At 40.7% G+C, this 56,337-nt stretch carries 59 protein-coding genes, 3 pseudogenes and 1 riboswitch (1 of these 63 only partly in view); of the genes and pseudogenes, 41 read left to right on the forward strand and 21 right to left on the reverse strand.

Features of this window, described 5'->3' with window-relative positions; genetic code table 11:
* The first annotated feature begins 164 nt into the window (after window positions 1-164).
* From QM867_RS05860 to QM867_RS05880, 5 genes are all read left to right on the forward strand, one after another.
* The gene (locus QM867_RS05860) at window positions 165-944 is read left to right on the forward strand and encodes a hypothetical protein (RefSeq protein WP_414315341.1); all 780 of its coding nucleotides are present in this window, start codon (window positions 165-167) and stop codon (window positions 942-944) included.
* A 1-nt stretch (window position 945) separates the two neighbouring features.
* Window positions 946-1,128, forward strand: coding sequence for a hypothetical protein (locus QM867_RS05865; protein WP_414282528.1), 183 nt, complete (start codon window positions 946-948; stop codon window positions 1,126-1,128).
* A 321-nt stretch (window positions 1,129-1,449) separates the two neighbouring features.
* Window positions 1,450-1,683 carry a DUF1858 domain-containing protein gene (locus QM867_RS05870; RefSeq protein ID WP_000368732.1) on the forward strand — a complete coding sequence of 78 codons (234 nt, stop codon included), beginning with the start codon at window positions 1,450-1,452 and terminating at the stop codon, window positions 1,681-1,683.
* A complete protein-coding gene (locus tag QM867_RS05875; RefSeq protein ID WP_414315342.1) occupies window positions 1,683-3,017 on the forward strand; it encodes a DUF438 domain-containing protein in 1,335 nt (444 codons plus the stop codon). Before QM867_RS05870 ends, QM867_RS05875 begins: the two co-directional genes overlap by 1 nt.
* A 9-nt stretch (window positions 3,018-3,026) precedes the next feature.
* A complete protein-coding gene (locus QM867_RS05880; RefSeq protein WP_049527031.1) occupies window positions 3,027-3,281 on the forward strand; it encodes a DUF1912 family protein in 255 nt (84 codons plus the stop codon).
* Window positions 3,282-3,318: 37 nt separating this feature from the next.
* Here the strand turns inward: QM867_RS05880 and QM867_RS05885 are convergent.
* Window positions 3,319-3,581 (reverse strand): annotated as a pseudogene (locus tag QM867_RS05885) (DUF898 family protein).
* A gap of 206 nt (window positions 3,582-3,787) precedes the next feature.
* On the opposite strand from QM867_RS05885, the gene QM867_RS05890 reads away from it, so the two are divergent.
* The 7 genes from QM867_RS05890 to groL all read left to right on the forward strand — a co-directional run bounded on the left by QM867_RS05890 (window position 3,788) and on the right by groL (window position 8,380).
* Entirely contained in the window at window positions 3,788-4,078 is a 291-nt protein-coding gene (locus QM867_RS05890; RefSeq protein WP_000850670.1) for a DUF4651 domain-containing protein, read from the forward strand.
* The gene (locus QM867_RS05895) at window positions 4,075-4,392 is read left to right on the forward strand and encodes a thioredoxin family protein (RefSeq protein ID WP_000586527.1); all 318 of its coding nucleotides are present in this window, start codon (window positions 4,075-4,077) and stop codon (window positions 4,390-4,392) included. The genes QM867_RS05890 and QM867_RS05895 overlap by 4 nt, the downstream gene beginning before the upstream one ends.
* Before the next feature lie 13 nt (window positions 4,393-4,405).
* A complete protein-coding gene (gene ytpR / locus QM867_RS05900; protein ID WP_414276283.1) occupies window positions 4,406-5,032 on the forward strand; it encodes a YtpR family tRNA-binding protein in 627 nt (208 codons plus the stop codon).
* A gap of 41 nt (window positions 5,033-5,073) precedes the next feature.
* Window positions 5,074-5,835, forward strand: a complete 762-nt coding sequence (locus tag QM867_RS05905) for an SDR family NAD(P)-dependent oxidoreductase (protein ID WP_414315343.1) — start codon at window positions 5,074-5,076, stop codon at window positions 5,833-5,835.
* A gap of 74 nt (window positions 5,836-5,909) precedes the next feature.
* Window positions 5,910-6,305, forward strand: coding sequence for a single-stranded DNA-binding protein (locus tag QM867_RS05910; protein WP_049527040.1), 396 nt, complete (start codon window positions 5,910-5,912; stop codon window positions 6,303-6,305).
* A gap of 155 nt (window positions 6,306-6,460) precedes the next feature.
* Window positions 6,461-6,745, forward strand: coding sequence for a co-chaperone GroES (gene groES, locus QM867_RS05915; protein ID WP_414315344.1), 285 nt, complete (start codon window positions 6,461-6,463; stop codon window positions 6,743-6,745).
* A 15-nt stretch (window positions 6,746-6,760) separates the two neighbouring features.
* Window positions 6,761-8,380, forward strand: coding sequence for a chaperonin GroEL (groL, locus tag QM867_RS05920; protein WP_414315345.1), 1,620 nt, complete (start codon window positions 6,761-6,763; stop codon window positions 8,378-8,380).
* Between the two features lie 98 nt (window positions 8,381-8,478).
* On the opposite strand, the gene serS is transcribed toward groL, so the two are convergent.
* The 3 genes from serS to QM867_RS05935 all read right to left on the reverse strand — a co-directional run bounded on the left by serS (window position 8,479) and on the right by QM867_RS05935 (window position 11,705).
* Window positions 8,479-9,753 (reverse strand): serine--tRNA ligase, encoded by a 1,275-nt coding sequence (gene serS / locus QM867_RS05925; protein ID WP_000884217.1) that lies wholly within the window; start codon window positions 9,751-9,753, stop codon window positions 8,479-8,481.
* A gap of 213 nt (window positions 9,754-9,966) precedes the next feature.
* Window positions 9,967-10,338, reverse strand: a complete 372-nt coding sequence (locus tag QM867_RS05930) for a DUF956 family protein (RefSeq protein ID WP_371559048.1) — start codon at window positions 10,336-10,338, stop codon at window positions 9,967-9,969.
* Between the two features lie 2 nt (window positions 10,339-10,340).
* On the reverse strand, window positions 10,341-11,705 hold the full coding sequence (locus QM867_RS05935) for an aspartate kinase (RefSeq protein WP_414315346.1): 1,365 nt from the start codon (window positions 11,703-11,705) through the stop codon (window positions 10,341-10,343).
* A gap of 159 nt (window positions 11,706-11,864) precedes the next feature.
* Between QM867_RS05935 and QM867_RS05940 the strand changes: the two genes are divergently transcribed.
* The 15 genes and pseudogenes from QM867_RS05940 to QM867_RS06010 all read left to right on the forward strand — a co-directional run bounded on the left by QM867_RS05940 (window position 11,865) and on the right by QM867_RS06010 (window position 24,153).
* Entirely contained in the window at window positions 11,865-12,425 is a 561-nt protein-coding gene (locus QM867_RS05940) for a hypothetical protein (protein ID WP_414315347.1), read from the forward strand.
* 110 nt (window positions 12,426-12,535) lie between these two features.
* A pseudogene (locus QM867_RS05945) lies at window positions 12,536-13,322 on the forward strand (enoyl-CoA hydratase).
* Window positions 13,323-13,412: 90 nt separating this feature from the next.
* Window positions 13,413-13,847 (forward strand): MarR family winged helix-turn-helix transcriptional regulator, encoded by a 435-nt coding sequence (locus tag QM867_RS05950; protein WP_075232026.1) that lies wholly within the window; start codon window positions 13,413-13,415, stop codon window positions 13,845-13,847.
* On the forward strand, window positions 13,847-14,821 hold the full coding sequence (locus QM867_RS05955; protein WP_075232027.1) for a beta-ketoacyl-ACP synthase III: 975 nt from the start codon (window positions 13,847-13,849) through the stop codon (window positions 14,819-14,821). Before QM867_RS05950 ends, QM867_RS05955 begins: the two co-directional genes overlap by 1 nt.
* A 56-nt stretch (window positions 14,822-14,877) precedes the next feature.
* Window positions 14,878-15,102, forward strand: a complete 225-nt coding sequence (locus QM867_RS05960) for an acyl carrier protein (protein ID WP_000257840.1) — start codon at window positions 14,878-14,880, stop codon at window positions 15,100-15,102.
* 121 nt (window positions 15,103-15,223) lie between these two features.
* Window positions 15,224-16,198, forward strand: coding sequence for an enoyl-[acyl-carrier-protein] reductase FabK (gene fabK, locus QM867_RS05965; protein ID WP_414315348.1), 975 nt, complete (start codon window positions 15,224-15,226; stop codon window positions 16,196-16,198).
* The gene (gene fabD, locus QM867_RS05970; protein ID WP_414315349.1) at window positions 16,191-17,111 is read left to right on the forward strand and encodes an ACP S-malonyltransferase; all 921 of its coding nucleotides are present in this window, start codon (window positions 16,191-16,193) and stop codon (window positions 17,109-17,111) included. The genes fabK and fabD overlap by 8 nt, the downstream gene beginning before the upstream one ends.
* A 43-nt stretch (window positions 17,112-17,154) precedes the next feature.
* Window positions 17,155-17,889 (forward strand): 3-oxoacyl-[acyl-carrier-protein] reductase, encoded by a 735-nt coding sequence (gene fabG / locus QM867_RS05975; RefSeq protein WP_414315350.1) that lies wholly within the window; start codon window positions 17,155-17,157, stop codon window positions 17,887-17,889.
* A gap of 22 nt (window positions 17,890-17,911) precedes the next feature.
* A complete protein-coding gene (gene fabF / locus QM867_RS05980) occupies window positions 17,912-19,147 on the forward strand; it encodes a beta-ketoacyl-ACP synthase II (protein ID WP_414315351.1) in 1,236 nt (411 codons plus the stop codon).
* 2 nt (window positions 19,148-19,149) lie between these two features.
* On the forward strand, window positions 19,150-19,590 hold the full coding sequence (gene accB / locus QM867_RS05985; protein WP_414315352.1) for an acetyl-CoA carboxylase biotin carboxyl carrier protein: 441 nt from the start codon (window positions 19,150-19,152) through the stop codon (window positions 19,588-19,590).
* Window positions 19,587-20,009, forward strand: coding sequence for a 3-hydroxyacyl-ACP dehydratase FabZ (gene fabZ / locus QM867_RS05990; protein WP_000565515.1), 423 nt, complete (start codon window positions 19,587-19,589; stop codon window positions 20,007-20,009). Before accB ends, fabZ begins: the two co-directional genes overlap by 4 nt.
* A gap of 11 nt (window positions 20,010-20,020) precedes the next feature.
* Window positions 20,021-21,388, forward strand: a complete 1,368-nt coding sequence (gene accC, locus QM867_RS05995; RefSeq protein ID WP_414315353.1) for an acetyl-CoA carboxylase biotin carboxylase subunit — start codon at window positions 20,021-20,023, stop codon at window positions 21,386-21,388.
* A gap of 34 nt (window positions 21,389-21,422) precedes the next feature.
* Window positions 21,423-22,286, forward strand: a complete 864-nt coding sequence (gene accD / locus QM867_RS06000) for an acetyl-CoA carboxylase, carboxyltransferase subunit beta (protein ID WP_414315354.1) — start codon at window positions 21,423-21,425, stop codon at window positions 22,284-22,286.
* Window positions 22,286-23,053 (forward strand): acetyl-CoA carboxylase carboxyl transferase subunit alpha, encoded by a 768-nt coding sequence (locus tag QM867_RS06005; RefSeq protein ID WP_414315355.1) that lies wholly within the window; start codon window positions 22,286-22,288, stop codon window positions 23,051-23,053. Before accD ends, QM867_RS06005 begins: the two co-directional genes overlap by 1 nt.
* Window positions 23,054-23,437: 384 nt before the next feature.
* A pseudogene (locus QM867_RS06010) lies at window positions 23,438-24,153 on the forward strand (lysostaphin resistance A-like protein).
* A gap of 54 nt (window positions 24,154-24,207) precedes the next feature.
* Here the strand turns inward: QM867_RS06010 and nusB are convergent.
* The 6 genes from nusB to gatC form a co-directional block, all read right to left on the reverse strand.
* Window positions 24,208-24,630: a transcription antitermination factor NusB gene (gene nusB / locus QM867_RS06015; RefSeq protein ID WP_000203647.1), complete on the reverse strand. Its 423-nt coding sequence runs from the start codon at window positions 24,628-24,630 to the stop codon at window positions 24,208-24,210.
* On the reverse strand, window positions 24,623-25,012 hold the full coding sequence (locus tag QM867_RS06020) for an Asp23/Gls24 family envelope stress response protein (RefSeq protein WP_000510582.1): 390 nt from the start codon (window positions 25,010-25,012) through the stop codon (window positions 24,623-24,625). Before QM867_RS06020 ends, nusB begins: the two co-directional genes overlap by 8 nt.
* Before the next feature lie 28 nt (window positions 25,013-25,040).
* Complete coding sequence (efp, locus tag QM867_RS06025) at window positions 25,041-25,601, reverse strand: elongation factor P (protein WP_000568646.1); 561 nt, start codon at window positions 25,599-25,601, stop codon at window positions 25,041-25,043.
* Window positions 25,602-25,727: 126 nt separating this feature from the next.
* Window positions 25,728-27,170 carry an Asp-tRNA(Asn)/Glu-tRNA(Gln) amidotransferase subunit GatB gene (gene gatB, locus QM867_RS06030; protein ID WP_153225076.1) on the reverse strand — a complete coding sequence of 481 codons (1,443 nt, stop codon included), beginning with the start codon at window positions 27,168-27,170 and terminating at the stop codon, window positions 25,728-25,730.
* Window positions 27,170-28,636: an Asp-tRNA(Asn)/Glu-tRNA(Gln) amidotransferase subunit GatA gene (gene gatA / locus QM867_RS06035; RefSeq protein WP_153225075.1), complete on the reverse strand. Its 1,467-nt coding sequence runs from the start codon at window positions 28,634-28,636 to the stop codon at window positions 27,170-27,172. Before gatA ends, gatB begins: the two co-directional genes overlap by 1 nt.
* A complete protein-coding gene (gatC, locus tag QM867_RS06040; RefSeq protein WP_311518865.1) occupies window positions 28,636-28,938 on the reverse strand; it encodes an Asp-tRNA(Asn)/Glu-tRNA(Gln) amidotransferase subunit GatC in 303 nt (100 codons plus the stop codon). The genes gatA and gatC overlap by 1 nt, the downstream gene beginning before the upstream one ends.
* Before the next feature lie 213 nt (window positions 28,939-29,151).
* On the opposite strand from gatC, the gene QM867_RS06045 reads away from it, so the two are divergent.
* Complete coding sequence (locus QM867_RS06045; RefSeq protein WP_153225074.1) at window positions 29,152-30,696, forward strand: peptide chain release factor 3; 1,545 nt, start codon at window positions 29,152-29,154, stop codon at window positions 30,694-30,696.
* Window positions 30,697-31,652: 956 nt separating this feature from the next.
* Here QM867_RS06045 and QM867_RS06050 read toward each other — a convergent pair.
* From QM867_RS06050 to trkA, 9 genes are all read right to left on the reverse strand, one after another.
* A complete protein-coding gene (locus tag QM867_RS06050; protein ID WP_414315356.1) occupies window positions 31,653-32,981 on the reverse strand; it encodes a dipeptidase in 1,329 nt (442 codons plus the stop codon).
* Window positions 32,982-32,999: 18 nt separating this feature from the next.
* Complete coding sequence (locus tag QM867_RS06055; protein ID WP_414315357.1) at window positions 33,000-34,508, reverse strand: YfcC family protein; 1,509 nt, start codon at window positions 34,506-34,508, stop codon at window positions 33,000-33,002.
* 94 nt (window positions 34,509-34,602) lie between these two features.
* Window positions 34,603-35,550 carry a carbamate kinase gene (arcC, locus tag QM867_RS06060; RefSeq protein WP_414315358.1) on the reverse strand — a complete coding sequence of 316 codons (948 nt, stop codon included), beginning with the start codon at window positions 35,548-35,550 and terminating at the stop codon, window positions 34,603-34,605.
* Window positions 35,551-35,808: 258 nt separating this feature from the next.
* On the reverse strand, window positions 35,809-36,822 hold the full coding sequence (argF, locus tag QM867_RS06065; protein ID WP_414315377.1) for an ornithine carbamoyltransferase: 1,014 nt from the start codon (window positions 36,820-36,822) through the stop codon (window positions 35,809-35,811).
* Window positions 36,823-36,889: 67 nt separating this feature from the next.
* A complete protein-coding gene (gene arcA, locus QM867_RS06070) occupies window positions 36,890-38,119 on the reverse strand; it encodes an arginine deiminase (protein ID WP_371559028.1) in 1,230 nt (409 codons plus the stop codon).
* 354 nt (window positions 38,120-38,473) lie between these two features.
* Window positions 38,474-39,166: a CPBP family intramembrane glutamic endopeptidase gene (locus tag QM867_RS06075; RefSeq protein WP_315640846.1), complete on the reverse strand. Its 693-nt coding sequence runs from the start codon at window positions 39,164-39,166 to the stop codon at window positions 38,474-38,476.
* A gap of 60 nt (window positions 39,167-39,226) precedes the next feature.
* Window positions 39,227-39,859, reverse strand: coding sequence for a hypothetical protein (locus tag QM867_RS06080; protein WP_414276303.1), 633 nt, complete (start codon window positions 39,857-39,859; stop codon window positions 39,227-39,229).
* 163 nt (window positions 39,860-40,022) lie between these two features.
* Window positions 40,023-41,462, reverse strand: a complete 1,440-nt coding sequence (locus tag QM867_RS06085) for a TrkH family potassium uptake protein (RefSeq protein ID WP_414315359.1) — start codon at window positions 41,460-41,462, stop codon at window positions 40,023-40,025.
* A gap of 3 nt (window positions 41,463-41,465) precedes the next feature.
* Complete coding sequence (gene trkA / locus QM867_RS06090; RefSeq protein ID WP_414315360.1) at window positions 41,466-42,815, reverse strand: Trk system potassium transporter TrkA; 1,350 nt, start codon at window positions 42,813-42,815, stop codon at window positions 41,466-41,468.
* 393 nt (window positions 42,816-43,208) lie between these two features.
* Between trkA and QM867_RS06095 the strand changes: the two genes are divergently transcribed.
* The 13 genes from QM867_RS06095 (at window position 43,209) to QM867_RS06155 (ending at window position 53,751) form a co-directional block, all read left to right on the forward strand.
* On the forward strand, window positions 43,209-43,712 hold the full coding sequence (locus QM867_RS06095) for a tRNA (cytidine(34)-2'-O)-methyltransferase (protein ID WP_045763706.1): 504 nt from the start codon (window positions 43,209-43,211) through the stop codon (window positions 43,710-43,712).
* A 48-nt stretch (window positions 43,713-43,760) separates the two neighbouring features.
* A riboswitch (FMN riboswitch) is annotated at window positions 43,761-43,979 on the forward strand.
* A 158-nt stretch (window positions 43,980-44,137) separates the two neighbouring features.
* Window positions 44,138-44,701 (forward strand): ECF transporter S component, encoded by a 564-nt coding sequence (locus tag QM867_RS06100; protein ID WP_153225064.1) that lies wholly within the window; start codon window positions 44,138-44,140, stop codon window positions 44,699-44,701.
* Window positions 44,691-45,341 carry a phosphatase PAP2 family protein gene (locus tag QM867_RS06105; protein ID WP_311522599.1) on the forward strand — a complete coding sequence of 217 codons (651 nt, stop codon included), beginning with the start codon at window positions 44,691-44,693 and terminating at the stop codon, window positions 45,339-45,341. Before QM867_RS06100 ends, QM867_RS06105 begins: the two co-directional genes overlap by 11 nt.
* Window positions 45,342-45,368: 27 nt before the next feature.
* Window positions 45,369-45,788, forward strand: coding sequence for a chromosome partitioning protein ParB (locus QM867_RS06110; protein ID WP_311522598.1), 420 nt, complete (start codon window positions 45,369-45,371; stop codon window positions 45,786-45,788).
* Window positions 45,763-46,245: a GNAT family N-acetyltransferase gene (locus QM867_RS06115; RefSeq protein ID WP_315640908.1), complete on the forward strand. Its 483-nt coding sequence runs from the start codon at window positions 45,763-45,765 to the stop codon at window positions 46,243-46,245. Before QM867_RS06110 ends, QM867_RS06115 begins: the two co-directional genes overlap by 26 nt.
* Before the next feature lie 193 nt (window positions 46,246-46,438).
* Entirely contained in the window at window positions 46,439-46,864 is a 426-nt protein-coding gene (gene rplK / locus QM867_RS06120; RefSeq protein WP_001085808.1) for a 50S ribosomal protein L11, read from the forward strand.
* Between the two features lie 96 nt (window positions 46,865-46,960).
* A complete protein-coding gene (rplA, locus tag QM867_RS06125; RefSeq protein ID WP_001085672.1) occupies window positions 46,961-47,650 on the forward strand; it encodes a 50S ribosomal protein L1 in 690 nt (229 codons plus the stop codon).
* Window positions 47,651-47,862: 212 nt separating this feature from the next.
* Window positions 47,863-49,563 carry an acetolactate synthase large subunit gene (locus QM867_RS06130; RefSeq protein ID WP_414315361.1) on the forward strand — a complete coding sequence of 567 codons (1,701 nt, stop codon included), beginning with the start codon at window positions 47,863-47,865 and terminating at the stop codon, window positions 49,561-49,563.
* Window positions 49,556-50,032, forward strand: coding sequence for an acetolactate synthase small subunit (gene ilvN, locus QM867_RS06135; protein WP_001253809.1), 477 nt, complete (start codon window positions 49,556-49,558; stop codon window positions 50,030-50,032). The genes QM867_RS06130 and ilvN overlap by 8 nt, the downstream gene beginning before the upstream one ends.
* Window positions 50,033-50,097: 65 nt before the next feature.
* Window positions 50,098-51,120, forward strand: coding sequence for a ketol-acid reductoisomerase (gene ilvC, locus QM867_RS06140; RefSeq protein WP_045763621.1), 1,023 nt, complete (start codon window positions 50,098-50,100; stop codon window positions 51,118-51,120).
* 80 nt (window positions 51,121-51,200) lie between these two features.
* Window positions 51,201-52,451: a threonine ammonia-lyase IlvA gene (gene ilvA / locus QM867_RS06145; protein WP_414315362.1), complete on the forward strand. Its 1,251-nt coding sequence runs from the start codon at window positions 51,201-51,203 to the stop codon at window positions 52,449-52,451.
* Between the two features lie 82 nt (window positions 52,452-52,533).
* Window positions 52,534-53,430 carry an SPFH domain-containing protein gene (locus tag QM867_RS06150; RefSeq protein WP_000243418.1) on the forward strand — a complete coding sequence of 299 codons (897 nt, stop codon included), beginning with the start codon at window positions 52,534-52,536 and terminating at the stop codon, window positions 53,428-53,430.
* Window positions 53,431-53,535: 105 nt separating this feature from the next.
* On the forward strand, window positions 53,536-53,751 hold the full coding sequence (locus QM867_RS06155) for a hypothetical protein (protein ID WP_001140700.1): 216 nt from the start codon (window positions 53,536-53,538) through the stop codon (window positions 53,749-53,751).
* Between the two features lie 477 nt (window positions 53,752-54,228).
* Here QM867_RS06155 and QM867_RS06160 read toward each other — a convergent pair whose 3' ends face one another.
* Window positions 54,229-54,969, reverse strand: coding sequence for an amino acid ABC transporter ATP-binding protein (locus QM867_RS06160; RefSeq protein WP_000081949.1), 741 nt, complete (start codon window positions 54,967-54,969; stop codon window positions 54,229-54,231).
* A protein-coding gene (locus QM867_RS06165) for an ABC transporter substrate-binding protein/permease (protein WP_414273240.1) crosses the window boundary here: on the reverse strand, window positions 54,969-56,337 show its 3' portion. It continues 197 nt past the right edge of the window; 1,369 of the gene's 1,566 nt are visible here — the last part of the coding sequence; its start codon lies beyond the right edge, outside the window — the gene reads right to left on this strand; the stop codon is at window positions 54,969-54,971. The genes QM867_RS06160 and QM867_RS06165 overlap by 1 nt, the downstream gene beginning before the upstream one ends.

The following is a 56,337-nucleotide window of genomic DNA, read 5'->3' on the forward strand; positions in this document are numbered from 1 at the left end:
GTTTTAGGAACTTTGACAACTTTAAGAAACGAATTTTCATCGCTCTGAATATAAAAATGGAGAGGACAACGATTGTCCTCTCCAGATGTTAGCTTTTTATTCAACCCACTACAGTTGACAGAGAGCCAGATAAAGCTTGATACGAATGAAAAACGGAGATAGAGATGGCTAAAGAAGATGTGGCGATGCAAGTGTTGCAACAGGTAGTAAAACTTCCTGTCGTCAAAGTGAACCGGTCAAAATTTTTAATGGACAAATTCTCTAAGGAAGTGGCTTCAAAGGATATTCCTAGATTATTGGAAGAAGGGCCGACAGCTTTATTATCTCAGGAAACCTTAGATCGAGTGGCCAATGCCTGTATTAAAGATAATGTTTTACTGGCAAGTGGGACATCTGTTTTAGCAGGTTTACCTGGAGGTATTGCCATGGCGGTTACAATTCCGACAGATGTAGCCCAGTTTTACGCATTTTCATTAAAACTAGCCCAGGAGCTGGGCTATATTTACGGCTATGATGATCTCTGGGCTTCGCGAAATGAGCTGAGCGAAGAAGCTAAAAATACCCTTTTGCTCTATCTGGGAGTGATGTTGGGAGTAAATGGTGCGGGCGCTCTACTTCGTTCTGGTGGTGTTACAGTTGCTAAGCAAGTGATGAAAATTGTAAACAAAAAGGCTTTGACAAAGACTCTTTGGTATCCAATTTTGGAAAAAGTTCTGAAAATCTTTGGAGTGAATCTGACCAAGGGAGGATTAGCTAAGGGGATGGGAAAAGTTATTCCGATCTTAGGTGGAGTCCTATCAGGTGGCTTAACCTTTGCGACCATGAAACCCATGGGAGAAAGATTGCAAAAAGAATTGTCCGAATTGATTAACTACGATGAAGCACAATATCAAAGAGATGTTGCCACTATCCAAAAAGAGGTTGAAATCATCGAAGGAGAATGACATGGGGATCATAACAGTACTGGCCAAAACCTACGGTAATTATCTTCTTACAAGGCAAGCTTTAAAAGTTGCAGAAACCATAAAAAAAGATGAAAACACAGTCGTTAGTTTGGCGAAATTAGTTCTCGTAGATAAGCTTATGGATACAGCTACTTGGTTGATGAAGCAGGAGGATAAAGAATGAAATCTTTTTGGAGATTCTTCACTCTTCTTTTTATAACACCAATTGTTGGTCTGATAAAAATTCTCTGGTTTTTAGTCTCTTTCGCCTTCCAATTACTGTTCTATAAGATTCTTTTCAAAATCATAGACTGGTTTTTCAAACTTCTCTGATGATCATGGTAAGGATAAGACTTTGAGGTTTTACTAGGAAGAGTCTATATAATTAGAAATAATGAAGTGATACGAAATAAACTAGCAAGTCTTCTACTGCTAGTTTTTTAATCTTTGCCCTTGTGGTATAATAAAAGAGAAAAAACTGTTAGAGAATATGATGGAGGTTATGATGGACAATATCATTGATGTATCTATTCCTGTTGCGGAAGTGGTGGACAAGCATCCAGAAGTTTTAGATATCCTAGTAGAACTTGGTTTTAAACCTCTTGCAAATCCTTTGATGAGAAATACAGTCGGACGAAAAGTATCGCTCAAACAGGGATCTAAGCTCGAAGGAACTCCTATGGACAAGATTGTTCGTACACTGGAAGCAAATGGTTACGAAGTGATTGGATTAGACTAATGGTAGATGAACGAATTCATGTCCTACGGGATATTTTATTAGAATTGCATAATGGAGCCTCACCTGAATCCGTTCAGGAACGCTTTGATGCAACCTTTACAGGTGTATCAGCTATCGAGATTTCCCTCATGGAGCACGAGTTGATGAACTCGGACTCAGGTGTGACCTTTGAAGACGTCATGGAGCTCTGTGATGTCCATGCCAATCTCTTTAAAAATGCTGTTAAGGGTGTCGAAGTAGAAGATACAGAGCATCCAGGTCATCCCGTGCGTGTCTTTAAGGATGAAAATCTAGCCCTCCGTGCTGCCTTGATTCGTGTTCGTAGATTATTAGATACATATGAGTCTATGGAAGACGAGGAAATGCTTGCGGAGATGCGTAAGGGTTTGGTTCGCCAGATGGGCCTTGTAGGTCAATTTGACCGTCACTACCAGCGCAAGGAAGAACTCTTCTTTCCTATTATGGAGCGTTATGGACATGATTCGCCTCCAAAAGTCATGTGGGGAGTTGATGACCAGATCAGGGAACTCTTTCAAACAGCAATGGAGACAGTCAAATCCTTACCAGAGATACCAATTAGCACTGTAAAGGAAGCTTTTGAAGCTTTTGCGACAGAGTTTGAAAGTATGATTTTCAAGGAAGAATCTATCCTCCTCATGATTCTACTCGAATCCTTCACCCAGGATGACTGGATTCAGATTGCTGAGGAAAGTGATGCTTATGGCTATGCTATTATCCGACCTTCTGAAAAATGGGTGCCAGACCGTCAGAATTTTGTTGAGGAAAAAAGAGAAGAGGAATTTGTTCAGCAAGATAGGAAAGATGGACAGGTTCAACAAGTGATTGACACGCCAGAAGGTCAGTTTACTATCACCTTCACACCTAAGGAAAAGGAAGCGGTAGTAGATCGCCATAGTCAACAGGCTTTTGGTAATGGCTATCTCTCAGTCGAGCAGGCTAATCTTATTCTCAACCATCTGCCAATGGAAATTACCTTTGTTAATAAGGATGATATTTTCCAGTATTACAATGACAATACGCCAGCAGATGAGATGATTTTCAAGCGGACACCTTCTCAAGTCGGGCGCAATGTTGAGCTTTGTCACCCGCCCAAGTACCTTGATAAGGTAAAGACCATTATGAAAGGTCTTCGTGACGGGGTCAAGGACAAGTATGAGATGTGGTTCAAGTCCGAGTCACGAGGTAAGTTTGTCCATATCACCTATGCTGCAGTACACGATGAAAATGGAGAATTTCAAGGTGTATTGGAGTATGTTCAGGATATCCAGCCCTACCGTGAGATTGATACAGACTATTTCCGTGGATTAGAATAAGGAGAAAAAATGAGTTACGAACAAGAATTTATGAAAGAATTTGAAGCTTGGGTTAATACCCAAATCATGATTAATGATATGGCGCTCAAGGAAAGCCAAAAGGTCTATGAAGAAGATCAAGATGAGCGTGCTAAAGATGCCATGATTCGCTATGAAAGCCGCTTGGATGCCTACCAGTTCTTGCTAGGCAAATTTGAAAATTTCAAGGCAGGCAAGGATTTCCATGATTTGCCAGAAGGTTTATTTGGTGAGAGACATTATTAAGAGCTATAAAAAAAGTGTGGTCTATAAACCGCACTTTTTACATATGATGGGTATGCTTGGTAATCCATTGTTCTGTTTTTATTTTTAACCAAAATGAATAGATTCCAAGAGTGATAATCGTCAGTAAGAACCATTTGATCCAATTTCCAAATAACTGGGTGCAGTTCCATCAAAGTATAAACGTTGACCATCGATGACAGTATGTCGTACTTTCCAATCTTGCATAAAACAAACGGCCCAAGGTGTAGCAATTCCTAGAGTTAAGGCGATGATGAAAAAAGCGACAATTGAGTGCCCGATAAAGCTGAGTAATCCACCGTCAAAATAACTTTATTTGTTCATATAGAGTCTCCTTAGAATTTTATGGATAAGTAAATCATTACTTTGAGGTGTTGTACCATAGGAGGAGATAGGAGTCAATATTTCTTGAAATGAGGTACATATAGTTCAAACGAAAATAGCATTCACGATTTGTCCTACTTATCTTTTTGTGTTACAATGTTAGCATGAAAACGAAAAATATCATTAAAACAGGTTTGGCATTAGTAGGCCTCGGAGCACTTGCTTTTGGAGCTAAGAAAGTAGCTGATGACCATAAACTCATGAAAACGCAGGAAGAGTTGACCGCTATTGTGCGTGACTCCTTTTCAGAGATGGGTGAGATAGCGACTCTCTATGTCCAAGTCTACGAAAGTAGCTTAGAGCGTCTCGTTGGTGGTGTCATTTTTGAGGATGGTCGTCACTATACCTTTGTCTATGAAGATGAAGATCTCATCTATGAGGAGGAAGTCTTATGATAATTCCTCATAGTTTGGAAGAACTAGCTAATCTAGTTGAACAGGATGGCAAGAAGGTCTTCCTTTTTGTTGCGGATTGGTGTGGCGATTGTCGTTATATCTACCCTGCTTTGCCAGAGATTGAAGAGTCAAATCCAGAGTTTACCTTTATACGAGTAGACCGTGATGAGTACATGGACTTAGCCAAACTTTGGGATGTTTACGGGATTCCAAGTCTTGTTGTCTTAGATAAGGACAAGGAGATTGGACGCTTTGTCAATCGTGATCGTAAAACCAAGGCACAAATAAACGACTTTTTAGCAGGATTAAAATAGGAGAAAAGAAAGAATGATTTTTACATATAACAAAGAACATGTTGGTGATGTCCTTATGGTCATCGTGAAAAACAGTGGCGATGCCAAACTAGATGTTGAACGTAAAGGCAATGTAGCGCGTGTTTTCCTAAAGGAAACAGGTGAAACTGTTGCTTGGAATATTTTTGAAGTTTCTAGCTTATTCGAAATTGAGGAACGTGGTCAAGTATTCTTGACAGACGACCAAGTAGCTCGTTTGAATCAAGAATTGCAGGCGGAAGGTTTTACAGAGGAAATTGTTAATGACAAGGAACCTAAGTTTGTTGTTGGTGAGATTGTCGAGATGGTAGCTCATCCAGATAGTGACCACCTCAACATCTGCCAAGTTGCAGTCGCAAGTGACAAGACAGTGCAAATCGTTGCAGGTGCTCCCAATGCGCGTGTCGGTTTGAAAACCATTGTCGCTCTTCCAGGAGCTATGATGCCCAAAGGCAATCTCATTTTCCCAGGTGAACTTCGTGGGGAAAAGAGTTTTGGGATGATGTGTAGTCCTCGTGAACTTGCCTTGCCAAATGCTCCGCAAAAACGTGGTGTCATTGAACTGTCAGACGACCAGGTAGTTGGAACACCCTTTGACCCAGCTAAGCACTGGACTGCTTAGTCACTAAAAGTGATTTATAATCTTCGCTTGAGGGAAATAAGATGGCAAAAAATGTAGTCATTACAGGTGCAACATCAGGTATTGGTGAAGCCATTGCGCGTGCATATCTAGAAAAAGGTGAGAATATCGTTCTCACAGGGCGTCGAAAAGAAAGACTTGAAGCTCTCAAAACTGAGTTCGCAGAAGCCTTTCCAAATCAAAAAGTTTGGACTTTTCCGCTAGATGTAACCGATATGACAATGGTTAAAACGGTTTGTTCAGATATTCTAAAAACTGTGGGTCAGATTGATATCTTGGTTAATAATGCTGGGCTGGCTCTCGGTTTAGCTCCCTATCAGGACTATGAAGAGTTGGATATGTTGACCATGCTGGATACCAATGTCAAGGGCTTGATGGCAGTCACTCGTTGTCTCTTGCCTTCTATGGTGACTGCAAATCAAGGCCATATCATTAATATGGGTTCAACCGCAGGTATTTACGCTTACGCTGGTGCAGCAGTCTATTCAGCAACCAAGGCTGCAGTCAAAACTTTTTCGGACGGGATTCGGATTGACACCATTGCGACTGATATAAAGGTGACCACTATTCAACCTGGTATTGTAGAGACTGATTTTTCAAAAGTCCGTTTCCATGGAGATGAGGCACGGGCTGCAACGGTCTATCAGGGGCTCGAAGCCTTGCAGGCACAAGATATCGCAGATGCTGTGGTTTATGTGACCAGCCAACCTCGTCGTGTGCAAATCACAGATATGATCATCATGGCCAATCAACAAGCCACTGGGTTTATGATTCACAGAGATTAATATTATTTAAAAAAGTTACAAATTTTGTAACTTTTTTTGATTTCCTTCGAATAGATAAGTAGGAGGATGAAAAAATGTTTAATAAAATTATTCTTATTGGAAGAATCGTGGCAACACCAGAATTGCACAAAACCAACAATGACAAGTCCGTTGCACGAGCAACTATCGCAGTGAATCGTCGTTACAAAGACCAAAACGGGGAACGTGAAGCAGACTTCATCAATATTGTAGTCTGGGGCAAACTTGCTGAAACTTTGGCGAGTTATGGAAGCAAAGGCAGTCTCATTTCTGTGGATGGGGAACTACGTACCCGTCGCTTCGAGAAAAATGGACAGACCAACTATGTAACAGAAGTTCTCTGTACGGGCTTCCAACTCTTAGAAAGTCGCGCCCAACGTGCTATGCGTGAAAATAATGCTGGACAAGACTTAGCAGATTTGGTCTTGGAAGAAGAGGAACTTCCCTTCTAAAATGACAAGAGTTTGAGAATTTTCTCCAACTCTTTTTGTGCTATAAATCAGACTTTTTTCTTGACTATTTTTGACCAAGTGATACAATAGAACTATGGTTTAGCACTCATGTATAAAGAGTGCTAACAATATGATTATGTTATGGAGGAAAACAAATGTTGAAACCATTAGGAGACCGTGTGGTCTTAAAAATTGAAGAAAAAGAACAAACTGTCGGAGGCTTTGTCCTAGCAGGAACATCTCAAGAAAAAACAAAAACAGCTACTGTAGTGGCTACTGGACAAGGTGTTCGTACCTTGAGCAGTGAGTTAGTCGCTCCAAGTGTAAAAGTTGGAGATCAGGTTTTAGTGGAAGCTCATGCAGGTATTGATGTCAAAGATGGTGATGAAAAGTATATCATCGTAGGTGAAGCAAATATCTTGGCAATCGTTGAAGAATAAGAGGAGGAAATAAGTATGTCAAAAGAGATTAAATTTTCATCTGATGCACGTTCAGCTATGGTCCGTGGCGTTGATATCCTAGCTGATACAGTTAAAGTAACCTTGGGGCCTAAAGGACGTAACGTTGTTCTTGAAAAATCATTCGGTTCACCATTGATTACCAATGATGGAGTGACAATCGCGAAAGAAATCGAACTAGAAGACCATTTTGAAAATATGGGTGCCAAATTGGTATCAGAAGTAGCTTCTAAGACTAATGATATCGCTGGTGACGGGACAACTACTGCAACAGTCTTGACACAGGCAATCGTTCGTGAAGGAATCAAAAACGTTACAGCAGGAGCAAATCCAATCGGTATTCGTCGTGGGATTGAAGCAGCTGTTGCTGCAGCCGTGGAAGCCTTGAAGAACAATGCTATTCCAGTAGCCAATAAAGAAGCTATTGCGCAGGTTGCTGCAGTATCCTCTCGTTCTGAAAAAGTTGGTGAATACATCTCTGAAGCCATGGAAAAAGTTGGTAAAGATGGTGTTATCACCATTGAAGAGTCACGTGGTATGGAAACAGAGCTTGAAGTCGTAGAAGGAATGCAATTTGACCGTGGTTATCTATCACAGTACATGGTGACAGATAACGAAAAAATGGTTGCAGATCTTGAAAATCCATACATTTTAATCACAGACAAGAAGATTTCAAATATCCAAGAAATCTTGCCACTTCTAGAAAGTATTCTTCAAAGCAGCCGTCCACTCTTGATTATTGCAGATGATGTTGATGGTGAAGCTCTGCCAACCCTTGTCTTGAACAAGATTCGTGGTACTTTCAACGTAGTTGCTGTTAAGGCTCCTGGTTTCGGTGACCGTCGTAAAGCTATGCTAGAAGACATCGCAATCTTGACAGGTGGTACCGTTATTACTGAAGACCTTGGTCTTGAATTGAAAGATGCTACTATCGAAGCGCTTGGTCAAGCAGCTAAAGTGTCTGTTGATAAAGATAGTACAGTCATTGTAGAAGGTGCAGGTAATCCTGAAGCAATTGCTAACCGTGTTGCTGTCATAAAATCACAAATTGAAACAACAACTTCAGAATTTGACCGTGAAAAACTCCAAGAACGCTTGGCTAAGTTGTCAGGTGGGGTAGCAGTTATCAAGGTTGGTGCTGCAACAGAAACAGAATTGAAAGAAATGAAACTCCGCATCGAAGACGCTCTCAATGCGACTCGCGCAGCTGTTGAAGAAGGTATCGTTGCAGGTGGTGGTACTGCCCTTGTCAATGTTATCTCTGCTGTTGCGACCTTGGAGTTAGAAGGTGATGAAGCAACAGGACGTAACATTGTTCTTCGTGCCTTGGAAGAACCTGTACGCCAAATCGCTTATAATGCAGGTTATGAAGGTTCAATTGTTATCGATCGTTTGAAAAATGCAGAGCTTGGAACAGGCTTCAATGCTGCAACAGGTGAATGGGTCAACATGATTGAAGCAGGAATTATCGATCCTGTTAAGGTTAGCCGTTCAGCCCTTCAGAATGCAGCTTCAGTAGCAAGCTTAATTCTAACAACAGAAGCAGTCGTAGCGAATAAACCAGAACCTGCTGCACCAGCGCCAGCTATGGATCCATCTATGATGGGTGGCTACTAAGAAATAAATAAAAACAGGTAGAATGAAAGATTTCTACCTGTTTCTTTTGAATTACTCAAAAAGAGGAAGCTCAGCCTCCTCTTTTTACATCTATTTAATTATGGTTTGATAACTTCAGCTCCACCCATGTATGGACGAAGAACTTCTGGAATGGTCACAGAACCATCTTCGTTTTGATAGTTTTCAAGGATAGCAGCGACTGTACGTCCAACAGCAAGTCCAGAACCATTCAAAGTATGAAGAAGTTTAACCTTACCATCGGCTTCATCACGGTAACGGATTTGGGCACGACGAGCTTGGAAATCTTCTGTATTTGAACAGCTTGAGATTTCACGATAAGTATTTTGCGCAGGAATCCATACTTCCAAGTCATAAGTCTTAGCAGCAGAGAAGCCCATGTCTCCTGTAGAAAGAGCAACTACACGGTATGGAAGGTTGAGTTTTTGAAGGATATTTTCAGCGTTAGCTGTCATCTTTTCAAGTTCTTCATATGATTCTTCAGGTTTAGCAAATTTCACCATTTCTACCTTGTGGAATTGGTGTAAACGAATCAAACCACGAGTATCACGACCAGCTGAACCAGCTTCAGAACGGAATGATGGGCTCATAGCAGTAAAGTAGATTGGCAAGTCTTTTCCATCAAGAATTTCATCACGGTAGTAGTTGGTCAGAGGAACTTCAGCTGTAGGAATGAGGACGTAGTTCGTATCTTTCAATTCAAATGTATCTTCTTTGAATTTTGGATATTGTCCTGTACCGAACATAGAATCATGGTTAACCATGTAAGGTGTGATGACTTCAGTGTAGCCTTCTTTTCCATGTTCATCCAACATAAAGTTGTAGATAGCACGTTCCAAACGAGCCCCGAGGCCTTTATAGAAGAGGAAGCGCGCTCCAGTTACCTTCCCACCACGTTCCCAGTCAAGAATACCAAGATCTTCACCTAGATCCCAGTGAGCTTTTGGTTCAAAGTCGAACTCGCGAGGAGTTCCCCAACGGCGAACTTCTACATTATCATCTTCGTCTGCACCGATAGGCACGCTATCAGCTGGGATATTTGGAAGTGTAGTGGTAAATTCTGTCAATTTAGCATCGATTTCAGCCAATTCTGCATCAAGAGCTTTTACCTCGGCAGAGAGGGTTTGCATCGCAGCAATCTTGTCATCGGCATTTTCCTTGTTACGTTTAGCTTGTGCAATCTCAGCAGAAACTGTGTTACGTTCAGCCTTGAGAGTTTCAACCTTGACCAAGATGTCACGTCGTTTGGCATCGATTTCTTTCATCTCGTTCAAGATAGCAGCATCTACACCACGTGTAGCTAGTTTTTCTGCGACAGCATCAAAGTCTGTACGAATACGTTTGATATCTAACATATAAACTCCTTTATGAAAAAAGCACACCCGACAAAGCGTTGGAGTGGCAGGGCCACGGTTCCATCCAACTTCACAGGTGTGCACTTGATTATGTATTTAGTTTGTAACAACGGTAGAATTTCAATTAAATCTTCTATCTGCTCGCAGCACCCGCAGACTTTCTGAAAGAAGTAAGTAACCTACTTATCCGTTTCTATGATTATACTAAACTTTCTATTTTTTTGCAAATAGATTTTTAATTTTTCGACCAATGATTTGGACTAAGGTAGGAAGTTTGACTACCTTGTCATTTCCCAGTTTTTCACGAGCTATTTTAAGAATTTTTCCAGAGTCTTTTGAGGCAAAGAGAAATTTTCCTTGATCTGTAAAGATTTCAAAATGACGACTAACCTTGCGGCCTGAAACATTGGCTCCGATTTGGTTAACGCTGGACCATGGGATTTGAATATAGTCCTCGACATTACGATCTGCGTAAAATTCTAGCGCATGATCTCCAACCAGAAATTTTCCAACCTTTCCTGTAATGGAGAGATAGGAAGTTCCAGTTGTTTGCAAGTCGACGACCTTGTTGAGGGATTGTGCCATGTTTAGTCTTCCTTATTTTCACCGAAAAATGCTTGGTAGAGAGCTTTAAGGGCGGCTTTTTCTTGGTCTTTATGGACAACAAACATGATAGAAACTTCACTAGAGCCTTGTGACATCATTTGGATGTTGATGTTGTTCTCAGATAAGGCACGAGTGGCTGTAGCAGTTACCCCGATATGACGCTTCATTTTTTCCCCAACAATCATAATGATAGAGAGGTCGTGTTCGATTTCAGCGTGGTCTACCTCTGCTTTTTGTACTAATTGACGAAGGATTTCTTCTTCCTTGATCGGAGTCAATTCTCGTGAACGTAAGATGATAGACAGGTCATCGATACCAGTTGGCATGTGTTCCCAACCAATATTAAGGTCCTCAAGAATCTGAAGAACTTTACGACCAAAACCGATTTCGCGGTTCATCAGATACTTGGACATATTGATGCTGACAAAGCCAGAATCACCAGCGATCCCAACAACTGGGAATTTGTCGCTGCTATGTTGTAGCACAATGCGAGTACCTGGGTGGTCTGGATTGTTGGTATTTTTAATGACAAGAGGAATTTTCCCACGGTAGGCTGGTAGAAGTGCTTCATCGTGTAGTACAGAGAATCCAGCATAGGCCAATTCACGCATCTCACGGTAGGTTAACTCAGGAATAGAGTGTGGCTTGTGGATGATACCAGGATGGGCAGCAAAGATTCCATCTACATCAGTAAAGTTTTCATAGAGGTCAGCCTTAACACCTGCGGCGATGATAGAACCAGTAATATCGGATCCCCCACGGGAGAAGGTACAGATGTGATCTTCCTTAGTTACGCCAAAGAAACCAGGAATAACGAGGACTTCAGTTGAATTTGTCAATTCCTCGATTTTATCGTAACTTGATGGGATGATACGTGCATTTCCAGGTTCGCTTGTCACAACGATACCAGCTTCTCTAGGATGAACATAACGCGCTTCCAAGCCATTTTGGTTAAAGTAGGCTGCAATCAACTTGGCATTGTTATTTTCTCCAGCTGCTAGAAAGGTATCATAGAGAAACTTATTATCTTCAATTGGAAGAGTTGCAAGAGCACGGATGCTTTTTGAGATTTTTTCTAGAACTGTTGGTTTGAGTTTTAGCTCACTAACCATGGCAGCATAGCGATCAATAATCCAGTTTTGACGTTTACTGATATCATTACCAGCTACATAGTCGCGGTAGTATTTAATCAAGGCATCTGTCACCTTGGTATCTTCAGAATTGCGTTTACCAGGCGCAGAGACGACTACAAAACGACGTTCTGGATCACTTTTTACAATGTTTAGAACTTTTTCTAACTGACTAGCAGAGGCAAGTGAGCTTCCACCAAATTTTACAACCTTCATAAGAACTCCTAAAGTAAGTATTTTATACGATTATAGCAGAAAGAGGGGCTTTTTTCAATCTGGAAAATATCCTATACAATTGTTTGAAAGTCTCATCAGGAAAGCTTATAATAAAGGTGTAGGAGGAAAGACTCTTCTAATGAAAGGAGTTGGGGGAAGATGATTAAAAGAGTAGTTTGTTTAATCTTACTAGTCCTTACCTTCGTGATGATTCCTATAAATATCGGAGCAAGGTCTCATCCTCTTCCCAGTGGTCGTTTGACCGGAGAAGAATTAGCGATGGAGTATGCGCAGGAGCGTCAGATTTCAGTTGAGAGGGCTAAAATTATCTTATCTATCGGCTTGTCAGATAGTAAGGCAAGGACCTATCGAATTCTCTCTGAAAAGCTTATCGTTAATCCTAACTATGAAGCTAGAGTCAAGTTTTATTGTCGAACAGATGAAAGTGGACAATTTAGAGGAATCACAAAACTCTTAGCTACAAGTCTGGTTAACAAGGACGGAGACAAGGAAGCTCCTTTTACAGGAAATCTTTTTGCCTACCTTGAAGATCCAAATCGTGTTTTTTACATGGTTTCAGGAGAATTCTACCATAAGGGATCCAACCAAGAACAGCTCTATCAGAGAGAAGGAGGACGAATGCTTGAAGTGATTTATGATTTCATGGATGATACAAGTACTGGTTTTCCTGTATTTTTAGATACCAAACTAAGTTTTTAAAATCGGCCGATACACTTTCGGTCGATTTTTCTCTTGTCTAATAAGCTGGGAAAAGATATAATTTGAAAATAAAATAATTTAATCTTCGTTGTAAATTGAAAGGAGTGGTTATGGATCATATCCTCTATCAAGTTCAAGACGATTTAGCGATGATAACTCTGAATCGTCCCGAGGTGGCAAATGGTTTTCATATTCCTATGTGTCAGGAAATTTTAGAAGCTTTAGAATTAGCTGAAAAAGATGCTTCGGTTTCGTTTGTTCTCATTAATGCTGCCGGCAAAGTCTTCTCTGTTGGGGGCGATCTAGTAGAAATGAAACGTGCTGTCGAAGAGGATGATATTGCATCCTTGGCTCAGATTGCAGAATTAGTCAATGCCATTTCTTATAAAATGAAGCAAATTCCTAAACCAGTCATTATGGAGGTGGATGGAGCAGTTGCTGGAGCTGCGGCTAATATGGCTTTAGCAGTTGATTTCTGTATTGCTTCTGACAAAGCTAAATTCATTCAGGGCTTTGTAGGTGTGGGCTTAGCTCCTGATGCGGGTGGCTTATTCTTGCTTACACGATCACTAGGAGCGATTCTGGCAACGCAATTAGCTATGACTGGAGAAGCCTTTCACAGCTGAGAAGGCTTTAGAAGCAGGAGCTGTCTATCGTCTGTGTGCAAGTGAGCAACTGGAAAAGACAAGAGAGCAGCTGTTGAAGAAGTTGAGAAGAGGCTCTACTAACTCTTACGCAGCCATTAAGAAATTGGTCTGGGAGAGCGAGTTTAAGCAGTGGCATGAATATGCCAAATTGGAACTGGAGCTACAGGAAACTCTATCTTATACCGAAGATTTTAAGGAAGGTGTTCGTGCACATTCTGAAAGAAGACATCCAAAATTTTGGGGGAAATAATAAAATACTTGCGCAATTCTTTGAAGTTTGATATACTTTTTTTGTCAAATGTTTTGATAGTTAAACTTTTTGATGAGGGAGGGAAGAAAATTGGACTACCAACGGATCAATGACTATTTAACATCTATTTTTAATAACGTCCTTGTGATTGAGGAAGTGAGTTTGAGAGGTAGTCGTTTCAAGGATATCTCCATCAAGGAAATGCACACGATCGATGTGATTGGCAAGTTTCCAGATGTGACTCCAAGTCAAGTGTCCAAAGAGTTGATGGTAACTCTAGGAACCGTGACAACTAGCTTGAACAACTTGGAACGAAAAGGTTATATCGAGCGCTTGCGATCAGATCAGGATCGTCGTGTAGTACATCTGCATTTGACAAAGAAAGGTCGCTTGGTACATCGGCTCCATAGACGTTTTCACAAGGCCATGGTCGAAAGGATCATCGAAGGCATGAGCCCAGAGGAAATGGATGTCATGAGTAAAGGTTTGACCAATCTTTATCAATTTTTGGAGGATTTGAAATAATGGCTTTTGCGAAAATAAGCCAGGTTGCTCATTATGTTCCAGAGCAGATTGTCACAAATGAAGATTTGGCTCAGGTTATGGATACGAGTGATGAATGGATTTCAAGTCGAACTGGAATTAAGGAACGTCGCATTTCTAAGACAGAATCAACAGGAGATTTGGCTACTGAAGTTGCCAAACAGCTTTTAGAGAAGTCAGGGATTTCTGCTGAAGAGTTGGATTTCATCATCTTAGCTACGATGACCCCTGACTCGATGATGCCATCTACTGCAACACGTGTACAGGCTCGTATAGGTGCTCGTAAGGCCTTTGCATTTGATCTAACCGCCGCTTGTAGTGGTTTCACCTTTGCCCTTTCAACTGCAGAGAAGTTTATCTCTTCAGGAGCTTATCGTAAGGGTCTAGTTATCGGTAGTGAAACTATGTCCAAAACCTTGGACTGGACAGATCGTTCAACAGCTGTCCTATTTGGAGATGGAGCTGGTGGCGTCTTGTTAGAAGCAAGCGATAAGCAACATTTCCTAGCGGAGAGTCTCAATAGCGATGGTTCACGTAGTGAGTGCTTGACCTATGGGCAGACAGGCTTGACGTCACCATTTTCAGTTCAAGAAAATCCAGATGCTTTCTTGAAAATGGATGGCCGAGCAGTTTTTGACTTTGCAATTCGAGATGTTGCTAAGTCTATCAAAGAGACCATAGAGATGAGTCCTGTATCTGCAGAAGAACTAGACTATCTCCTGCTTCATCAGGCCAATAACCGTATCTTGGATAAGATGGCTAGAAAAATCGGTGTAGATCGTGATAAGCTTCCCGCAAATATGACCAAGTATGGAAATACTAGTGCGGCAAGTATTCCGATTTTGCTTTCAGAGTGTGTAGAAGAAGGGCTAATCCATTTGGATGGTAGCCAAAAAATACTCTTATCAGGCTTCGGTGGAGGTTTGACATGGGGCACACTTGTTGTTACAATTTAGGTAATTATGTGGTGAACACATTGTTATAAAAACTATTTATTTTAAAGGAGTCTATCATGGCAGTATTTGAAAAAGTACAAGAAATTATCGTTGAAGAACTTGGAAAAGACGCATCAGAAGTAACGCTTGAATCTACTTTTGATGATTTGGATGCAGATTCATTGGACTTGTTCCAAGTAATCTCTGAAATCGAAGATGCTTTTGATATCCAAATCGAAGCAGAAGACAACTTGAAAACAGTTGGTGACTTGGTTGCTTACGTTGAAGAGCAAACAAAATAATTTAAATAAATGGAGAAGGAGTAGGAGTAGGGAAACCCGCTCCCTCTTGTTCAGGTAATAGTTTGACAGTCAAAGTATAATATGGTCGAACTATTACCTAAGCAAGACTCATGGAGGCACTATGAAAACACGTATTACAGAATTATTGAATATTAAATATCCTATCTTTCAGGGAGGAATGGCCTGGGTCGCTGATGGTGACCTAGCGGGTGCTGTTTCAAAGGCAGGTGGTCTGGGTATCATCGGTGGAGGGAATGCTCCCAAGGAAGTGGTTAAGGCCAATATCGATAAGATTAAATCATTAACAGATAAGCCATTTGGTGTCAACATTATGCTTTTGTCTCCATTTGTTGAAGATATCGTTGATCTTGTGATTGAAGAAGGGGTTAAGGTTGTTACAACTGGCGCAGGGAATCCAAGTAAATACATGGAACGATTCCATGAGGCAGGGATTACTGTTATTCCAGTTGTCCCAAGTGTGGCTTTGGCAAAACGCATGGAAAAAATTGGTGCGGATGCCGTCATTGCTGAAGGTATGGAAGCTGGGGGACACATTGGCAAGTTAACAACTATGACCTTGGTTCGTCAAGTTGTAGCTGCTGTTTCAATTCCTGTTATTGCTGCTGGAGGTATTGCAGACGGTGAGGGAGCTGCAGCTGGATTTATGCTTGGTGCAGAAGCTGTGCAAGTAGGAACTCGCTTTGTGGTAGCTAAGGAATCAAATGCCCATCCAAATTACAAGGCTAAGATTTTAAAAGCTCGTGATATTGACACAACTATCTCAGCACAACATTTTGGACACGCAGTTCGTGCCATTAAAAACAAATTGACTCGTGATTTCGAGCAAGCTGAAAAAGATGCCTTCAAACAAGGAAATCCAGATTTAGAAATCTTTGAACAAATGGGCGCTGGAGCCTTAGCTAAGGCTGTTGTCCATGGTGATGTAGATGGCGGTTCAGTGATGGCTGGTCAGATTGCAGGTCTGGTTTCGAAAGAAGAAACTGTTGAAGAAATCTTAAAAGATATTTACTACGGTGCAGCTGAAAAGATTCAAGCAGAAGCTGCTCGTTGGGCAGGAGTTACAAGAAATGACTAAAACAGCCTTTCTATTTGCAGGTCAAGGAGCCCAGTACCTAGGAATGGGGCATGAACTCTATGACCAATATGCTATCGTCAAGGAAACGATCGACCAAGCTAGCCAAGTCTTAGGGTATGACCTTCGGGATTTGATTGACAATGATGAAACGAAACTAAATCAGACTCGTTACACACAACCAGCTATTTTGGCTACATCCGTTGCCATTTACCGACTACTAAAGGAGAAAGGTTTCCAACCAGATATAGTGGCAGGCCTGTCTCTTGGAGAATATTCTGCCCTTGTAGCTAGTGGTGCCTTGGATTTCGAAGATGCAGTGGCTCTAGTTGCTAAACGTGGGGCTTATATGGAAGAAGCAGCACCTGCAGGGTCTGGTAAAATGGTAGCAGTTCTCAATACACCAGTAGAGGTCATTGAAGAGGCCTGTCAAAAAGCTTCTGAACTTGGAGTAGTTACCCCAGCCAACTATAACACACCTGCACAAATTGTCATTGGTGGAGAAGTGGTTGCAGTTGATCGAGCTGTTGAACTCTTACAAGAAGCAGGTGCTAAACGCTTGATTCCTCTCAAGGTTTCAGGTCCTTTTCATACCGCTCTCCTTGAACCTGCTAGCCAGAAACTAGCTGAAACTCTAGCTCAGGTAAACTTTTCAGATTTTACTTGTCCCCTAGTCGGCAATACAGAAGCAAGGGTCATGCAAAAAGAAGACATTGCTCAACTCTTGACGCGTCAGGTCAAGGAACCAGTTCGTTTCTATGAAAGTATTGAGGTTATGCAAGAAGCAGGCGTAACCAACTTTATCGAGATTGGACCGGGGAAAGTCTTGTCAGGTTTTGTCAAAAAAATTGATAAAACGGCTAAACTAGCCAATGTTGAAGATCAGGCTAGCTTGGAAGCTCTTCTAGGAAACTAGTAATCCCTTCTCCCATAAATACAAGAGGAAACAGGAGAAAAGAATGCAACTAGAAAATAAAAATATCTTTATTACAGGTTCGAGTCGTGGAATTGGTCTTGCCATCGCCCACAAGTTTGCTCAAGCAGGAGCCAATATTGTTTTAAACAGTCGTGGTGCAATTTCAGAAGAATTGCTCGCTGAGTTTTCAAACTATGGTGTCAAGGTGGTTCCCATTTCAGGAGATATATCAGATTTTGCAGACGCTAAACGTATGGTTGATCAAGCTATTGCAGAGCTGGGTTCAGTAGATGTGTTGGTTAACAATGCAGGAATTACCCAAGATACCCTTATGCTCAAGATGACAGAAGCGGATTTTGAAAAAGTGCTTAAAGTGAATCTGACTGGTGCCTTTAACATGACACAATCAGTCTTGAAACCGATGATGAAAGCCAGAGAAGGTGCTATCATTAATATGTCTAGTGTTGTTGGTTTGATGGGAAATATCGGTCAAGCCAACTACGCCGCATCCAAAGCTGGTTTGATTGGATTTACTAAATCAGTAGCACGTGAGGTTGCCAATCGCAATGTACGTGTCAATGCTATTGCGCCAGGGATGATTGAATCGGATATGACCGCAGTCTTGACAGATAAAGTAAAGGATGCCATGTTGGCACAAATTCCGATGAAACAATTTGGCCAAGCTGAGCAGGTTGCTGATGTGACAGCCTTTCTGGCTAGTCAAGATTATCTAACAGGACAAGTCATTGCAATTGATGGTGGACTAACTATGCAATAAGAGTTAAAATAGAGGTAGAAGAATGAAACTGAATCGAGTAGTAGTGACAGGTTATGGAGTGACATCTCCAATCGGAAATACACCAGAAGAATTTTGGAATAGTTTGACAACTGGAAAAATCGGAATTGCTGAAATCACCAAGTTTGATCATAGTGAATTTGCGGTGCATAATGCGGCAGAAATCCAGGATTTTCCTTTTGACAAATATTTTGTAAAAAAAGATACCAACCGTTTTGATGCTTATTCTTTATATGCACTATATGCAGCACAAGAAGCAGTGAACAATGCTAATCTTGATGTAGAGACTCTTGATAGAGACCGCTTTGGTGTCATCGTTGCTTCAGGTATCGGTGGAATCAAGGAAATCGAAGATCAAGTGCTTCGACTTCATGATAAGGGACCAAAACGTGTAAAACCATTGACACTTCCAAAAGCTTTACCAAATATGGCATCAGGAAATGTTGCTATGCGTTTTGGAGCAAACGGTGTTTGTAAATCTATCAATACTGCTTGTGCTTCTTCAAATGATGCAATTGGGGATGCCTTTCGTTCCATCAAGTTTGGTTACCAAGATGTTATGCTAGTTGGTGGTTCTGAGGCTTCTATCACTCCATTTGCCATTGCAGGTTTCCAAGCCTTGACAGCTCTTTCAACAACAGAGGATCCAAGTCGTGCCTCTATTCCATTTGACAAAGACCGTAATGGATTTGTCATGGGTGAAGGATCAGGTATGTTGGTTCTTGAAAGTTTAGAGCATGCTGAAAAACGGGGAGCAACTATCCTAGCTGAAGTTGTTGGTTACGGAAATACTTGTGATGCCTACCATATGACTTCACCACATCCAGAAGGTCAAGGAGCTATTAAGGCCATCAAATTAGCCTTGGAAGAAGCTGAGATTTCTCCAGACCAAGTAGCCTATGTCAATGCTCATGGAACCTCGACTCCTGCCAATGAAAAAGGAGAAAGTGGTGCCATTGTATCTGTTCTAGGTAAGGATGTTCCAGTTTCTTCAACCAAATCCTTCACAGGTCATTTGCTGGGAGCAGCAGGGGCTGTTGAAGCCATTGCTACTATTGAAGCTATTCGTCATAGCTATGTTCCAATGACAGCCGGAACAACAGAATTATCAGACTATATTGAAGCAAACGTTATCTATGGACAGGGATTGAAGTGTGGAATTCCATATGCTATCTCAAATACCTTTGGATTTGGTGGGCATAATGCAGTCCTTGTTTTCAAACGTTGGGAGAATAAGTAAAGATGAATTTAAATGAAATCAAAGACTTGATGGCGCAGTTTGACCAGTCGAGCTTGAGAGAATTTTCTTATAAAAATGGAACGGATGAGTTGCTCTTCAGCAAAAATGAAGCAAAACTTGTTGCAGAAGCAAGTCAAGCACCTCAAGCTCAAACTACACCAGTTGTAGAAGTAGTTTCAGAATCAAGTGCTAGTGAATCTGTAGCTGAGGGGGACCTTGTAGAAAGTCCACTTGTCGGAGTTGCTTACTTGGCTGCCGGACCAGACAAATCTAATTTTGTTTCAGTCGGTGATACTGTTAAAAAAGGCCAAACCTTGGTCATCATCGAAGCCATGAAGATCATGAATGAAATTCCAGCACCTAAAGATGGTGTTGTAACAGAAATTCTAGTTGAAAATGAAGAAATGGTTGAGTTTGGGAAAGGCTTGGTACGTATCAAATGATTGATATTCAAGGAATTAAAGAAGCTTTGCCACACCGTTATCCCATGCTCTTAGTGGATCGTGTCTTAGAAGTTAGCGAAGATACCATTGTTGCCATTAAAAATGTGACGATTAACGAACCTTTCTTCAATGGTCATTTTCCTCAATACCCAGTTATGCCTGGAGTCCTCATTATGGAAGCCTTGGCTCAGACAGCAGGTGTTTTGGAATTATCAAAGCCTGAGAACAAAGGGAAGCTGGTCTTCTACGCTGGTATGGACAAAGTTAAATTTAAAAAGCAAGTTGTTCCTGGTGATCAGCTTGTCATGACAGCAACGTTTGTCAAACGTCGTGGCACAATTGCCGTAGTAGAAGCGAAGGCAGAAGTAGATGGTAAGCTTGCAGCAAGCGGTACTCTGACCTTTGCTATTGGAAACTAGGGAGGTTTTCCATGTTTCGTAAGATTTTAATTGCCAATCGTGGTGAAATCGCTGTTCGTATTATTCGTGCGGCACGAGAATTAGGAATTGCAACAGTCGCTGTCTATTCGACTGCTGACAAGGAAGCTCTCCACACGCTTTTGGCTGATGAGGCTATCTGTATCGGCCCTGGGAAGGCTACAGAATCTTATCTGAACATCAATGCTATCCTATCAGCTGCGGTATTGACTGAAGCTGAAGCCATTCACCCTGGATTTGGTTTTTTAAGTGAAAATTCCAAATTTGCAACCATGTGTGAAGAAGTCGGTATTAAATTTATCGGCCCGTCAGCTCGTGTCATGGATGTTATGGGTGATAAAATTAATGCCCGTGCTCAAATGATTAAGGCCAACGTGCCTGTCATTCCAGGATCAGATGGTGAAGTTCATACTGCAGAAGAGGCTCTGGCTGTTGCCGAAAAGATTGGTTATCCAGTCATGCTCAAGGCTTCAGCTGGAGGTGGTGGTAAAGGGATTCGTAAGGTTGAAAAGGCAGAAGATCTTGTATTAGCCTTTGAAACAGCCTCTAGTGAAGCTAAAGCAAACTTTGGTAACGGGGCTATGTACCTAGAGCACGTGATTTATCCTGCTCGCCATATTGAAGTGCAGATTCTTGCTGACCAGATGGGTCATGTTATTCACCTAGGTGAGCGTGACTGTTCGCTTCAACGGAATAACCAAAAAGTTTTAGAAGAAAGTCCTTCCATTGCTATTGGGAAAACACTTCGTAATGAAATTGGTGCTGCAGCAGTCCGTGCAGCGGAGTCTGTTGGTTATGAAAATGCTGGTACTATTGAGTTCCTACTAGATGAAGCAAGTGGTAAATTCTATTTTATGGAGATGAATACGCGTGTCCAAGTAGAACATCCAGTAACCGAATTTGTTTCTGGTGTGGATATTGTCAAGGAACAAATCCGTATTGCGGCAGGTCAACCTTTGACTCTGAAACAAGAAGACATTGTTCTAAAAGGACATGCTATTGAGTGCCGTATCAACGCAGAAAACCCAGCCTTTAATTTTGCACCAAGTCCTGGTAAGATTACCAATCTTTATCTCCCAAGTGGTGGTGTTGGCTTGCGCGTAGATTCTGCAGTTTATCCAGGTTACACTATTCCACCCTACTATGATAGTATGATTGCTAAGATTATCGTTCATGGGGAAAATCGTTTTGATGCACTTATGAAAATGCAACGAGCTCTTTATGAACTCGAAATTGAAGGGGTTGTCACCAATGCTGATTTTCAACTCGATTTGATTTCAGATCGTCGTGTGATAGCAGGAGACTACGATACTTCCTTCTTGATGGAAACTTTCTTACCACACTATCAAGAAAAAGAATAATGTAAAAAGACTATGAGACCGAAAAGGGGGATGTATGGCTCTATTTAGTAAAAAAGATAAATATATTCGAATCAATCCCAATCGTTCGACTGTAAATCAACCTCAGATCAAGCCAGAGGTTCCCGATGAACTCTTCTCCCAATGTCCAGGTTGCAAATATACGATTTACCAAAAGGACTTGGGGAGTGAGCGGATATGTCCTCACTGTGGTTATACCTTCCGTATATCGGCTCAAGAGCGTTTAGCTTTAACCATTGATATGGGTACGTTTTTGGAAATGTTTAAAGGGATTGAGACTCAGGATCCTTTGAATTTTCCAGGCTATCGTAAAAAGTTGACTTTGATGCGTGAAAAGACAGGTCTTGATGAGGCTGTTGTAACAGGAACAGCTTTGATTAAGGGAGAGAAGGTTGCCCTTGGCATCATGGATTCTAACTTTATTATGGCGTCAATGGGGACAGTTGTTGGTGAAAAAATTACTCGCTTATTCGAATTTGCCACAGATGAGAAATTGCCAGTCGTCTTGTTTACGGCTTCTGGTGGTGCCCGTATGCAAGAAGGAATCATGAGCTTGATGCAGATGGCTAAAATCTCTGCAGCTGTTAAACGCCATTCCAATGCAGGTCTCTTTTATCTGACAATCCTTACGGATCCAACAACTGGAGGTGTTACAGCTTCCTTTGCTATGGAAGGGGATATCATCTTGGCAGAACCCCAAAGTCTGGTTGGTTTTGCTGGACGCCGTGTGATTGAAAATACGGTAAGGGAAGACTTACCAGAGGATTTCCAGAAGGCAGAGTTTCTTCTAGAGCATGGCTTTGTAGATGCAATTGTAAAACGGCGAGAATTGCCAGATATGATTGCTCGATTAGTAAGGTTGCATAAGGGGGATTGTTGATGAATATAGCGAAAATCGTCAGAGAAGCACGTGAACAAACCCGCTTAACTGCCTTGGACTTTGCAACAGGAATTTTTGATGACTTTGTAGAGCTACATGGAGATCGCTCTTTCAGAGATGATGGTGCTGTGGTTGGTGGTGTCGGATGGTTGGGAGACCAAGCAGTAACTGTAGTTGGAATCCAAAAAGGTAAAAGTTTACAAGATAATCTTAACCGCAACTTTGGTCAACCCCATCCAGAAGGTTATCGCAAAGCCCTTCGTTTGATGAAGCAAGCTGAAAAATTTGGCCGGCCAGTTGTAACTTTTATCAACACTGCGGGAGCCTATCCTGGTGTAGGAGCAGAAGAACGGGGTCAAGGTGAAGCTATTGCCCGTAACCTCTTTGAAATGAGTGATTTAAAAGTTCCCATCATTGCGATTATTATCGGTGAAGGTGGATCTGGTGGTGCCCTTGCCCTTGCTGTAGCAGACCGTGTTTGGATGCTTGAAAATTCCATCTATGCCGTACTGAGTCCTGAAGGATTTGCTTCTATCTTATGGAAAGATGGAACTCGTGCCATGGAAGCAGCTGAGTTGATGAAAATCACCTCGTATGAGTTGTTGGATATGCAAGTTGTAGATAAGGTCATTTCTGAAGTTGGTCTTTCAAGCAAAGATTTAATCAAGCAAGTGAAGGAACAACTCCAAGCAGAACTTGATGAACTTGGTAAACTTCCGCTAGATCAACTCATTGAAGAACGTTATCAACGCTTTAGAAAGTATTAAAAAGAAAGCTAGAACTAAAAACGGTTCTAGCTTTTTGGTTTCTCTCAAAAATTCATTTCAGGATTAATAATTGATAGTTGAGGAAATGGAACTGAGGGGCGTTTAAAAAAGATGTATATTTTATAATAAGGAATGATAATCTATAAGTGCTACAGAGAATAGATTAATACTCAATGAAAATCAAAGAGCAAACTAGGAAGCTAGCCGAAGGCTGTACTTGAGTACGGCAAGGTGAAGCTGACGTGGTTTGAATTTGATTTTCGAAGAGTATAAGTTTTTATAGATTTTATGCTGTGCTAGGTCAGTATATAACTGATAAACTGAATAGGGAGTTGTTAATTTTTCCCTCCATCAAGGTAATTTTAATTTTTTTAAGGAATGAGTATGAAAAAACTTTGGCATTTGGGAGTCTATATCTTACTGGTATTTCTATCGGTTTATCTACCAGAGTTAGGGATTATGCATCTAACTAAGTTTTTAGAATGGGGGATAGATGGCTATTATAGCATTTCAGCAGTTGGGGAAGTAACTCTTTTAGTTATGTTTGTTTGCTGGTTGAAAAAGAAAAAGATGCTCTATATTTTCGAAAAAAAGGGTTCAAAGAAGTCAAGATTCTTTTTCCTTGTAGCTGGTCTAGTGGCTACTTATTTTTATCGTCAATTAGTGGATGCTTTTCAATTACAGTTTCATCACTTAATTGATAACAAGTATATCTTTCAAGACCTTCTTTCGACTTTATACTCCAATGGGCAACCAACTTTTCTATCAACTGTTCTCAGTTTTAGTTTAATAGTAGTCGTCGCACCTATATTGGAGGAGATAGTTCTGAGAGGAATACCTTCTTTTCAAATTCCAAGTATTATCTGGATGTTATCTTATCAGCTCTTATCTTTGGGCTCAGTCACTTGGTATTATCGCATCGTGATCCTATCAGTTTGATGTTTTATAGTTTAGGCGGTCTCTTCTATGCCCTGATCTACCGTTGGACAAAGAATCTAAAGCTCACAATCCTTTGCCATAGTTTTTTCAACTTTCTCATTTATGCCAAGCCCATCTGGATATTTGTTTATAATTATGTCTATTACCACTTTTTTAGATAGTGGAAGGCAAAGAAAAAAGTGTTTGATCGGAGTCAAACACTTTTTCTATATTATTTAATCTTCTTCTGTCACAAATTGACTGAGGAGTCCATTGATGAAACGGGCTGACTTTTGATCTGAAAAGCTCTTAGCAAGTTCAATAGCTTCGTTAACAGCCACGAGCTGAGGAGTATCAAATGAAGTGATTTCAAAAACTCCTAGGCGTAGTAAATTCTTTTCTACCAAAGTCAGACGATCGATGGTCCAACCAGTTTTCAAATGTTGAGTGATTTGTTTGTCCAGATCATCCTTCTTAGCTTGGACACCAGAAACGAGCTCTACAAGGAAGTTAGGAAGTTGTACGTCTGTATCTTCGCGATCATGTGTGTAGGCAAAGCGACAAGCAGTTTCTAGATCTGAACCATATTCAAGACTCATCAAGGCTTGGAAAGCACACTTACGTAGTTCACGTCTAGATTCTAATAATGGACTAGTCATTGAGGAAGTCCTCGTCGAATAAGTCTTTCAATTCTGGTTTTGGTGTTTTATCTGGAACGATACCTGAAACGTGAATGTTGACAGCAGAGATTTCAACATCAGCCATGTTACGGACAGCATCCTTAACAGCTTTCTGGATAGCCATAGCAACCTTAGGAACTTTGACACCGTACTCTAGGTAGAGGTAGATATCAGCTGTGAGCTCATCGTTTGCTTCTTTTAGATATACGCCACGACCAAGAGAAAGTTTTGAAAGGGTGTCAGATACTGATTTGTTTGAAAAAGAGTGTACGCCTTCAACTTTCGCAGTTGCAATAGCAATGATTTTTTCTAGTACACGTGGGGCGATGACGATTTCGCCAAGTTGTTCTTCAATTCCCATAGAATGACCTCTTTCTAGTTTCTAGAGATTAGGCGCGAGAAACGTAAGTTCCTTCTGCAGTGTTGATAATCAATTTTTGACCTGCTTCGATGAAATCTGGAACGTTCACGACAAGACCAGTTTCCATTGTTGCTGGTTTACCAGAACCTGTAACAGTAGCACCTTTGATAGATGGTTGTGTTTCAGCAACTGTCAATTCAACAGTAGTTGGTACAGTTACACCGATTACTTCAGTTCCGTAGAATTGAATTTTTACATCTGAGTTTTCAAGGATGTAAAGCAATTCGTTTTCAACATTTACAACAGGAATTTCGTATTGGTCGTAAGTTTCTGTGTTCATGAAGTAAGCTGTGTCGTCCATTTTGTACAAGTATTGAGCTGGAACTGTTTCGATGATCGCTTGCTCAAATTTTTCTTCTGGGCGGTAGCTTGTTTCAAAAGTTGAACCAGTGCGGACATCACGCAATTTCATACGCATGATAGTGTTTCCTTTACCTGGTTTGTGGTGGCTAGCTTCCAAAACGCGGATCAATTTTCCTTCAGCTGTTTCAAAAGTCATACCAGCCTTTAGTTTACTTGCTTCAATCATATTTTTACCTCTTTAATAAATATTATTACTCTTCATTCTACCATAAAATGGTCTGAAAATAAAGCCAAAATGGTTTTGAAAGATACCAGAAGGGTAACATTAACCTTCTGGCTGCTTTCCTTCCGCTTAATCTTCTTTCAACTTAGCCAATTCTTGGGCAAGTAGTTTAAGGGCGACTTGTGGGTTGGCTTGACCCTTGGTTGCTTTCATGAGGAATCCTGTGAAGGCCTTGTCGGCGTTACGTTTTCCTGACTTGAAGTCGGCAACAGCGGCTTCATTATCCGCAAAGACTTGATGAATAATTGGAATCAAAACATCAGGATCTGAGATTTGAACTAAACCAGCTTTTTCCACGTATTCACGAGCGCCACCACCATTTTTAGCTAGGTGAACAAAGACTTTCTTGGCAATCTTAGACGAAATAGTACCGTCTTCGATAATGGCAATCATTTCAACCAAGTTTTCTGGTGTCAATTCGATTTGTTCCAGTGTCTTACCTTCGGCGTTCAAGAATTGAGCGACTTCACCTTGGAGCCAGTTAGAAACTTGTTTAGTATCACCACCGAGGGCAACAGCTTTCTCAAAGAAGTCAGAAGTAACTTTATTAGCTGTCAACTGGCTAGCATCGTAGTCTGACAAGCCGAGGTCAGAGACATAGCGTGCACGGCGCTCTTTTGGAAACTCTGGTAACTCCGTACGCATTTCTTCAATCCACTCGTCAGAAATTTCAAAGAGTGGTAGGTCTGGTTCTGGGAAGTAGCGGTAGTCTGCAGCACCTTCTTTGACACGCATGAGGATGGTTGCTTTATTCGCTTCATCGTAACGGCGTGTTTCTTGGCGAATTTGACCGCCTGAGCGAAGGATTTCAGCCTGGCGTTGGACTTCGTATTCAAGACCCTTGCGAACGTTTGAGAAGGAGTTGAGGTTTTTCAACTCAGTCTTGGTACCGAATTTTTCTTGACCGTAAGGACGAAGGGAGATGTTGGCATCCACACGCATAGACCCTTCTTCCATCTTAACGTCAGAAATACCAGCGTACTGGATAACTTCCTTGAGGGCAGTTAGGTAAGCATAGGCTTCTTCTGGCGAACGCATGTCGGCTTCAGATACAATCTCAATCAAGGGCACCCCTTGGCGGTTGAGGTCTACATAAGAGTAGCCATCAGTACCGTGGGTGTTTTTACCAGCGTCTTCTTCTAGGTGGGCACGCTCGATACCGATTTTCTTAGTTGTACCGTCTTCTAGCTCCACTTCAATCCAACCGTTGTAGCCGATTGGTTCATCAAACTGAGAAATTTGGTAGGCTTTGGGATTATCAGGGTAGAAGTAGTTCTTGCGGTCAAAGTGCATCTTCTTGTGGATGTCCATGTTAAGGGCAAGAGCCGCTTTAATACCAGCATCGACAACACCTTTATTGAGAACTGGCAGTACTCCTGGGAAAGACCAGTCAATCACGTTAGTGTTGGCATTTTGGTCATTTCCAAAGTGGGCAGAAGTAGGTGAGAAGATTTTTGAATTGGTGTTGAGCTCTACGTGGACTTCAAGTCCGATGACTGTTTCAAAGTTCATTAGTTGTCACCTCCAAAAATCACGGGTTGTTGTTTGTGGTAGTCTGTTGTTGCTTCAAAAGCAGCAGCAGCTTGGTAAATGGTTTCTTCTGAGTATTTAGGACCAATCAATTGTAGACCGACAGGTAGTCCTTGAGAGAATCCAGCAGGAATCGAAATTCCTGGGAGACCAGCCAAGTTGACTGGGATGGTCAAGAGGTCAGCCAAGTACATAGCAACTGGATCATGGTTGAGAGAATCCAAGTCATAAGCAACGCTTGGAGCAGTTGGACCTAAAATCAAGTCGTAATCCGCGAAGACTTTTTCGAAATCTTGGATGATGAGGGTACGGACCTGACCAGCCTTCTTATAGTAGGCATCGTAGTAACCTGATGAAAGGCTGAAAGTACCTAGCATGATGCGGCGTTTCACTTCTTCACCGAAACCTTGACTACGGCTGTTTACATAGATTTCATCAAGGTTGCTTGCATCCTCTGCGCGGTAGCCGTAACGAATACCGTCAAAACGTTGCAAGTTTGATGAAGCTTCTGATGAAGCGATGATGTAGTAAACGGCAACACCGTATTTTGAGTGAGGAAGGCTAACTTCTTCAACGATAGCACCCAGTTTTTCAAAGTGTTTAGCAGCATTAAGGATGGTTTCTTTAACCTCTGGATCAATTCCTTCACCGAGGTATTCTTTAGGCAAAGCGATTTTCATGCCCTTGATGTCTTGACCGATTTTTGAAGTAAAGTCGGCAATACGGACAGGAGCAGAAGTAGAGTCTTTGGCATCTTCGCTGGCAATAGCGTTGAGCAAGAGGGCATTTTCCTTAACAGTTGGTGCGAAAGGTCCAATCTGGTCTAATGAGCTACCAAAGGCAATGAGACCGAAACGAGAAACTGTTCCGTAGGTTGGTTTGAGACCAACAATCCCGTTGAAGGCAGCAGGTTGGCGGATGGAACCACCAGTATCAGAACCAAGTGACAAGCGAACTTGCCCTGAAGCTACAGCTGCAGCAGAACCACTAGATGATCCACCAGGAACCTTGTTGTGGTCCCAGGCATTTTTAGTTGCACCGTAGTAAGATGTTTCACCAGAACCACCCATGGCAAACTCGTCCATGTTGGTTTTCCCAACAACGATCATGCCCTTAGATTTTGCATTGGCAACAGCTGTCGCATCAAAGATTGGTTCGTAGTTGTAGAGCATTTTTGAAGCTGCAGTTGTTAGGATGCCATCTGTAGAGATGTTATCCTTAACTGCTAGCGGAATTCCTGAAAGGACATTGTCAGCGTCAATTCCAGTTTCGTCAATAGCTTTAGCTTGAGCAAGAGCTTGATCTTCAGCGATAGTGACAAAGGCATTAATAGCCGCTTCACGCGCCTTGATATCTTCAAGCGTTGCTTGCGTTAGTTCGGTTGCAGAAATTTCCTTGGATACAAGGAGGTTGTGCAACTCTTCAATCGTTTTATTGTTAAAAGTCATTAGGCATCTCCTCCATCGTCTAGGATAGCTGGTACCTTGATATAGTAATTGTCTTTTTCAGGTACATTTTTAAATAAGCGATCACGGTCAGTTCCTTCTTCGGCTACGTCTGGGCGAAGAACGGTCTTGCGATCTGCCATGGTAGTCGTTGGTTCAACACCAGTAGTGTCAACTTCGCCCAGCAATTCGACCATATCAACAATCTTAGACAAGGTTGTCGCAAAGGCAGCAGTTTCTTCTTCTGAGAATTTTAATTTTGAAAGATTGGCAACGTGTGTTACCTCTTCTTGCGTAATTTTCATCTTGCATCCTTTCGTGAAATGATGATTATTTATCTGTTCTATTTTACCATATTTTCCTATAAATAAGGGAGGGATAAGTGAAAAGAAATAGAAATTGAAAAAAATGCTAAAATCCGATATAATGGAGTGTTGAAAGGAATGGTAAAATCCAATGTAGAAATCATTCTTAGTTATTGAAACAACTAAAAATAGAGAATCAAAGAAAGAGAACTTATGAATATTCAAGAAGAAATTAAGAAACGCCGTACCTTTGCCATCATCTCTCACCCGGACGCGGGGAAAACAACCATTACTGAGCAGTTGCTCTACTTTGGGGGCGAGATTCGTGAGGCTGGTACTGTAAAAGGAAAGAAAACAGGGACTTTTGCCAAGTCTGACTGGATGGATATCGAGAAACAACGTGGGATTTCGGTAACCTCATCTGTCATGCAGTTTGACTATGATGGCAAGCGCGTCAACATTCTAGATACTCCAGGGCACGAGGACTTCTCAGAGGATACCTATCGTACCTTGATGGCGGTGGATGCTGCGGTCATGGTAGTGGACTCTGCCAAGGGTATCGAGGCCCAAACCAAGAAATTGTTTGAGGTTGTTAAACACCGTGGCATTCCAGTCTTTACCTTTATGAACAAGCTGGACCGTGACGGTCGTGAACCACTAGATCTCTTGCAAGAATTGGAAGAAGTCTTGGGCATAGCTAGCTACCCGATGAACTGGCCAATCGGGATGGGGAAAGCCTTTGAAGGTTTGTATGACCTTTATAACCAACGTTTAGAGCTCTATAAAGGGGATGAACGCTTTGCTAGTCTGGAAGATGGGGACAAGCTATTTGCTAGCAACCCATTCTACGAGCAAGTCAAGGATGACATCGAGCTCTTGCAAGAAGCTGGAAATGAATTCTCAGAAGAAGCCATCCTTGCGGGTGAATTAACACCAGTATTCTTTGGTTCAGCCCTCACTAACTTTGGGGTGCAGACCTTCCTTGAGACCTTCCTTAAGTTTGCTCCAGAACCACATGGACACAAGAAAACAGATGGCGAAATTGTGGATCCTTATGACAAGGATTTCTCAGGATTTGTCTTTAAAATCCAAGCCAACATGGACCCTCGTCACCGTGACCGTATTGCCTTTGTTCGAATCGTATCGGGTGAATTCGAGCGTGGTATGAGTGTTAATCTCCCTCGTACTGGTAAGGGAGCTAAGCTGTCAAATGTTACTCAGTTTATGGCGGAAAGTCGTGAAAATGTGACCAATGCCGTGGCAGGTGATATTATCGGAGTTTACGATACTGGTACTTATCAGGTGGGAGATACTTTGACAGTTGGGAAAAACAAATTTGAATTTGAACCACTGCCAACCTTTACTCCTGAGATTTTCATGAAAGTTTCTGCTAAGAACGTCATGAAACAAAAATCTTTCCACAAGGGGATTGAGCAATTGGTGCAAGAGGGAGCTATTCAGCTTTATAAGAATTACCAAACAGGCGAGTACATGCTAGGAGCTGTTGGTCAACTCCAGTTTGAAGTCTTTAAGCACCGTATGGAAGGCGAGTACAATGCTGAAGTAGTCATGAGCCCAATGGGTAAAAAGACTGTTCGTTGGATCAAGCCTGAGGACTTGGATGAACGGATGTCATCAAGCCGAAATATCTTGGCCAAAGACCGTTTTGACCAGCCAGTCTTCCTCTTTGAGAATGACTTTGCCCTCCGCTGGTTTGCGGACAAGTATCCAGATGTAGAGTTGGAGGAGAAGATGTAACTCAGTACCAACAATTGGAACTAAAGTTCCTAATTGTTGGACGCTAGTCGCTATTTGGCGAACTAGCTAACTGCCTTACTAACTGAGTTTTACAAATGGAATCGATTTGTAAAACTCAGTGTCGTAATCTAATAATCGGTAACTGCTATTGCTGTTTACCTAAACGCTTCATTAGGAAAAATCCGCGAATGGTTTTGATTCGTGGATTTTCCCGTCGTAAGGGGTAGTAAGTGGTCTAGCTACCTGCCTTACTAACTACGTTTGGCAAATAGAATCGATTTGCCAAACTCCGTGTCGTAATCTAATAAATGGTAACCGCTATGGCAGTTCACCTAAACGCTTCACTAGGCAAAGTCCACGAATAGTTTCGATTCGTGGACTTTTTCGTCGTAATAGTTAGAAAGCAGTCTAGCTACCTGCTTTACTAACTCATCGGCGAAAAATAATCGTTTTCGCCTCTTCGTGTCGTAACATTTAGGAAGTGTTATAGCTAACTGCCTCACTAACTACGTTTGGCAAATGGAATCGATTTGCTAAACTCTGTGTCGTAATCCAATAATCGGTAACTGCTATTGCTGTTTACCTAAACGCTTCATTAGGAAAAATCCGCGAATGGTATCGATTCGTGGACTTTTTCGTCGTAATAGTTAGAAAGCAGTCTAGCTACCTGCTTTACTAACTCATCGGCGAAAAATAATCGTTTTCGCCTCTTCGTGTCGTAACAGAAAGGAAGCGGTCTAGCTGCCTGCCTTTCTAACTGCGTTTGGCAAATAGAATTGATTTGTAAAACTGTGTGTCCTAATGAAAAAAGAGTGCCTGAGTTGGTAACTTACCTTAAAACTATTACAAAAAGCCAAGAAGATATTTTTCTTGGCTTTTCTTGTAGCTTGCTATTCAAAATTTTCCTAATTTTCCTAAAACTCCGCCCCAATATGGGGCGGAGTTTAGGAGGTCTTTTAGGTCGCTAATCGGTAAACAGCTTCAGCATAGATATCCATAGCATGATAGAGATCATCTAAGATAGCATATTCATTTGCTTGGTGTTCTGTTTGCTCTCTTCCTGGGAAGAGGGCACCAAAAGCGACACAGTTTGGCATGGTACGTGCAAAGGTTGCGCCGCCAGATGATAGAGCGGGACTATTGTCACCAGTTTTTTCTTCATAAACCTGCATGAGTGTAGTGACGAGCATACTATCTCTTGCAACGTAAAGTGGTGCTAGGTAGTCAAATTCTTGGTAGCTAAGTTGGTAAGATTTTGCACAATCTATCAGCTGATTGACAAGGGCATCCTTGTCTGCAAGGACTGGGATTCGGATATCAATTCGAATCTCAGAACTTTCGGGAGTAATGGTTAAGGCGGCCACATTAAAGGATAAATGTCCAGAAGGCTGGTCGCTGATATCACCAAAAATTCCTTTTCCTTGACCATCTTGATCAACTTCTTTGGCAAGAAATGTCAGTGCAGGATGGGATTGAATGGAATCAAGGACGGTGGCTAGTCGAATGACTGCATTAATCCCCTGGCTGGCATCCTTGGCATGCTTAGATAGTCCTATAACAGTAAGGGACTGATCATTTTGTTGGTAATCGTAACCAGCAGCTATTAGACCTTCTTGGAGTTGTTCCATAAGTAATCCTTGATAAGTTGCCTTATCAGGTACGATATTAAAGGCTCCACCTATATCTAAGGCGAGTTGTTCTGATCCAGGTCCATGAAGTTTGACTTGAAGGAGCCCTTTTTCTGCATAGGTTAATGGGAATGATGAGTCAGGAGCAAATCCCATGCTGGCCTGTTCTTCAATGGCATTATATCTTGCCATACAACGCCAAAGGGTTTCTTCATCAGTACCAAATATGAAACGAACCCGTTTTTTGAATTGAATTCCTTGGTCAAGCAAGCTTTTGACTGCGTAAAGGGCTGCAAGAGAAGGTCCTTTATCATCCTGAGAACCCCGACCATAAACCCGTCCATCTCTGATACTAGCTTCAAATGGAGGAGTTTCCCAGTCTGTCAAATCGCCTGCAGGAACGACATCTAGGTGGCAGAGGATGGCAAGGAGATTCCCCTCACCAACTTCTGCATACCCATAATATCCTTGAGGATCAAGGTAGGTTTTAAAACCAAGTTCTTGACACAAGTCCAGAGTTTTTTTCAGGACATCTTGAATGGCTTGACCAAAGGGAGTGCCATTTTCGCCTTCATTGAGAACAGAAGGATAAGAGATGATTGTTTTCAAACTTTGAAGAAAATCCTCTTTGATTGATTCTGTAATATAGGATTTCATCCGTATTTCCCCTTTTGACTATAAGAATGGCACTAGGGTACCCAAGATAAGAAGTAGAATACTTGCAACGACAATGACGATGACGAGTTTTCCAACAAATTTCCACCAAGTTCCAAGGCTGACACGACCAAGAGCAAGAGCACCCATAACAATACCTGAAGTAGGAGTCACAAGGTTAAGAACACCAGATGCAGATTGGTAGGCAGTGACGATAAGGCTTGCTTTAACATTGACGAACTCTCCAAGAGGAGCCATGATCCCCATGGTTGCACTAGCAAGACCAGATGAAGAAGGAATGAGGAAGGACATAGGTAGGTAGAAGATATAGGTCAATACGATAAAGACTTGAGGAGAAAGACCTTGAAGGCCAATTTCACCCCAGTGTAGGATGGTTGCAGTAATCATACCATCGTTCATGATAACTTGGATACCACGAGCAACCGCACAAATCAAGGCTACTGAAAGCAAATCTGCAGCACCAGTTAGGAAGGTTGAGACAATCTTGCTTTCTTTGAGACCATAGACAACCCCGATCAAAATCCCCATAACGGCAAAGAGCATAGCGCCTTCTGGGAAGTACCAGCTACCAAATGGTAGAGCAGATGAACCGATAACTCCTCCAATTACAGGAAGTCCGATTAACCAATTCTTGAAGTCTTCAAATACAGTAACATGCAAATCAACCCAAGGGATGAAACTTGCAATCATAATGATAAAGGTTAATACAAATAAAGCGAGAACATGTTTTTGTTTCTTGCTCAAGGTAGATGGTGCATCATCGTTTTCTGAAACATTAAAGTGTTTGATATCTTCTTCGCGTTGAGCGTAAACGAGCGATTTAGTAGGATCTTTTTGAATCTTTTCTGCATAACGATAAACAAAGTAAGTGCTGATACCTGTCATTACAAACCAGAAGATAACACGGAGAATAACCCCATCCATAGAAGAGATTCCCGCAGTATCAGAAGCGATAACAGTAGCAAATGGATTCAATGTAGATGCCAAACAACCAACTTGAGAACCTAGTAAGATGATGGCTACAGCAGTGATACTGTCAAAACCAACTGCCATCATTACAGGAATAAGAAGGGGGTAGAAGGCCATGGTTTCTTCTCCCATACCATAGGTAGTTCCTCCAAGTGCGAAGAGGGGCATGAGGATGAGAATCAACATTTTTTCGCGGCCCTTGTATTTTTTAACGATGGAGGCAATCCCTACATCGAGTGTACCAGTAGCGTTTACGACACCAAGGAAACCTCCGACCATAAGGATAAAGAAGGCAACATCGATGGCTGCACTAGTTGGTTCGTGACCGAGCATGGCACGAATTGGTGCCATGAGGACATCGTAAATCCCTTGAGGATTTGAGTCAACAGTTTGATAGGTACCTGCGATGAGGTTACCTGCTTCATTGGTATCATACTTACCTGCTGGAATGATCCAGGTTAAAAATGCCATAATGGCAATGATGATGATCAAAACAGTGTATGATGAGGGCATTTGAAACCTTTTTTTATTTTCACTCATTTGTTTTTCCTCCTAAACTATGTCACACAGTATAAAAACGAATGATGGTGGCAAGAGTGCTGACTAAACTTTCTTGTAAAGTATCACTAAGATGCTAATCTTTAACGATGATTGTTCCGCTATCAGATTCAATCAAGGCTCCCAAGTTGCTGAGGGAAGTGATGACGGCTTTTCCTGCTGGACGATTGGTTACAAAATCAATGGCAGCTTGGATTTTTGGTAGCATACTACCAGGAGCAAATTGCCCCTCTTGGATATATTCTTGGACTTGGCTAACAGTTACCTGCTCCAATTTTTCTTGATTTGGTTTGTTATAGTTGACATAAGCATAATCTACGCCAGTCAAAACGATGAAGAGATCGGCTTCAACCAGTTCGGCCAAGCGTTGAGATGCAAAGTCCTTATCGATAACGGCTTCTACCCCTGATAGGTAACCGTTTTCATTTTCGATTACAGGAATACCTCCACCGCCTGCAGCGATAACAACTTGACCTGCGTTTAGCAATGCTCGGATACTATCGATTTCTTTGATGTGAATAGGTTTTGGAGAAGCCACTACCTTACGCCAGCCACGTCCTGCATCTTCTTTAAAGTTAGCCCCAGTTTTTTCGCTTTCTGCTTTAGCCTCTTCTTCTGAGTAGAATGGACCAATGGGTTTACTTGGATTGAGAAAGGCAGGATCATTCTTGTCCACGACAACTTGTGTGACAACAGAAACAACAGTTTTATCAAGATGAATATCCTGTAAAGCATTTTCCAGAGCATTCTGGAGCCAAAAACCGATGCTACCCTCAGTCATAGCAACAAGTGAATCAAGAGGAAAGGCAGGATTTTTTTCGGAATTGGCTGCTAGGTGTTGGAGGAGAAGGTTACCAACTTGCGGTCCATTGCCATGGGTGATAATCAATTCATCACCATTTTGGATGAGTTTTACCAGATGGCGTGCTGTTTCTGCCAGAGCAGCTTCTTGAGCTTGAGCAGATGGATCTGTGGAAAGAATGGCATTTCCTCCAAGAGCGACAACGATTTTACGATGAGACATGAGCGCTCCTTTCTTTTGGATGAACAAAAGCCAATTTTGGTTAAAGGCTTGGATTTGAAAGTTGAGAAGAAAGATTTTGTAGGGACGAGTTGAGTTGGAATTTCGAAATGCGAATAACTGGAAGGTAGTTACTTGTTATGAGGTTTTTGCTTGAATGGTGACTAGTGGTGAATTCCAACTGAGAGCTCGTAACTATTACAAAAAGGGACCGGACTAAAACACTAGTCTCAGCCCCTAAGCTGTTTCTTATAGTTTGTATCACACTTTAGGAATGTAGAGATTTCCTAGTGTAGCAGCCATAACGGCTTTGATGGTGTGCATACGATTTTCTGCTTGATCAAACTGACGAGCATATTTGCTATGGAAGACCTCATCAGTTACTTCCATTTCTTTTACACCAAATTTCTCAGCTACTTGTCTGCCGTAGATTGTGTTCGTATCATGAAAGGCTGGTAAGCAGTGGAGGAAGATTAAGTTTTCATTGCCTGCTTTCTTAACAAGATCCATATTGACTTGGTAAGGATTTAGCAAAGCGACACGTTCTGCAAACTTATCTTCTTCGCCCATAGATACCCAAACATCAGTGTAAAGGACATCAGCCCCTTTTACAGCTTGATCAGCATCTTCTGTGATGAGGATGTGAGCCCCACTTTCTTTGGCATATCCCTCAGCCAGTGCAACAACTGCCTGATCTGGGAAGAGTTCTTTTGGTGAAAAGACATGAACGTTCACACCAAGGATCGCTCCTGTTACTAGAAGACTATTGGCAACATTGTTACGACCGTCACCACAGTAAACCAATGTCAAACCTTCAAGATGTCCGAAATTTTCTAGTACTGTCAAGTAGTCTGCAAGCATTTGAGTTGGGTGCCATTTATCCGTCAAGCCATTCCAAACAGGAACACCAGAAAATTTAGCTAATTCTTCAACCATATCTTGACTAAAACCACGGAATTCAATACCATCAAACATACGTCCCAAAACTTTTGCGGTATCTTCCGTAGTTTCTTTTTTACCTAGTTGAATATCGTTTGCCCCCAGGTATTCTGGATGTGCACCAAGATCGATTGCAGCAGTTGTGAAGGCTGCGCGTGTACGTGTAGAAGTTTTTTCAAATAAAAGAGCAATATTTTTACCAGCTAGATAGCGGTGTTCGATGTTTCGTTTTTTAAGATCCTTCAAGTGAGCTGAAAGTCCAATCAAATATTCGAGCTCTGCACGGGTAAAATCTTTTTCAGCTAGAAAACTTCTTCCTTGAAATACTGAATGTATCATTCTATATATCCTTTTCTAACAAGCATGATTCTGCTAGCAGATGCTAGGCAGAAATAGGAAGAATCTAAATGTCTTCGCGTTCAAACGGCATTGACATACAACGAGGTCCACCACGACCGCGTACCAACTCCCTGCCGCGAATCTTAATGAGACGAAGTCCATATTCTTCAAGTTTTTTATTGGTCACAGTGTTGCGTTCATAAACGACTACGACACCTGGTGCGATAGCGAGTGTGTTAGAACCATCATTCCATTGTTCACGAGCAGCTGCAACAATATTCCCATCACCACAAGGAATGAGTGTAACTTTTTCTAAACCAAGGTTTTGAGCAAGAAGTTCTGCCAAATCTCCTTTTTCTTCAACAATCTTGAGTTCTTCATTTTCGTAAGTGACGGAATAGACGCGAAGATTGCCTTGGATTTCTGGGTGGATTGTAAATTTGTCATAGTCTACCATGGTGAAGACAGTATCCAAGTGCATGAACTTACGGCTGTTTGAAAATTCAAAAGCCAAAACTTTCTTGAAGCCAACATTCTTTTTGAAGATATTAACCAAAAGTTTTTCGATAGAAGCGGCATCAGTCCGTTGAGAGATCCCAACTGCTAGGACATCTTTTGAAAGAACAAGTTCATCTCCACCTTCAATCCGAGTAGTTTCTTCACGGTTATAGATGAGCTCTACCTTACCACCATAGATTGGATGATACTTAAAGATGTACTTACCATAAAGTGTTTCACGATTGCGTGTATCGGCGTACATGTGATTAAGTGATACTGCATTCCCGATAGTCGCAAATGGGTCGCGAGTGAAGTAAAGGTTTGGCATTGGATCGATGGCAAACGGATAGTCAGATTCAACCAAGTCTGTTAATCCTTTGCCTTCTTCAGGGATGTCAGGTAATTCAACTTTTTGAACACCTGCCATTGTTTTTTTGATCAGTTCAAGATTGTCGTCAATATCATGAAGCAGTTTTCGGATGGCATTTTTAGTTTGTCGACCACGAATATTTGCTTCGTTGAGATATTCTTCGATGAACTGGTCGCGTATTTCTGGAGAAGTTAATGATTCAGCAGCCAACTGTTCAAGATAGAGCACTTCGATTCCTTCGTCACGGAGTGCTTGAGCAAAGGCGTCGTGTTCACTTTGGGCATCTGCTAAAAATGGGATGTCATCAAAGAGCAACCTCTCAAGGTGATCTGGCATCAAGTTTTCTAATTCTTGACCCGGACGGTGCAACATAACTTTTTTCAGTTTTCCAATTTCTGAGAAAACATGAATTGGATGTGAAGACATGTGTTTCCTCCTTTTTTCTCGTGTGTACCAAACTATATTGGTATCGCTTACAAGTTAATAGTATCACAAATTAATATGCATTACAAGGGATATGATAAGGCCAAAAAGGCTTGAAAATGGCTATTTTAAAGGATTTCTTACATTTTTTTATAAGAATATTCACAAATATACATGTTAAGTTAACTTATTTTTATATTCTATAAAATTTATGCATAAAAATATTTTTAAAATTTTTTTAAAAAACTTTTGAGATAGTAAAAAAAGGTGGATTTTTTGAGGTGAAAAGTTTGTTGAAATAAAAAAATCCCTTAGACTAGGACGATTGATCTAGCCTAAGGGAAGAATAGTTGGGTATTAGATACCGAAATTTTTCATAAAAATTGTAAAGAGTGCCAGTAAGATGAAACTGATACTATTAAGTAGCATATGGACTGAGATAGACATTTCCAAACGTCTAGTACGATAAGCAGTCCAAGTGAGGACGGCTGACATCCAGCCATAAATCAAGAAGGAAGGGAGATTAGAAGGTCTGTGCGCAAGGAGGAAGATCAACCAACCAATAACATAGCCAAACTTTTCGTAGCCTTGGAAGAGTTTGGTAGGAATAATCCCGCGACAGATGATTTCTTCACAAATAGGTGCGATTAAAACGATGAGGAAGAAACTGCTAATCAGAGAGCTTTCGGAAATAAGGTTGTTAATTACTTGCTGATTAGAAGTTGTTGTTTGTTTTATGAGTTGTAACCAGATGCCACCTACAAGATTTCCAACAAAGATTGTCAAATAACTCAAAACAATACGAGGAAGATCATTAATCGTTAAGAGTTTAGGCTTAAATACTAGTAACTTGCTCTTATGGGCTCCGTATAAAAAGATAGCGATCACAAGAATCGAAATAAGGGACACAAGAATTGGTGACCAGATTGGATTAAACTGAATTTTAGTTAGTATAGATAGAGTTAGCATAGGAGTCTGAGATAGAAAGATAGCTACTAACAAAATCCCAAACCACGCGAGTCGTTTACGAAAATCTTTAAAAAAGTTCATTGATATGTCTCCTAAAATTTTTATCTAATTATAACACAATTGCTGAGAGGATTCTATTTGTTACCATAAGAGGAAAGTACAGACGACAAATAGAATATCCCGAATCAAATGACCGTAGAATGATACCTCCTGTCTCAAATTTTTTGGGAATAAAAAGCTGAGAAATAGAGCACCAAGGCCAATATAAAAAGCAATCGATAAAATGGTGATTGGGTTACGTAGGAAGATTAAAATGGAAATGATGATGACGGAAAATCTCACTTCCTTGCTACTGGAATTTTTTTGTAACCTTCTCCATTTTTTCAAGGGGAGAAAGGTAACGAGATCAACTCCAAATAGAAAAAAGAAGGAGGGAAGGATGAGTTCTACAGCTTCTTTTTGAAGTAAGTTAACAGTGACGATACTCTCTGACAGAACCAGCCCAACCCCGCAGAGGTTGACCACAATCATCATACTATAAAATAAAAAGATAAAGCGACTCCTGTCAATCAGTCTATCTCTTTTTAAGTTGTGACTAGATAAATAATGCATAAAGGCACAAGACCCAGATAAGCCCAATAAAGCCAGTAGAAAATAAAAACAGGATTGTTTGAGGGCCAGAGAGGTTCCAGACCAAAAGATACAACTACAAAGTGCCAGTTGGATTAAGGCAAAGAACAAGAGTAGTCGAATTGATTTTATGACTTTTTCCATAAAGTATCCCCTATATTTTTTTCTTATTATAGCTAAAAGATAGGAGAGAAAAGTCCTTAAATTCCCAATTGTCGATTTTTAGGGCTGTCTTGTCTTTTGAAACTAAAAAATCCCTCTTCAAGGGGCCCTTGAAGAGGGAAGATAGGGTATAAAGTTGATTGTTCTAACGTTTAGACCAGGTTCGCTTCATAAAGAGTAGTATGATTGGATAAATTTCAAGACGTCCTGCAATCATTGCAAAGGATAGTAGAAGTTTTGAAAATGGACTAAAAATTGAGAAACTTGCAGTTGTTCCTAAAATAGGACCGATATTGTTAAAGCAACTGAAAACAGCACTCGTGACCACCATTAAATTATTGGTATCTAAACTGACGATGAAAATCAAACTGAGTAAAATCATGATATAAACCACAAAGTACTTCAGAATCTTGTGCTGGGTATCCTTATCAATAACCGTTTGATTAACCTGAAGGGTTAACACACGATGAGGTGATATGGTAGACAAGACTTGATTTTTAGCAATTTTAGATAAGATGACTCCACGGATGACCTTGAGACCACCAGCGGTGGAGCCAGCAGAACCACCGATTGCCATCAGCATTAGCAAGATGTATTGAGAGAACAAAGGCCAGTTCGTGATATCTCCATATCCAAAACCGGTAGTGGTAATGATGTTAGATACTTGGAAGAAGGCCATCTCAAAGCTTTGAGAAACTCCGCTATAGAGGTGGAGCGTGTTAAGCGTGATTAGGCCAGTTGATATGGCTACAATCAAGAGATATGCTCGGAGTTCTTCATCAAAAAAGAATTCCTTGATACGACGGAGCATGAGGTAGTAGTAGAGATTGAAATTGACACCAAACATCAAAACCCCGACACTTGTCAGATAGGTAATGAGAGAACTGTGATAGTGGGCAATTCCGTCATTATAAACAGTAAAGCCACCAGTACCAGCAGTCCCCATAGCGATAACAAAACTATCGTAGAGTGGCATCCCAGCAAGGTAATAAATAACTACAAAGAGGGCAAACATAGCCAGGTAGAGGATGTAAAGGATTTGGGCTGTATTTTTTAGCTTAGACACAACCTTACCAAATACTGGTCCTGGAACCTCAGCCTTCATAACTTCTAGGTGACTATTTTTAGCATTGTCCATAATAGCTAGGGCAAAAACTAGCACCCCCATCCCTCCGATGAGGTGGGTAAAACTCCTCCAAAATAGAAGAGAACGACTTAAGACAGAAACATCATTTAAAATGGTTGCTCCCGTTGTTGTGAAGCCAGAACTAATCTCAAAGAAGGCATCTATCATATCGGGAATTTGCCCTGAAAAGACAAAGGGAAGGGCACCAAAGAATGACCAGAGGATCCAACAGAGGGCTACAATTAAGACCCCTTCTTTTGCATAGATTCGCTGTTTTTTAGGCTTGCTGATGATGCCGAGAAGACCTAGAACAACAAGGATTCCGATGGTAGAGAAAAGAGCTGTAAAAACTTGACTCGATTCTCGATAATAAAGAGCAATGCTAACTGGAACTAAAAGTAGACCAGCTTCGATCAAGAGTAGCTTTGCAAGAAGAAATCGTACCATACTTCTATTCATAGCTTACCTCTCTAACAGATCATAAATCTTGGTGATATTTGATAGTAGTGTGATGACAACTAACTTATCACCGACTTGAAGGTTATCTTCACCTGTTGGGAAGATTGTTTTCCCATTACGAATAATAGCAGCGATCAACAACTCTTTTTTGAATTTCAATTGAGACAAGGGTTTGCCAGTCATTTTATTGGCTTCCTTGATGAGAAATTGAAGTGTCTCAATATGTCCATTTGCAAGGTGGTGCATCGCTTGAAGATCTGAATATTGGGCATTGGCACGACCGTGGATAAAGTGCATGATAGTATCTACAGCGATGGTTTTGGGTGTGATAATACTAGAAAACTCAGGTGCATGGATAATCTCTAAAAGGCTAGTTCGATTGACCTTGGTGATGTTTTTCTGAACACCAACACTATCTAAGAACATAGATGTAATAATGTTTTCTTCGTCAACGCCAGTGAGAGTTGCGACAGCATCGTAGTGTTGGGCGCTTTCTTCTAGGAGGATATCTTTTGCGGTTCCATCACCTTGCACAATATAGAGTTTTGGATATTTTTGACTGAAAAATGCTGCACGATCTGGATTAAGCTCAATGACCTTGGTATCAATACGGCTATCTTTCAAAATACCAACAAGGTAGTAAGCGATTTTTCCAGCTCCAATAATGAGTAAACTTTTAACGACACGAGATTTGACATAGTTATGAAAAAGCATCATGTCTACACGGTTACCTGTAACAAAAATCCGATCCTTATCTTGGAGGACCATATCCCCACTTGGAATCATGAGCTTATGATCGCGCTCAATGGCACAAACGATAACATTACCAAACTTTTTACGGAAATCAACAATAGACATCTGACAAATATTACTATCAATTCGAACCTTGAATTCCATCAAACTAACCAAACCACCTGCAAAACGCTCAACAGAAAGAGCATTTGGGAAGTCGATGATATTAGCGATAGCCCGAGCTGCAAGGAGTTCTGGATTGACAATAAGAGAAAATCCGAGAATATTTTTTTCTTTAAAGTAAGGGTTGGAATACTCAGGATTGCGAACACGGACGATGGTTTCCTTGGCACCCATTTTTTTAGCTAAGACAGCAGAGACCATATTGACCTCGTCATATTGAGTCATAGCAATGAAAATATCGCAGTCTTGAACATTGGCAGCTTCTAGCATGGCAAAGTCAGCCCCATTACCTGCAATTCCAATAATATCAAAACGGCTTGTCATGTAATTAAGAACTGTTTCGTTCTGTTCAATTAAGACAACATCATGATTGTCAGCGACAAGTGAACGACAAAGGGCAGAACCAACTTTCCCCCCTCCGACAAGAATAATCTTCATGTTATATAACCTACTTTTTCAATATGTATCTATCATACTCTTTTTTAGAATAAAATGCACTCGGCAACCGACTCTTTTCATTATTGGGGTGGGAAATTGTCCTATTGATAATCTTACTTATTAAAAATTTAAGATATAAATCAGCTATTTTCGTCTAATTCTAATGAATACAGAAGCATTTTTAACTAATGTAAATATGTTTGTAAAAAAAATGAAAAAATCAAGTCATTTCTATTGACAATCAAGCTGAAAGTGATATACTAAAACAGTAGTTTCGCTGATTTACTTCAAACCTGTTGTGAGGTAAGTTAACGATGCCTTAACCACGCTGTTTGCTGAGCTTGACTCCGGGCAGTGTGGCTATTTTTTTGCACTAGTGAGAGGAAACAAGGCATGGCAAATCACATTGTATTATTTGAACCCCAAATTCCACAAAATACGGGTAATATTGCTCGTACTTGCGCAGCAACGAATGCGCCCCTTCATATTATTAAACCGATGGGCTTTCCTATCGATGACCGTAAGATGAAGCGAGCAGGTCTAGATTATTGGGACAAGCTTGAGATTCATTTTTATGATAGTTTGGCTGATTTTATGGAAAAAATGGATGGTCAGCTCTACTTGATTTCCAAGTTTGCAGAAAAAGTCTATTCAGATGCAGATTTTACGACAGAAGGAGATCATTATTTTCTTTTTGGGAGAGAAGATAAGGGATTGCCTGAGGAATTTATGCGTGAGCATCCAGAAAAAGCTCTCCGCATTCCTATGAATGATGAGCATGTTCGTAGTCTCAATGTTTCAAATACAGTTTGTATGATTGTTTATGAAGCACTTCGTCAACAAAACTTTGCGGGTCTCGAACTGGTTCACACTTACGAAACAGATAAGTTGAAATAAACACTTAGATCAAATGCTTGCGCTTGCAAGCTTTTTTTGTTATCATAAAGGGGTCTTCAGGGCAGGGTGAAATTCCCGACCGGCGGTAAATTTGACTAGCTATTTTAGCTTTCTCATCGTTGTCTTGTCTCGATATACTTTAAGTATTATCTTCGACTACGACGCCTAGATAAATCTAAAATATCTTAGCCAAATAAGTCCGCGAGCGCAAGCTGATGTGGTGAGATTCCACAACCGACAGTATAGTCTGGATGGGAGAAGACGAAAGAATGGCTTTGTCTATTCTAATTGATTTTTTATAGGTAAATTGCAACTGCTTGCTAAAAAAAGAGTGAGGGGGAACTTTTGGAATATAAAAATAAAGGATAGATAGAGGAATCCTTTCCAACTTCTTCTGATTTTATAGAAAATTGGAGGAACCTGTTATGACAAACACACGTCGACTTTCGACCATTGCAATTCTATCAGCACTTTCATTTGTGTTGATGTACTTTGACTTTCCGCTTTTGCCAGCGGCATCCTTTTTGAGGATTGAGTTCAGTATTTTACCGGTCCTTGTGGGCTTGGTAGTCTTGGATTTACCAGCAGCTTTTGGAGTGCTTTTCCTTCGGTCCTTGTTGAAAATCCTTCTGAACAATCAAGGGGTTAGTACCTATATTGGTTTACCGATGAATATTGTTGCCTTGGGAGTCTTTGTACTTGCTTTTGGTTTGATTTGGGAAAAAGAGCGAACAACCATGCGTTTCGTCCTAGCTTCACTAGCTGGTACGCTTGGTTTAACTCTAGCTATGCTAGTTCTAAACTATGTTTATGCTGTTCCTTTGTACGCTAAGTTTGCTAATTTTAATATTGAGAAAATCTTAGGATTGAGCAACTACCTGATGACTATGGTTTTGCCTTTTAATCTGATTGAAGGTATTATCTTTGCCATCTCTTTCTGGTTGTTGTTTGTCCTTTTGAAACCAACTTTAAAATACTATGAAAGATAAACAAACATTTATGATGAAGGGCTCTTTTGCCCTTTTACTTTTTATGATTATTGGCTATATTGTCAAATTTTATCCAGAAATGCTGGTCGGTTTTGATCAGCCGATTCAGACTGCCATTAGAGGTGATTTACCTGAGACCTTAACGCTTCTTTTTCGGGCAATTACGCACTTAATTGATATCCCAGTCATTATTAGCTGGGTTTTAATTGTAGCTTTTATATTTTATCGTAAGCAATGGAAGATGGAAAGTTATCTCATGCTGGGGAATTTGACTTTAGCTGGAATCTTAATCGTAACTTTTAAAAATATCTACCAAAGACCACGGCCAGAAATTCTACACTTGGTAGAAGAAAAAGGTTTTTCTTTTCCAAGCGGACATTCTCTGGCAGTAACGATTATGGTTGGAACTTTGATTGTGATTTTGAGCCAACGGATTAAGAATACAGTCTGGAGAAAAATCGTTCAAATCTTGCTAAGTTTATACATCTTCAGTGTATTGGTATCAAGAATTTATCTGGGAGTTCACTACCCATCAGATGTGATTGCCAGCCTTTGTGTAGGCCTAGGAGTTTTGTTTATGGAGTTTCCTTTCTACGATAAACTGCGTTTTCAATGGCGCTTCAAAGGAAAGCAGAAGTAGGAATTGACCCTTCTTGAGGAGATAAAAATGGAAGTCAACATAAAAGATCTTCATCCGACTCAACTATATTTATCAGAAAAGAAGTTACAAAATATCCAGATGCTTTATCAGTCGGTAGAATTAATCAATGTTGATCCAATTAGCGTTCTTGCATTTGGAGATTATTTGTTGATTACAGATGGGCATCACAGGGCTTATCAGGCTTTATTGATAGGCCAGAATACGATTTCTGCTGAGTGGGATAGAGATGGAGGTGATGAACTCTATCAACTCTATGCGCAAGCTTGTGAGAAAAGAAGGATATGCTCTGTTCTGGATTTAAAAAATCATATCTTACCTCAAGATGAGTATGAAGCAAAATGGTATAACTGGTGTGATGGGTTTAATCAAGCAGCGGAGCTAGTATTAGGATTAGAAAATGATGACAAAAATCATTCAGATAGATGATTCCTTGCGTCTAGTTCCCTATTTTTTAGCGGATCATCATGATGCAGCTTTGGCCTGGTATCAAGATGTGGATTTGGTGGAACTTGTAGACGGCATTAGAATACCCTATAGTTCAGAAAAATTAAATGCCATGTATTCTTATTTAGAAAGATACGGGGATTTGTTCTGGATTGAGTTTCGAGAAAAGGGAGAGTGGCTTCCAATTGGGGATGTAACCTTATCTCAGGAGAATCTTCCTATTGTGATTGGCAATCCGACTTATCAACATCAGGGACTTGGACGCAAGGTTTTGAAGGCTTTGATTGATCTAGCTCGTCAAAAGGGTTGGAAACAATTGAACGTTCAAGAAATCTACACTTTCAATCGTACCTCTATAAGATGTTTTGAGTCTCTTGGATTTGTGGAAAGAGGCGCTACTGAAAATGGAGTGAGGTTTGTATTGACTTTGAGCAAATGAATTCACTCCATCGTGGTAGAAGATTCTGAAGATTGATTTCACCAAAAAAGTGTAACAGAAAGAAATATCAAAAATAAAATTTTCTCTTGCATTTTTTTTAAAATAGTGTATAATAGATGGGTATGCGTAAAGCATACTTGTGGGAGGTAAAAATCTTTAAATTACCGCCAAAACCACAAAGGAGGATTTAAAAATGGCTAAAAAAGTCGAAAAACTTGTAAAATTGCAAATCCCTGCTGGTAAAGCTACACCAGCTCCACCGGTTGGACCTGCTCTTGGTCAAGCTGGTATCAACATCATGGGATTCACAAAAGAGTTCAACGCTCGTACTGCTGACCAAGCTGGTATGATCATTCCAGTTGTTATCTCAGTATACGAAGACAAATCATTTACTTTCGTTACAAAAACACCACCAGCTGCTGTTCTTTTGAAAAAAGCTGCAGGTGTTGAAAAAGGATCAGGTACACCTAACAAAACTAAGGTTGCTACAGTTACTCGTGCACAAGTACAAGAAATTGCAGAAACTAAAATGCCAGATTTGAACGCTGCAAACATTGAGTCTGCAATGCGTATGATCGAAGGTACTGCTCGTTCTATGGGATTCACTGTTGTTGACTAATCAATAACATCCCTATATAACCCGCAAGACTTCATCATTTCGAGAAGTGACGTGGGAGATGAAAATCGATTGAACCACTTACAAGGAGAATAGAAAATGGCTAAAAAAAGCAAACAACTTCGTGCTGCTCTTGAGAAGATCGACAGCACAAAAGCATACAGCGTAGAAGAAGCTGTAGCTCTTGCAAAAGAAACTAACTTTGCAAAATTTGATGCAACTGTAGAAGTTGCTTACAACTTGAACATTGACGTTAAAAAAGCTGACCAACAAATCCGTGGAGCAATGGTATTGCCAAACGGTACTGGTAAAACAGCTCGCGTTCTTGTATTTGCACGTGGTGCAAAAGCTGAAGAAGCAAAAGCTGCTGGTGCAGACTTCGTTGGTGAAGATGACCTTGTTGCTAAAATCAACGACGGTTGGTTGGACTTCGACGTAGTTATCGCTACACCTGACATGATGGCCCTTGTTGGACGTCTTGGACGTGTCCTTGGACCTCGTAACTTGATGCCAAACCCTAAAACTGGTACTGTAACAATGGATGTTGCTAAAGCAGTTGAAGAGTCTAAAGGTGGTAAAATCACTTACCGTGCAGACCGTGCAGGTATCGTACAAGCGATCATCGGTAAAGTTTCATTTGAAGCTGACAAGTTGGTTGAAAACTTCAAAGCATTCAACGAAACAATCCAAAAAGCTAAACCAGCTACTGCTAAAGGAACTTACGTAACAAGCTTGACAATCACAACTACTCAAGGTGTTGGTATCAAGGTTGACGTTAACTCACTTTAATTAGTAATGATTTAACATGAAAGGTTGAAGACAAGTTTGTCTCAACCTTTTTTCTATTCAAAAAATAAAAATACGTATAAACTTTCTAATCTATTTGATATTGTAAAGTATCTAGATAGAAAATTCAGAAAATTTGCTCTTTTCTCTTGAAAATTTTTGAAAAAATGGTATGATAGTAACAAGCTATTTTTAAGAGAAGAGAAAGGGGAACGATGGAGAAAATCATTTTAGACTCACCTAAGACGGGATCGGATCTTGTTTTGGAAACACTTCGCGACTTAGGAATCGACACGATTTTTGGTTATCCTGGTGGAGCAGTACTTCCTTTATATGATGCTATTTATAATTTTAAGGGAATCCGCCATATTCTAGGTCGCCATGAGCAGGGCTGTCTTCACGAAGCTGAAGGTTATGCTAAGTCAACAGGAAAACTGGGTGTTGCAGTCGTCACAAGCGGACCAGGAGCTACAAATGCCATTACAGGGATCGCAGATGCTATGAGCGATAGTGTTCCCCTTTTAGTCTTTACTGGCCAAGTAGCACGTGCTGGAATTGGGAAAGATGCTTTTCAAGAAGCTGATATCGTTGGTATCACCATGCCAATCACTAAGTATAATTATCAGGTTCGAGAAACTGCGGATATTCCACGGATTATTACGGAAGCTGTGCATATTGCGACTACAGGTCGTCCAGGGCCAGTCGTCATTGACCTTCCAAAAGATGTTTCTGCGCTTGAAACAGACTTTATTTACTCTCCAGAGATAGATTTACCAAGTTATCAGCCAACACTTGAGCCAAATGATATGCAAATCAAGAAAATCTTGAAGCAATTGTCTAAGGCTAAAAAGCCAGTCTTGCTAGCTGGGGGTGGTATTAGTTACGCTGAGGCTGCAGCAGAGTTAAATGAATTTGCAGAGCGTTATCAAATTCCTGTTGTTACCAGTCTTTTGGGACAGGGAACAATCGCAACTAGCCATCCACTATTTTTGGGAATGGGTGGAATGCACGGTTCCTTTGCGGCTAATATTGCCATGACTGAGGCTGACTTTATGATTTCTATTGGTTGTCGTTTTGATGACCGTTTGACAGGAAATCCTAAGACCTTTGCTAAGAATGCTAAAGTAGCGCATATAGATATCGATCCTGCAGAAATTGGTAAGATTATCGCAGTTGATATTCCAGTTGTTGGTGATGCGAAAAAGGCCTTGCAGCAGTTGCTAGCTGAGCCAATTGTTCGTAACAATACTGAAAAGTGGATTGAAAAAGTTACCAAAGATAAGAATCGTGTTCGTTCATATGATAAGAAAGAACGAGTTGTACAACCCCAAGCAGTTATTGAACGTATCGGTGAGTTGACCAATGGTGACGCCATTGTCGTAACAGACGTTGGACAACATCAAATGTGGACGGCTCAATACTATCCTTACCAAAACGAGCGTCAATTGGTTACGTCAGGTGGTCTAGGAACCATGGGATTCGGAGTTCCTGCAGCTATTGGTGCTAAAATTGCCAATCCAGATAAAGAAGTTGTTCTCTTTGTCGGTGATGGTGGTTTCCAGATGACCAATCAGGAATTAGCAATCTTAAACATTTACAAGATTCCAATCAAGGTCATCATGCTAAATAATCATTCACTTGGGATGGTCCGCCAGTGGCAAGAAGCCTTCTATGATGGTCGAACTTCAGAGTCGGTATTTGAAACCTTGCCAGACTTTCAATTGATGGCTCAAGCCTACGGGATTAAAAATTATAAGTTTGATAATCCTGAAACTCTTGAGAAGGATTTGGAAGTCATCATGGAAGATGTACCAATGTTTATTGAAGTAGACATTTCTCGTAAAGAACATGTTTTACCGATGGTACCAGCTGGTAAGAGTAATCATGAGATGTTGGGGGTGAAGTTTAATGCGTAGAATGTTAACAGCCAAACTTCAAAACCGTTCAGGTGTTCTCAATCGCTTCACAGGAGTCTTATCGAGACGTCAAGTCAATATTGAAAGCATTTCTGTTGGCGCAACGGAAAATCCTAATGTATCACGGATTACCATTATCATAGATGTTGCCTCACATGATGAAGTTGAGCAAATCATCAAACAACTTAATCGTCAGATTGATGTGATTCGTATTCGTGATATCACGGATCAGCCCCACTTAGAACGAGAAGTAATTCTTATAAAGGTTTCAGCGCCTGCTGAAAAACGTGCAGAAATTTTGGCTATCATTCAACCTTTCCGTGCAACAGTAGTCGATGTAGCTCCAAGTTCCATTACCATTCAGATGACTGGGAATGCAGAAAAGAGTGAAGCCTTAATTCGAGTGATTCGACCATATGGTATTAAGAATATCGCTCGTACGGGTGCAACTGGATTTACCCGCGACTAAAAATCCAACCTCAATTTGTTAAACTAGCCTAATAGGCAATAAAAATAGAAAAGAGAGAAAAAACTATGGCAGTTCAAATGGAATACGAAAAAGATGTAAAAGTAGCAGCACTTGACGGTAAAAAAATCGCCGTTATCGGTTATGGTTCACAAGGTCATGCTCACGCTCAAAACTTGCGTGATTCAGGTCGTGATGTGATCATCGGTGTACGCCCAGGTAAATCTTTTGACAAAGCAAAAGAAGATGGTTTTGATACATACACAGTAGCAGAAGCAACTAAGTTGGCTGATGTTATCATGATCTTGGCTCCAGACGAAATCCAACAAGAATTGTACGAAGCAGAAATTGCACCAAACTTGGAAGCTGGAAATGCAGTTGGTTTTGCACATGGTTTCAACATCCACTTCGAATTCATCAAAGTTCCTGCAGATGTTGATGTCTTCATGTGTGCTCCTAAAGGACCAGGACACTTGGTACGTCGTACTTACGAAGAAGGATTTGGTGTTCCAGCGCTTTACGCTGTCTACCAAGATGCAACAGGAAATGCTAAAGACATCGCTATGGACTGGTGTAAAGGTGTTGGTGCAGCTCGTGTAGGTCTTCTTGAAACAACTTACAAAGAAGAAACTGAAGAAGACTTGTTTGGTGAACAAGCAGTTCTTTGTGGTGGTTTGACTGCTCTTATCGAAGCTGGTTTCGAAGTCTTGACAGAAGCAGGATATGCTCCAGAATTGGCTTACTTTGAAGTTCTTCACGAAATGAAATTGATCGTTGACTTGATCTACGAAGGTGGATTCAAGAAAATGCGTCAATCAATTTCAAACACTGCTGAATATGGTGACTATGTTTCAGGTCCACGTGTAATCACTGAACAAGTCAAAGAAAATATGAAAGCAGTTCTTGCGGACATCCAAAATGGTAAATTTGCCAACGACTTTGTAAATGACTACAAAGCTGGACGTCCAAAATTGACTGCTTACCGTGAACAAGCAGCTAACCTTGAAATTGAAAAAGTTGGTGCAGAATTGCGTAAAGCAATGCCATTTGTCGGTAAAAACGACGATGATGCATTCAAGATCTACAACTAATTTTTAAGAATATAAACAGAAGGCGAGTTGGGGGGAACCTAACTCGTTTTTTATCTTGAAAACTCATCTAGGAGGAGATTATGCTAAGTGCAAAAGATGTGGTGAAAGCCCACAAGGTTTTGAGTGGTGTAGTAGCCAATACGCCACTTGACTACGATCATTATTTATCCGAAAAATACGGAGCGAAAATTTATCTTAAAAAGGAAAATGCTCAACGTGTCCGTTCTTTTAAAATTCGTGGGGCTTATTACGCTATTTCCCAATTGACAAAAGAGGAACGTGAACGTGGTGTAGTGTGTGCTTCAGCGGGCAATCACGCTCAAGGAGTTGCCTACACATGTAATGAGATGAAGATTCCTGCAACAATCTTTATGCCAATTACGACACCTCAACAGAAAATTGGTCAGGTTCGTTTCTTTGGAGGAGATTTTGTTACGATCAAATTAGTAGGGGATACTTTTGATGCTTCAGCCAAGGCTGCTCAAGACTTTACCGTAGCTGAAAATCGTACTTTTATTGATCCCTTTGATGATCCCTATGTTCAAGCTGGTCAGGGTACGGTAGCCTATGAAATTTTAGAAGAAGCTCGTAAAGAATCTATTAAATTTGATACTGTCTTGGTACCTGTTGGAGGCGGAGGTCTCATTTCAGGTGTTTCTACTTATATTAAAGAAACAAATCCTCAGATTGAGGTCATTGGAGTAGAGGCTGAAGGTGCTCGTTCTATGAAGGCTGCCTTTGAAGCTGGAGGACCGGTTAAACTTAAAGAAATTGACAAGTTTGCGGATGGAATTGCTGTGCAAAAGGTAGGACAGTTGACCTATGAAGCAACACGCAAACATGTAGAAACTCTTATCGGAGTGGATGAAGGTTTGATTTCTGAGACCTTAATTGATCTTTATTCTAAACAAGGTATCGTAGCAGAACCTGCGGGTGCTGCTAGTGTTGCAGCTCTAGAAGTATTATCCGATTATATTAAGGGCAAGACCATTTGTTGTATCATTTCTGGAGGGAATAATGACATCAACCGTATGCCAGAGATGGAAGAACGTGCCTTGATTTATGATGGTATCAAGCATTACTTTGTAGTGAATTTCCCACAACGTCCGGGAGCACTTCGAGAGTTTGTAAATGATATCTTAGGACCTCATGATGATATTACTCGTTTTGAATATATCAAACGAGCTAGCAAGGGAACTGGTCCAGTACTAATAGGGATTGCGCTGGCTGATAAACATGATTATGCGGGATTGATTCACCGTATGGAAAAATTCGACCCGTCTTATATTAACTTAAATGGGAATGAGACCCTATATAATATGCTTGTTTAATATGCTATGAAATTTTTATCATATCATTTGCCTAACCTATTTACAAGTGCTATAATGTAAATGAAGAAAGGGGGAGATTCCCATGGTTTTAAAAGTTATACTTGTTCTAATTATTCTAATGCTTATTGTAGGAGCTATACTAATGAGCTCAATCTATGTTGTTCGACAACAATCAGTTGCTATCATTGAACGATTTGGTAAGTATCAAAAGTTGAGCAATAGTGGTATTCACCTAAGAGCACCATTTGGGATTGATAAAATTGCAGCTCGTGTACAACTGCGTCTCTTGCAAAGTGAAATCGTTGTGGAAACCAAGACTCAAGATAACGTATTTGTGACGATGAATGTTGCAACACAGTACCGAGTAAATGAACAAAATGTTACAGATGCTTACTATAAACTAATGAGACCTGAGGCTCAAATCAAATCTTATATTGAAGACGCATTGCGCTCATCAGTTCCTAAGTTAACCTTGGATGAATTGTTTGAGAAAAAGGATGAAATTGCATTAGAAGTTCAAAAACAAGTAGCGGAAGAAATGTCAACGTATGGGTACATTATCGTCAAAACGCTCATTACCAAAGTAGAGCCGGATGCGGAAGTCAAGCAATCGATGAATGAAATCAATGCTGCTCAACGTAAGAGAGTAGCAGCACAAGAATTGGCCGAAGCAGATAAAATTAAGATCGTAACAGCGGCCGAAGCAGAGGCAGAAAAGGATCGCCTACATGGTGTGGGGATCGCAGAGCAACGAAAAGCAATTGTTGATGGACTTGCTGATTCTATTAAAGAGTTAAAAGGAGCCAATGTTGAATTAACTGAAGAGCAAATCATGTCAATCTTGTTAACTAACCAGTATTTAGATACATTGAATAATTTTGCAGAAAAACAAGGTAATAATACAATTTTCTTACCAGCAAATCCTAACGGAGTTGAAGATATACGAACCCATATATTATCGGCTTTAAAAGCCAAGTAAACTAAATCTTAACGTCTTATTTGATTGGATATATGTTTTTTTATTGACAAATGCCATAAAAACGTATACAATTAAATATCGTAAAGAATAAAATAGGAGAAAAACATGGCTAAGACTAACTTTGAAAAAGTAGAATCAGTTGTTAGCTGGGTTCGTGATAAGAAGATCACTGGTTATCGTATTTCTAAAGAAACGAATGCACGTGAAATGTCTATCATTGCTCTAGCTCAAGGACGTGCAAAAGTTAAAAATATTTCCTTTGAAACAGCCCTTGGATTAATTGATTTCTATGAAAAAAATCATGAAAAATTTGAAGATTAATCTTTGGATACAAGCAGACTCTAATTAGGGTCTGCTTTTATTTATGGAACGGCGAAATAGTTATGCTATGACCTGCTCAACAAATCTATTTGTTAGGATGAACTAGATTGACAGGAGAGGAGTAATCTCACTCATGAAAATCAAAGGTAATACTCTTCGAAAATCAAATTCAAACCACGTCAGCGTCGCCTTACCGTACTCAAGTACAGCTTGCGGTTAGCTTCCTAGTTTGCTCTTTGATTTTCATTGAGTATCACTCATGAAAATCAAATAAAAGATTAGGAATATAGCTACAAGCAATACTTGTTCAGGAAACAGAAGAAGGGATAAAAGAGATTTTTAAAGTATATAAAAAGAGGTCGGGATAAAAAACTCCGACCTTGATTTTTATGTTCATGAGCCTTTGACTCAATGTTGATTGGGGTTTGAATAGGAAAACAACTCTTGGTTTAAGAGGTTTATCCAATCGCTTTTATCTTATCCTAAATAGCGTTGTAAAAATTCTCTTGTACGTTCCTCTTTAGGATTTGTAAATAAATCTTCAGGTTTGCCTTCTTCTGCAATCACACCTTTGTCCATAAAGATGACACGGTGTGATACGTCACGAGCAAATTCCATTTCGTGGGTTACAACGATCATTGTCAAGCCTTCTTGAGCTAGTTCTTGCATGATTTTTAGAACTTCACCGACCATTTCAGGGTCAAGGGCTGAAGTAGGCTCGTCAAAGAGAATGGCATCAGGATTCATAGAAAGCGCGCGAGCAATTGCTACACGTTGCTTTTGACCACCAGAAAGTTGTTTTGGTTTAGCTTGCCAGTAGCGCTCTCCCATTCCAACTTTTTCAAGGTTTTCTTTAGCAATTTTCTCTGCTTCTGATCGTTCACGTTTGAGAACGGTTGTCTGTGCAACAATCGTATTTTCAAGAACATTGAGATTTTCAAAGAGGTTAAAGGATTGGAAAACCATGCCTAGTTTTTCACGATAGTGAGTGAGGTTATACCCTTTTTCAAGTACGTTTTCACCGTGATAAAGGATCTCACCTTCAGTTGGTGTTTCGAGAAGGTTGATAGAACGTAGGAAGGTTGATTTACCACTACCGGAACTACCGATGATAGAAATCACTTCTCCTTTATGAATAGTAAGAGAGATGTCTTTTAGGACCTCGTTTTGCCCGTAGGATTTTTTGAGGTGTTTGATTTCAAGGATTGGTTGACTCATTATTTCAAATCCTCCGTTTGCATTTGGTTAGCACCTGTCGTGTAGGTATCCATATCCATACGTTTTTCGATGAAGCGTAGGATACGCGTTACTGTGAAGGTGAGGACAAAGTAGATAACTGCGATGATGGTAAAGGTTTGGAAGTACTGGTAGGTTTGTGTTGCCACCGTGTTTCCTGAGAAGTAAAGTTCTACAACAGAGATAACGTTCAATACAGAAGTATCTTTGATGTTGATGACGAACTCATTACCAGTTGCTGGTAGAATATTTCGAACAACTTGAGGCAAAACAATCTTACGCATGGTCTGGTTATGAGTCATACCAAGTGCAGTTGCTGCTTCAAATTGTCCCTTATCAACAGCTAGGATACCACCACGGACGATTTCAGTCATGTAAGCACCAGTGTTGATCGAAACGATAAAGATAGCAGCTAGCGTACGGTCTAGATTGATTCCGAAAGCTTGAGCAGTTCCATAGTAGATAACCATAGATTGTACAATCATAGGTGTTCCACGGAAAATTTCAATATAGATATTGAGAATCCAACCGATTAGTTTTTGGATGCCAAAGATAAATTGGTTTTCAGATAGAGGTGCAGTACGGAAAACACCGATAGCAAGACCAATAGTGAGACCAACGATGGTACCGATAATTGAAATGAGAAGGGTAATACCAGCACCACGCAAGAGTTGTTGCCAGTTTTCAGTCAGAATTTTAGCGACTTGGCCAAAGAAATTACTGTTGCTTTCTTCTGTCGTTGTAGATTCTGCTGGCTGCTCTTTGATCATACGATCCATGAGCGCAACTTGTTCATCTTTAGAAATGGTTTCAATACTGGCGTTGATTTGGCTGATACGGTCATCATCTTTACGAAGTCCAATAGCGATAGACGTATCTTCTTCACCAGTTTTAAAACCAGGTTCAGGCTGAATCATTTTGAACTTAGCGTTTGCTGATTCGGCAGTTAGGGCTTCAGGACGTTCAGAAACGTAGGCATCAATGACACCAGCTTCAAGAGCTTGACGCATTTGGGCGAAATCTCCCATGGCAGTTTCCTTCTGAGCGCCTGAGATTTGTGAAATCAAATCATAAAGGTAAACACCTTGTTGAGAAGTGATTTTTGCTCCGCTAAAGTCCTCTAGTGATTTGGCGTTTGCATAGGCAGAATCCTTTTTGACCAAAAGTACTGGTTCGCTAGTATAGTAGCTGCTTGAAAATGCAATTTCTTGTTTGCGTTCAGCAGTTGGGCTCATACCTGCAATGATCATATCAATCTTACCAGAAGTAAGGGCTGGGACAAGTCCTTCCCACTTGGTTTTAACAACCAAGGGCTCTTTGCCTAGGTCCTTAGCAATCTTTTTAGCTATT

This window comes from Streptococcus infantis (genome assembly GCF_047463635.1).
GTDB lineage: Bacteria > Bacillota > Bacilli > Lactobacillales > Streptococcaceae > Streptococcus > Streptococcus infantis_W.

Excerpts from the sequence above, each read along its gene's own strand:
- arcA (WP_371559028.1), bottom strand. The coding sequence starts at position 38,119 with ATGTCTTCACATCCAATTCATGTTTTCTCAGAAATTGGAAAACTGAAA.
- groL (WP_414315345.1), top strand. The coding sequence starts at position 6,761 with ATGTCAAAAGAGATTAAATTTTCATCTGATGCACGTTCAGCTATGGTC.
- QM867_RS06155 (WP_001140700.1), top strand. The coding sequence starts at position 53,536 with ATGGCTAAGACTAACTTTGAAAAAGTAGAATCAGTTGTTAGCTGGGTT.
- fabF (WP_414315351.1), top strand. The coding sequence starts at position 17,912 with ATGAAACTGAATCGAGTAGTAGTGACAGGTTATGGAGTGACATCTCCA.
- ytpR (WP_414276283.1), top strand. The coding sequence starts at position 4,406 with ATGATTTTTACATATAACAAAGAACATGTTGGTGATGTCCTTATGGTC.
- serS (WP_000884217.1), bottom strand. The coding sequence starts at position 9,753 with ATGTTAGATATCAAACGTATTCGTACAGACTTTGATGCTGTCGCAGAA.
- QM867_RS06050 (WP_414315356.1), bottom strand. The coding sequence starts at position 32,981 with ATGAAATCCTATATTACAGAATCAATCAAAGAGGATTTTCTTCAAAGT.
- QM867_RS05865 (WP_414282528.1), top strand. The coding sequence starts at position 946 with ATGGGGATCATAACAGTACTGGCCAAAACCTACGGTAATTATCTTCTT.
- arcC (WP_414315358.1), bottom strand. The coding sequence starts at position 35,550 with ATGTCTCATCGTAAAATCGTTGTCGCTCTTGGAGGAAATGCCATTCTT.
- fabD (WP_414315349.1), top strand. The coding sequence starts at position 16,191 with ATGACTAAAACAGCCTTTCTATTTGCAGGTCAAGGAGCCCAGTACCTA.
- QM867_RS05895 (WP_000586527.1), top strand. The coding sequence starts at position 4,075 with ATGATAATTCCTCATAGTTTGGAAGAACTAGCTAATCTAGTTGAACAG.
- QM867_RS05910 (WP_049527040.1), top strand. The coding sequence starts at position 5,910 with ATGTTTAATAAAATTATTCTTATTGGAAGAATCGTGGCAACACCAGAA.
- QM867_RS06115 (WP_315640908.1), top strand. The coding sequence starts at position 45,763 with ATGACAAAAATCATTCAGATAGATGATTCCTTGCGTCTAGTTCCCTAT.
- QM867_RS06150 (WP_000243418.1), top strand. The coding sequence starts at position 52,534 with ATGGTTTTAAAAGTTATACTTGTTCTAATTATTCTAATGCTTATTGTA.
- fabK (WP_414315348.1), top strand. The coding sequence starts at position 15,224 with ATGAAAACACGTATTACAGAATTATTGAATATTAAATATCCTATCTTT.
- QM867_RS06080 (WP_414276303.1), bottom strand. The coding sequence starts at position 39,859 with ATGGAAAAAGTCATAAAATCAATTCGACTACTCTTGTTCTTTGCCTTA.
- gatC (WP_311518865.1), bottom strand. The coding sequence starts at position 28,938 with ATGAAAATTACGCAAGAAGAGGTAACACACGTTGCCAATCTTTCAAAA.
- QM867_RS06095 (WP_045763706.1), top strand. The coding sequence starts at position 43,209 with ATGGCAAATCACATTGTATTATTTGAACCCCAAATTCCACAAAATACG.
- QM867_RS05875 (WP_414315342.1), top strand. The coding sequence starts at position 1,683 with ATGGTAGATGAACGAATTCATGTCCTACGGGATATTTTATTAGAATTG.
- QM867_RS06085 (WP_414315359.1), bottom strand. The coding sequence starts at position 41,462 with ATGAATAGAAGTATGGTACGATTTCTTCTTGCAAAGCTACTCTTGATC.
- QM867_RS05880 (WP_049527031.1), top strand. The coding sequence starts at position 3,027 with ATGAGTTACGAACAAGAATTTATGAAAGAATTTGAAGCTTGGGTTAAT.
- QM867_RS05960 (WP_000257840.1), top strand. The coding sequence starts at position 14,878 with ATGGCAGTATTTGAAAAAGTACAAGAAATTATCGTTGAAGAACTTGGA.
- rplK (WP_001085808.1), top strand. The coding sequence starts at position 46,439 with ATGGCTAAAAAAGTCGAAAAACTTGTAAAATTGCAAATCCCTGCTGGT.
- fabZ (WP_000565515.1), top strand. The coding sequence starts at position 19,587 with ATGATTGATATTCAAGGAATTAAAGAAGCTTTGCCACACCGTTATCCC.
- QM867_RS05890 (WP_000850670.1), top strand. The coding sequence starts at position 3,788 with ATGAAAACGAAAAATATCATTAAAACAGGTTTGGCATTAGTAGGCCTC.
- QM867_RS06100 (WP_153225064.1), top strand. The coding sequence starts at position 44,138 with ATGACAAACACACGTCGACTTTCGACCATTGCAATTCTATCAGCACTT.
- trkA (WP_414315360.1), bottom strand. The coding sequence starts at position 42,815 with ATGAAGATTATTCTTGTCGGAGGGGGGAAAGTTGGTTCTGCCCTTTGT.
- QM867_RS05870 (WP_000368732.1), top strand. The coding sequence starts at position 1,450 with ATGGACAATATCATTGATGTATCTATTCCTGTTGCGGAAGTGGTGGAC.
- QM867_RS05935 (WP_414315346.1), bottom strand. The coding sequence starts at position 11,705 with ATGAAGGTTGTAAAATTTGGTGGAAGCTCACTTGCCTCTGCTAGTCAG.
- nusB (WP_000203647.1), bottom strand. The coding sequence starts at position 24,630 with ATGACTAGTCCATTATTAGAATCTAGACGTGAACTACGTAAGTGTGCT.
- QM867_RS06045 (WP_153225074.1), top strand. The coding sequence starts at position 29,152 with ATGAATATTCAAGAAGAAATTAAGAAACGCCGTACCTTTGCCATCATC.
- QM867_RS06055 (WP_414315357.1), bottom strand. The coding sequence starts at position 34,508 with ATGAGTGAAAATAAAAAAAGGTTTCAAATGCCCTCATCATACACTGTT.
- efp (WP_000568646.1), bottom strand. The coding sequence starts at position 25,601 with ATGATTGAAGCAAGTAAACTAAAGGCTGGTATGACTTTTGAAACAGCT.
- gatA (WP_153225075.1), bottom strand. The coding sequence starts at position 28,636 with ATGACTTTTAACAATAAAACGATTGAAGAGTTGCACAACCTCCTTGTA.
- QM867_RS06105 (WP_311522599.1), top strand. The coding sequence starts at position 44,691 with ATGAAAGATAAACAAACATTTATGATGAAGGGCTCTTTTGCCCTTTTA.
- accD (WP_414315354.1), top strand. The coding sequence starts at position 21,423 with ATGGCTCTATTTAGTAAAAAAGATAAATATATTCGAATCAATCCCAAT.
- ilvA (WP_414315362.1), top strand. The coding sequence starts at position 51,201 with ATGCTAAGTGCAAAAGATGTGGTGAAAGCCCACAAGGTTTTGAGTGGT.
- rplA (WP_001085672.1), top strand. The coding sequence starts at position 46,961 with ATGGCTAAAAAAAGCAAACAACTTCGTGCTGCTCTTGAGAAGATCGAC.
- QM867_RS06160 (WP_000081949.1), bottom strand. The coding sequence starts at position 54,969 with ATGAGTCAACCAATCCTTGAAATCAAACACCTCAAAAAATCCTACGGG.
- QM867_RS06020 (WP_000510582.1), bottom strand. The coding sequence starts at position 25,012 with ATGGGAATTGAAGAACAACTTGGCGAAATCGTCATCGCCCCACGTGTA.
- ilvN (WP_001253809.1), top strand. The coding sequence starts at position 49,556 with ATGCGTAGAATGTTAACAGCCAAACTTCAAAACCGTTCAGGTGTTCTC.
- QM867_RS05955 (WP_075232027.1), top strand. The coding sequence starts at position 13,847 with ATGGCTTTTGCGAAAATAAGCCAGGTTGCTCATTATGTTCCAGAGCAG.
- QM867_RS05860 (WP_414315341.1), top strand. The coding sequence starts at position 165 with ATGGCTAAAGAAGATGTGGCGATGCAAGTGTTGCAACAGGTAGTAAAA.
- accC (WP_414315353.1), top strand. The coding sequence starts at position 20,021 with ATGTTTCGTAAGATTTTAATTGCCAATCGTGGTGAAATCGCTGTTCGT.
- accB (WP_414315352.1), top strand. The coding sequence starts at position 19,150 with ATGAATTTAAATGAAATCAAAGACTTGATGGCGCAGTTTGACCAGTCG.
- ilvC (WP_045763621.1), top strand. The coding sequence starts at position 50,098 with ATGGCAGTTCAAATGGAATACGAAAAAGATGTAAAAGTAGCAGCACTT.
- QM867_RS06005 (WP_414315355.1), top strand. The coding sequence starts at position 22,286 with ATGAATATAGCGAAAATCGTCAGAGAAGCACGTGAACAAACCCGCTTA.
- QM867_RS06130 (WP_414315361.1), top strand. The coding sequence starts at position 47,863 with ATGGAGAAAATCATTTTAGACTCACCTAAGACGGGATCGGATCTTGTT.
- groES (WP_414315344.1), top strand. The coding sequence starts at position 6,461 with ATGTTGAAACCATTAGGAGACCGTGTGGTCTTAAAAATTGAAGAAAAA.
- QM867_RS05905 (WP_414315343.1), top strand. The coding sequence starts at position 5,074 with ATGGCAAAAAATGTAGTCATTACAGGTGCAACATCAGGTATTGGTGAA.
- QM867_RS06075 (WP_315640846.1), bottom strand. The coding sequence starts at position 39,166 with ATGAACTTTTTTAAAGATTTTCGTAAACGACTCGCGTGGTTTGGGATT.
- QM867_RS05930 (WP_371559048.1), bottom strand. The coding sequence starts at position 10,338 with ATGGCACAATCCCTCAACAAGGTCGTCGACTTGCAAACAACTGGAACT.
- fabG (WP_414315350.1), top strand. The coding sequence starts at position 17,155 with ATGCAACTAGAAAATAAAAATATCTTTATTACAGGTTCGAGTCGTGGA.
- QM867_RS06110 (WP_311522598.1), top strand. The coding sequence starts at position 45,369 with ATGGAAGTCAACATAAAAGATCTTCATCCGACTCAACTATATTTATCA.
- gatB (WP_153225076.1), bottom strand. The coding sequence starts at position 27,170 with ATGAACTTTGAAACAGTCATCGGACTTGAAGTCCACGTAGAGCTCAAC.
- QM867_RS05940 (WP_414315347.1), top strand. The coding sequence starts at position 11,865 with ATGATTAAAAGAGTAGTTTGTTTAATCTTACTAGTCCTTACCTTCGTG.